Genomic DNA, 46,479 nt, shown 5'->3' with positions numbered 1-46,479 from the left:
CGGCGCTCCTAACGGCGCCGGGCAATACGGGGCCCGCCCATGCGAAAACCAAGTTGTTAGGATGAGCCAGCTGGCTAGAGCTCGACCGGCACCCATTCGTCGTGATTGCAGATAAAAGCCTCGGGATCCTCGACGCTAAAGAAGACGAGCGTGGGGTCGTTAGGCCCCTCATAGTGCTCGCCCAGGTGCTCTAGATGCTTCCACCCGGCTTCGCGCATTTCGCCTAAAGCCCGGTCATCCAAGCCGGCACGCCCGCGCAAGATGAGCCAGCCATGGCCCGGCCACCAACTCGTGGCCTCAAAGCGCTGGTTTTGCAGCAGCTCTTGCCACACATCTTTGGTGCGCGCTGTTACAAACCACAGCTTGCCGTCCTGGATCTGCGCAAACGAAAACGGACGCACATGAGGCTGTCCGTCAACGCTCGTCGCCAAATACCATGCCGGCACCGACGTCAGATACTCCAACACCGTATTCAATCCGTCCACGGTTCCTCCTGCCGCTAGCTCATTTGACTGGTTGGTAAACGTTAGAGCTCCAGGCGCTCCTCGCTGCCGTCGATATCACAGAAGCGCGCGGCAATGTTGCGGACCGAAAAGAAAGCAAGGCGGCCGTCGTTGGCACTCTCGTGTTCCTCGCCGATGCTCACCATGTGCTTAAAACCCGCTTGACGCACCTTGTCGCTCGCAACCGCGTCGTCCTCAAGTGCGGCCTCGCCGGTCAACACGATCCAACATTCCCCCGGCTTCCAGCCCGAGAGCTCAAACTTGGGATTCGCACTCAGCTCCGCCCACACATCCTTGTCGCGCGACGTGCAAAACCACAGCTTACCGTCATCGACCATGGCAAACGAAAACGGCCTCACGCGAGGCTGATGCCCGTCGGTCACATCGGTCGTGGCCAGATACCACGCCGGAATGCGCCTGAGATACGAACAGGCGCGCTCAAGCTGAGCCGTGCGGTCGTTGTCGGTCATAGGGGCCCCTTTCTTGCGCTCGAATCGCGCCTAAACAAGTTGAAGGTTGACGACGATGACACACGCAAGCAGCAGCATCGTCACAACCGCAGCCAGCGCATCCCCGCGGCGAAATGCAAGTGCATGCAGACGCGTGCGGCCCTGCTCGCCGTGATAGCAGCGTGCATCCATGGCGGCAGACAACGTCTCGGCATGACGGAACACGCCCGTGAACAGTGGAATCGCCACACTGCCGAGCATACGCACGCCGCCGAGCGGGCCACCCGTTACGCGTGCGCCGCGGCTTGCCTGCGCGTCCGCCGTCTGCTTCATCTCGGTGGCAAACTGCGGCATAAAGCGCAACGCGATGCCCATGATCATGCCGAGCTCATGCGCAGGGAGCCCCACGCGCGCAAACGGTGCGAGCAGGCGCTCAAAGCCCGCGGTGAGGTCGAGCGTAGGCGTGGTGAGCGTAATGGCGCTCATGCCGGCCATCATCAAGGTCAGGCGGCACGCCATAAAGACGGCGGAATGCAGCGAGCCCTCGCTTATCTGCAAAAAGCCGAGCTGCCACAGGATGCGCCCACTCTGATCGGTAAACAAGTTGAGCACCGCGACCACGACGACGATTGCCAGCAGCGGCGCCATCGACGACAGAACGCGACGAGCCGGCACCCGGGACACGGCATAGATCAGCACGACGAAAATTGCGACAGGAGCCAGTCCGCGGAAGCCGCCGACGGTCAGCGTCGTGATTAAAAACACAAAGCCCAGGAGCAGCTTGGTGCGCGGATCCAGGCGATGGATCGCACTATCGCTCGGATAGTAGCTGCCAAATGAAAACGCCTCCATTAGCAGCCCTCCTCTCGCGCGACCGTCTTGGATTTAGCAATGTCCGCGACGTTAGAAGGACCGTCTGAGCGACCGATCAGCAAATCTGCCAGCTCGTCGGCCAGCGACTCAACCGTATAGAGCCCGCCGCAACGCAGCGGCACGCCCGCCTCCGCGAGCGCCAACGCCATGCGCTGAGCAGCAGGTACGCCCAAGCCGATCGACTTGAGCTCATCGGCATGTGCAAACACCTGCGCGGGGGTTCCCTCGGCAAACACCGCACCTTCGTTCATCACGACGATGCGGTCGCAGCAGTTGGCCAGGTCATCCATACTATGCGAAACCATGACAACGGTCAGGCCATCGCGGTGAAGCCGATCGATAAGCTCAAGGAAATCCCTGCGCGCAGCCGGATCGAGCCCCGCCATGGGTTCATCGAGCACCAGGACTTCGGGCTCCATGGCGAGCACACCGGCGAATGCCACGCGCCGTTGCTGACCGCCCGAAAGCTCGAAGGGACTCTTGTCGCCGACCGTGGAAAGGTCGAGGCCCACGCGCGAGAGCGACGACTCGACGCGACGGTCGACTTCATCTTGCGGCAAGCCAAGGTTGTGCGGGCCAAACGCCACGTCCTGCGTCACGGTTTCGGCAAACAGCTGACGCTCGGGATATTGAAACACCACGCCGACCTTGGCCTTAACCGCGGCGGCGTCTTTCTTGTTTGACAGATCGAGCCCCAGCGCGCGAACGAATCCCTCCTGGGGGCGAATCAAACCGTTGAGATGCTGGACCAGCGTCGACTTACCCGAACCGGTATGACCTGCCAAGCCCAGGAACTCGCCGCGACGCACCGTCAGCGATACATCGCGCAGCGCCCACGGGCTGCTGGGGTCGTTTCCCCAGAGAGCCTGTTTGCTCGATTTGCCCGCAGTGACCGAGCGCTTATGCCAGCGGCGGCGCTCGCGGGCACTCAGCGAGTAACTATGCGAGAGGTGCGAAATCTCGATGACGGGCTCCGACACGGCTGTCCCGTCGGTTGCAGAGGAGACGTTGTCGAGCACACGAGAATCGGATGCAGAAGGCCGCCCTGCGGTGTCTTCCCCACTCCGGTCGGCATATACCTGCGCAATCTCGGCGACCATATCCGCCTCGCGCACCTGCGCATGAACGGGCACGCCCTTCGCACGAAGCGCCATGCCCAAGCAGCACGACGCCGGCATATCCAGGTTGAGCTCCACGAGCCCATCTGCCCGCGTCAGAATCTCCTCGGGCGTACCGAGCATGGCAACGCGCCCCGCCCGAAACACCGCGACACGATCGGCCTCGGCGGCCTCTTCCATAAAGTGCGTAATCATCACGATGGTCATGCCGCGTTCGTGCAGCACGTGACAGGCCTTCATAAGGCCCTTGCGCCCGCGCGGATCGAGCATCGAGGACGCCTCGTCCAAAATGAGCACGCGCGGTTCCATGGCGAGCACACCGGCAAGCGCCACACGCTGCTTTTGACCGCCCGAAAGCGCATGGGTCTCGTGGCGCTCAAAGCCCACCAGGCCCACGCCCTTCAGCGCCTCGCGTACGCGCTGCGCAATTTGCGCCGATGGCACGCCAAGGTTTTCGGGACCGAACGCAACGTCATCTTCGACAAGCGTTGCCACCAGCTGGTCGTCGGGATTCTGGAACACCATGCCTGCGGTCGAACGAATGTCGTAGACCAGCTCGGGATCGGACGCATCCATACCGTTGATACGTACCGTGCCCGCATCGGGCTGCAGCAGCGCATTCAGATGCTTGGCAAACGTCGACTTGCCCGATCCATTGCCACCGAGGATGCAGAAAAACTCCCCGTCCTCGATGTTCAGATCGACACCGTCGAGTGCCGACACGGCACCGTCATAGCTAAAGGAAACGCCCCGACACTCAATCATGCGCGGCCTTTGACCTGGTCCTTTTTAGGCGTGATGAGGTTGGAGACTGCTTTATACACCGCTAGCGTCAACACCGAGTTAAGCACGGTCTTGATAAGGTTGAACGGCAGCACGGCAGGAATCATAAGCGGGGCGATCACATCGACCGAGCCATACCAGAACCATACGCCAATGGTAAGGTTTGCGACCATAGACAACGCCGTAGCGGCAATGACACCGAACACTAGGCCAATCACGGCACCCTTATAGGTATGCATCTTCTGGTACACGATAGCCGCGGGCAGAATGTAGCCCAGCGTAGCAACCAGGTTCATAAGTGCGCCGACCCAATCGCCCGTGGTAAGCGCATGGATAACAATCGCCATAGCGGCAACAGCAGTACCGGCGCCAGGACCATACGCAAAACCGCACACCATCGCCGGCACCAGCGACGGGTCATACGTCAAAAACGGCGCCGAAGGAAGGATAGGCAGCTGCACGTACATAAACAGGGCGCCCAAGGCACACATCAGCGCCATGGTAACGAGCTGTTTGGTGCTCCACCTATTCGTGTTCTCAAAATGGATATGCTGCGACTGTTCAGACATAAGATCACCTGCCTCTTTCATCCGGACTCTAACCGTTGGTACTGGGATCTCACCAGTTCAGCCGGCATGCGAACCAACGCACACACGGGTCGCGGACTCATCGGCTCGGCCGCAGGCACCTCGCCTGCGCCACGGCACCCCTTTAGCACCGCCCGATTTACCGCCAGTGGGGAATTTCACCCCGCCCTGAAACAGCAATTGCAAGTGTAGCACGAGCAATCGTTCGCGCAAGTATGCCGAGGGTAATTTGTGGCGGGGATCAGTTACCGCAACAACCACGTTCCCCACCCATCCCAAAGTAGCGCGCTTTTCGCGCAAAGCGCGAAACAGCGAAAGGGACACGTATCCCTATCGACCACGTCCTTCTCCGCCCGCCGACCTCAAGGCCGTAAACGCAGGGAATCCGGGGGCGGGACGGGGGTTTCTCTCCGGAACATTCCGCACGCAGAGAGGCTCCGCAGCGCGAAGCGCGCAGCGGAGCCCTTTGCATGTCCGAGGACGTTCCGGAGAGAAGCCCCCGTCACGCCCCCGGATTCCCGGTGGGAGTTCTAGACCTTGTCGGCCTTAGTACATACCGCCGCCCTGCTGACCAGCGGTAGCAGCAGCGATAGCGTCCTCAAGCTGAGTGTTCTTGGGCACATCGGAGACGGTGGCCTCGGTGATGAGAATCAGGCTGGCGACAGAAGCAGCGTTCTGCAGGGTGACGCGGCTGACCTTGACGGGGTCGAGGACGCCCATCTCAATCATGTCGCCCCACTCGCCGTTGGCAGAGTTGAGACCCTGGCCGGCGGGCAGCTCGGCAACCTTGTCGACCACGACAGCGCCCTCAAAACCAGCGTTCTTGGCGATGGTAGCGACCGGAGCGGTCAGAGCCTTCTTGACGATATCGACGCCAATCTTCTCCTCGGGGTCGTCGATCTCGACAGCATCGAGCGCAGGAGCAGCGTCCATGAAGGCGACGCCACCGCCGGCGACGATGCCCTCCTCGACAGCAGCGCGGGTAGCCTGCAGGGCATCCTCAACGCGGTGCTTGATCTCCTTGAGCTCGGACTCGGTAGCAGCGCCGACCTTGATGACGGCAACGCCACCGGAGAGCTTGGCCAGGCGCTCCTGGAGCTTCTCACGGTCGAAGTCAGAGGTGGTGTTCTCCATCTCGCCCTTGATCTGAGCGATGCGGGCGTCGATGGCCTCCTTGGAGCCAGCGCCGCCGACGACGACGGTGTTGTCCTTGGAGATGGTGACGGACTTAGCGGTACCGAGCATATCAGCGGTGATGTCAGCGACCTTCACGCCCAGCTCGTCCAGAGCAGCCTGGCCACCGGTGAGGACGGCGATGTCCTCCAGGATGCGCTTGCGGCGATCGCCGTAGCCCGGGGCCTTGACGGCGCAGACGTTGAGGGCGCCACGGATCTTGTTGAGGACGAGGGTCGGCAGAGCCTCGCCATCGATGTCCTCAGCGATGATGAGCAGGCCACGGCCAGCGCGCTGGACAGCCTCGAGAACAGGCATGATGTCCTGGACGCTGGAGATCTTCTGGTCGGTGATGAGGATGTACGGATCCTTCATCACGGCCTCCATGCGGTCGTTATCCGTGACGAAGTAAGCGGAGACATAGCCCTTGTCGAACTGCATGCCCTCGACGGTGTCGATGGTGATGTCGAACGTCTGGGAATCCTCGACGGTGATGACGCCATCCTTGCCCACGACCTCCATGGCCTCGGCGATCTTCTCGCCGACCTCGGGGTCACCGGCGGAGATGGTACCGACGGAAGCAATCTGCTCCTTGGTCTCGACCGGCTTGGCCTGCTTCTTCATCTCGGCGACGGCGGCGTTGACGGCCTTGTCGATGCCGCGACGGATGGCCAGCGGGTTGGCGCCAGCGGCGACGTTGCGCAGACCGTCGTTGACGATGGCTTGAGCGAGCAGGGTTGCGGTGGTGGTGCCGTCACCCACGGTGTCGTTGGTCTTGGTGGCGACCTCCTTCACCAGCTGAGCGCCCATGTTCTCGATGTTGTCCTCGAGCTCGATCTCCTTGGCGACAGAAACGCCGTCGTTGGTGATGGTCGGAGCACCGAACGTGCGCTGCAGCGCAACGTAGCGGCCCTTGGGGCCCATGGTGACGGTAACGGCGTCGGCCAGAGTGTTGACGCCCTTGGCAAGCTTAGCGCGGGCATCGGTGTTGAACGTAATGTTCTTTGCCATGGTAGGTAATCCTCCAAAAGAAATGTGACTCGCGTCGCCGCTTCCGAGTCCTATGCGGCGGGCGCGTTCAAAGACGAATCAGAGATTCTGACGAGACTAGGCCTCGACGACAGCGTAGATGTCGTCGGCGCGCATCAGCAGATACTTCTCGCCGTCGACCTTGACCTCGTTGCCACCGAACTTACCATAGATGACAACGTCACCGACCTTGACGTCCATGGGGATGCGCTCACCCTTGTCGTTGACCTTGCCGGCGCCAACGGCAACGATGGTGCCGCGCTGCGGCTTCTCCTGGGCGTTGCTGGCGATATACAGACCAGAAGCGGTCTTCTGCTCGGCCTCGTCGGGCTTGACCAGAACACGATCTGCAAGCGGCTTCAAAGACGACATGCTTGTTTCCTCCTTTTTGGGCCGCGCGGTTATGCCGCGCGAATTAACCCTTTTTGTTTGCGTACGCGTTGAATGGTACCCACGAATGGCGGGTTATACAACACGGAGTCAAAAAATCTTATTTTTTGGCACTTAGATTTTCTGAATGCCGGGGGATAACTTAGCGATGCCTCCCGTGTGGCTCCGGAGGGGCGGGGCATAAGGTTTCCTGCTCGGGCAGTCCTGCTCGCACGAAGGCCACATTAAGTGGCCTTCGGCTCGTGCGGAACTCGCGATAAACCTTATGCCCCGCCCCTCCGGAGCCACACGGGAGGCAGGTTAACTAATTCGGGCCCGGCATTCAGAAAAGTCAGTGCAGCAAAATGGCGATGCGGATAGCGACATGTGCATGGTTTTCGCTGCGCGCACGGGTCCCCTGGGGAGCACCGTGCATTTTTGGGAGTATTCAGCAGACTAGGACGGCTGCATACGTGCCGGACACACCATATTGGTCCCAAGGACGCCTTCGGCCGGCGATTTTGGTCGGCAGGCAAACCCCGTCAGGACAGAAAGGCATGCCTCACGCCGCACCGGAGCACAAAATGACGTCAATCTCTGCAACGTTACTCAGCCGCAGCGGCACAGGCAGAGCTCGCGGTGCTGAATACTCCGTTTTTTGCACGGCGCGGACGGGGGTACATCAGGATCCGGAAGAACATCCCAGCCTTTTTATGCAATTCGTAATGGAAAGTATGCAAAACACCTAGAGATAGCATTGCTGCTGTCCAAATTGGGCGCGGGGCGGCGGCGCCTCCGCCCCGCGCCCAAATCAAGCAGGGCGGGGACGCTCCTAACGAACCCCCCATTTGCAAACAAACGCGGCTCGAGCGCCATCCCAAAATAAGCTGCCCGAGCCGCGTTTAACGGTAAGACATGAATACTTAGCGCTCGTAGATCAGGTTGCCGGCTAGGTAGGTGGCTTGGACTTTGGTGGCTTGGAGTTCTTGGGGGTCGATGGTGAGTGGGTTTTGGTCCAGGACTACCAGGTCGGCGTATTTGCCGGGTTCTAGGCTGCCGAGGTTTTGCTCGTCGCCCGCTGCATAGGCGCTGCCCAGGGTGTAGTTGCGCAGAGCCGTTGCCGCATCGATACGCTCGCTCGGCAGCCAACCGCCCTCGGGCCAGTGGCTGCGGGGGTCTTGGCGGGTGATAGCCGTGTAGAGCACGTTCATGCTGGTAACGGCTGTGATGGGGCTATCGGTGCCGAAGGCTTGGCGGATGCCGCGCTGCTTATAGGTCGCAAACGGCCACATGATGCGGCTACGCTCCAAGCCCAGGTCGCGCTCCGGACCACCCGGGTCGAGTGTGATATGACAGGGCTGGCTCGAGGCAATGACGTTGAGTTTGCGCAGACGATCGATGTCCTCGGGCAGCAGATTCTCCAAATGCTCAAGCGTATTATGGCCGTGCTGGGGCAAGCCGTAGAGCTCTGCCGCCTCCTCAAAGATATCGAGTGCGGCATGGATGGCGCCGTCGCCGATAACGTGGATGCGCACGGTGTGGCCGCGCTCGGCTGCCGCCAGGACCAGCTTGCGCATGCGCTCGACGGGAACCGTCAGGCGACCTTGATCGCCCGGGAAGCGCGGGTTGGTATAGGGATCGGTGAGATAGGCCGTGTGTTCGCTCGAGACGCCGTCGAAGAACTGCTTAAAACCAGGCGCCGAGAGCAGCGCGTTGTTCGCGTAGCGGGTCTGCAGTTCTTCTAAGCGCGATTGGTCATCCAGCAACGTGGGGAACAGATGGGCACGGATGCCCAGTTTGCCAGCTGCCTGCAGTTTGTCGTAGACGTCATCGCGGATAAAATCGCAGCCCGGCATGGGCATGAGCGACATATCGCATATCGAGGTGATGCCCTGCTCGGCCATCCGCCTCATTTGATCGGCGTAAGCGCTTGCGATGCGATCCTCGCCCAGCCACTCAAGGCAGCGCGGTAGCAGCTGCATAGCAGCTGCCTCGTGAGCAATGCCCGTGAGCTCGCCGTTTGCGTCCTTGTCGTAGCTGCCGCCCGCCGGCGGCTCACTGTCGCGCGTGACGCCGAGCGCCTCGAGTGCACGGCTGTTGAGCCAAAGCGTGTGCCCGTCGCCCGAATACATAACGCAGGGACGATCGGGGAATGCCACATCGAGCGACGCCTTGCTAGGATGCTCGGGCGGGTCCCAACGGTAGTCGCGCCAGCCCTGCGTCACGACCCAGGCGTCGTCGGGCAGGTCCTGGGAAAACTCGAGCGCATGCTGCACCAGCGCCGCCTCTGATGTGCCCATATCCATGAGCATGTACGGCGAGGAGCCAACCGAGGTATGGAAGAAGTGCAGGTGCGCATCATGGAAACCGGGACAGACAAACTGCTCGCCATAGTCGATAACCGGCGTGACGGCGGGAGCGGCGGCAATCACGTCATCGGGCGCGCCGACTGCGACGATGCGATCACCCGCGATGGCGATCGCCAGCTCGCGGGCGGTATCGATACCGTCTTGGGCGGTAAAAACGTTCTTGGAGCGGATAATCCGATCGATATGCTGCATGAGCATCCCCATCTCTGGCAGGTAATTCAACACCCCCGAGTGTACTCCCCCGCCCTTGCAACAAAACCCCAAGCGGCAAACGGCAACTTTACCAGCCCTAGCGGCAGGTGGCATACTGGAGAGAGCCTGTACGATTTTGCGATCGAGCCAGCAAGGAGCAAATCGACCATGACGAAGACCAAGGCACAGCAAATTATGGCGGCAACCGAGGTTCGCGCGGCAGACGACGTCACCGCGGCCATCCAGGATATCGCAGCCGAGTTTGAACCCTACATCATCAAGCAGCGCCGGCACTTCCATAAGCACCCGGAGCTGAGCCTTGCCGAGGAGCGCACGACTTCCGACATCGCCAACCAGCTCGACGCCATGAATATCCCCTACGAGCGTCCGCTCAAGACTGGCTTGGTGGCAACGCTTCGCGGCACCGCGCCCGATGCCTACCGCGAGGACGGCACGCCGCGCCGCCGCATCCTGCTGCGCGCCGACATCGACGCCCTGCCTGTCACCGAGCAGACCGGCGAGGAGTTCGCCAGCGTCAATGAGGGCTGCATGCACGCCTGCGGTCACGACTGTCATATCGCCATGATGCTCGGCACGCTGCAAATCCTGCGCCACATGACCGATGACATCCACGGCGAGATTCGTATCGTATTCCAGCCCAGCGAGGAAAACGGCCAGGGCGCCAAGCTCATGATCGGCACGGGCGTACTCGATGGTGTCGACGGTGCCTATGCCGCGCACATCTGGAGCGAGGTCGATGCCGGCACCGTGAGCTGCGAGCCCGGTCCGCGCATGGCAAACACCGACTGGTTCCGCATTGATGTCCGCGGCACCTCATGCCACGGCGCCATGCCCCAGCGCGGCCACGACGCCGTTATGGTTGCCGCCGAAATCGTCAACGCCCTGCAGACCATCGTCTCGCGCGAGATTAGCCCCTACGAACCCGCCGTCATCACCGTCGGCGAACTGCACGGCGGCACCGCGCGCAACGTTATCGCCGGCACGGCGTACCTCGCCGGCACAGTGCGCACCTATGGCGACAAGACGCATGAGGAAATGCCCGAGCTTATGCGCCGCATCGTGGAGCACACCGCAGCAGCACTAGGCGCCGAGGCCGAACTCACCGACTACACCATCGCCAACTACAAGGTCGAAAACGATGCCGCCTCGAGCGAGCGCTGCCGCCAAGCTGTGCTCAAGTGCCTGAGCCCCGCAGGCGAGGGCCATTACCGCGGCACGCTTTCGGGCGAGGATTTCTCGGAGTACCTGCGCCGCGTGCCGGGCGTGCTCGCCTTTGTTGGCACGCGCAACCCCCAGATTGGCGCCACCTATGCCCAGCACTCCTGCTTCTACAAGATCGACGAGAGCGTGCTCGCCAAGGGATCCATGGTAGCCGCCCAGTATGCCATCGACTTTTTGGCCGAGCCCACGCAAGAGGAGCTCGACGGCCCCACAATCGCCGCGGTTGCCGAGACCAATCCCGACCTGGCCGCCAAGCTGCGCTCTGCCAAGGCAACGGCCGCCGAGGCCCGCGACGCCATGCACGACGCCCGCACCGCCCGCCATGCTGCCATCAAGGGCATCCACGATGCGCGGGCCGCCGCTCGCCACGAGGAGAAGCGCGACGAGTAGCCGTCACGCCTACCCATAACAACCTGGCTAGAGCAAAGCGGGGGCGAACGTTATCTCAACGTTCGCCCCCGCTTATGTGTCGAACGCTTTTCTAGCGCGTCCTCCGTCACGACAGGTAAGAGCGAAGGATGGTGAGCCAGCGTGGGGTTTCGAGGTGGATGATATCGGTGGGAACTCCGGCGGGAGCGTGCCCACCAAAGAGCAGGCCCGCGTCTGCCGGGTTGATAAGGCGCACGATCCATACGGCAACGACCAGCACACACAAAACAATAACCGCAATGTCGATGCCACGCTTTAGCTTGCTCGATGCCACCTCCTCGCGCACGAACGCGAGCGCAAACGCAATCGGCACCACCCAAAACAGCGGATGGTAGGCAAAGGCCGCCGAAAAATCGAGGCGCAGCGCCGCCAGCCAGGCCCTCGTCATGCCACATCCCGGACAGGGAATGCCCGTCATCAGGCGAAACACGCAGCCGATATCGAGCAGGTAAAGTGCGAGCCAGGCGACAAAGAGCGCGCCGATGCAAGGAAGGGCGCGGCGAATGAGCTCCGCCGCGCCCTTATGTCCCTGAGAGCTGTTCACGCCGCTCTTGTCGTTAGGCACGAGCGCCAAGACGGGCGTTGTAAGCCGTTGCCATGGCATTGGTGTTCTTGATGATGATGTTCATGGCAAAGATGGGGCCAAGGCCGCACAGCAGCGCGCCGACAATCTGCCACATAAGAACGGTGGTGCCGTTCTCCTGGAACATCAGGCCATAGCGAGGGGCATTAGCCTGCAGGCGGTTACCAATCTTGTAGTACCAGTAGAGTCCGTAGAAGCCGCAGGTCACGAACGACAGCAAGATGAATGCTGCCAGACCCGGCGTGGAATCGCCGTCATCCTGGCACATGACATTGATGTCGCGGGCAAGGCAATAGAGGAAGTAATACGAATAGATGCCGCAGGTCACGATGGAAAGCAGGAGCCAACCGATCACGCCACGGTCGGTCTTAATCGGAGCATAGCCCATCGGGGCAGGCGCAGGCTGCTGAGCATACTGCTGCTGGCCGGTGTACTGCTGCTGAGGCTGGGGCTGAACTGCCTGAACCGGAGTGGGCTGAATCTGCGTGGGCTGCGGAGCAGGCTGGGGCTGAGGTGCGGGCTGCGGAGCAGGAGCAGCGGAGGCGGCACCGATGGCAGAACCGCAGACAGGGCAGAATTTGGCATCATCCGAAATGGGAGAACCACAAGTGGGACAGAACATAAGCTTCTCCTTTTCCTAAGGCGTTGCACGCCTTCAAACCTTACACGTCTATGTTCTCAACAATAGCCGCGACGTTGTTGCGCAACATTGACCAATTTCCGAGATTTTTTGCTGCAACCGTTTTCCCAGGCATTTTCTTGCTTCCACGGTAGAAAAAGGCACCCCGGGCTCAGTTGCCCAGGGCGCCTCGACCGACTATTCGGTTTGATTGTTTTCGGCAGCAGGACTATCGCCCGGCTCATCCGCCGGCGTGGCAACGGCATTCCAATCGGGTTCCGCAGGCGTCGCCTCGGGCGCCGGTGCGGGTGCTTGGACAGGTGCAGGCGCGGGTGCCGGGGCAGGCGCGGGTGCCGGGGCAGGTGCAGCTCCAGTGGCGGCCGTGGGATTGAACCCCGCAGGAGCAGGCTTCTTCTCACCCGGGAGCACAAACGTCAGGACATCGTCGGTATCCTCATCGGCCCACTCGCTGGCATGGCGCGCTGCCCAGTAACCAATGGCGCGATACTTGAGCATCGTGCCAAACACATTCAGGAACACGGTAACAAAGGCGACGATCATCAAGAACAGGATGAGCGTAATGCCGCCACCCTCAATGATTGCCTCAAGACCCGTGGGGCGATAGTAATAGCTATACATACCAAACGTAGCAATGGCGCCAAAGATGGCGGTGAAAATCCAGGTGATGATATTGGAAACAATGCCCGTCAAGAACTCGGGAAGAATCGAGGCACAGAACAGCTTGCCCAGGTTGGCCTTATAAGACTTCCAGACCTTCTCGAGCGAAAACGCGCTTTCCACGCGGCCGGCGACTGCAAAGTGCATCACAGCGGCATCACCAAACATCTTAAAGAAAATGCCTAACACCGCCGATACGATCATGGCAAAGACAAGCAGACCCATCGACCCGATGAGTGCGCCCTCGAGGCCGCTCGAACCGAAGTAATAGTACGAACCAACGGCACCGATCACAGCGCTCTCAAGCACCGAGAACACCACGCCAATCACTGGAATAATGGCCACGAACCCGAGCACGTTCGTAATGACAGACGAGAAGATGCCCAGTCCAAAGGAGGTCGAGCGCAGCAGCGGACGCTCCATGCCGTTATCGTCCTTGAGCGACAGGTCGCGACCCCACTCGATAGCAAAGCCAGCGCCGCACACGCTTGCCACGTACGCAAGCAAAAAGCCAATGGCCGCCGCGATGCCACCGATAACGGGGATAAACAGCACCAGCACCGACACGACGCAGATCAGCGCCGGCAAAAAGGCAATCTGACATACGCGAACCAGGGCGCCGGGAACCTTAAGCATATCGTTGAAGGCCTGCGCCATGCAGCCCTTGGGCGCGTTCATAGCCGGCTGGGGCGCAACGAACGGCTGGGGCTGCGGTTGGACAAACGGCTGACCCTGCGGTTGGGGTTGGGGTTGAGCTTGCGAAGCGGGGCCGGCGGCCTTGACCTCGGTATTAGGGGCACCGCACACGCCGCAGAACTTGTCGTTATCGCCCATGGGGGCGCCACACTGCGAACAGAACATCGAAATCATCCCTTCGTATCTAGAGCGAATCACCTGGATCGCAAACGATGTCTTTAGCATCATTATCGCCCAATGTGGGGACAAATACCCCAAGATGGCCGATTTGCAACGTAGCCGGCCTTATTCAATGATTCGAAGGGTGCGTCCGCGCTAGTTCGTGCCGCGGAAGCCCTTGCCGACGATTTCGGAGCTATCGACGATGGTGATGAAGGCGCCAGGGTCAATCTCGCGGGTATAGCGACGCAGTTGCACTGCCTCGCGACGGCTCAGCACGCTCATGATCACCGTGACGCACTTGCCCGAGAAGGCGCCGTAGCCACGGCTGATCGTTGCCGTGCGGTTGAGATGCTTGACGATAAACTCCTCGACTTTGCGCGGTTCGGCGCAAATAATCGTGCAGACCTTGCGCAGGTGAATGCTCTCGATGGCCTTGTCGACCACAAGCGTCTTGGCAAACAGGCCGAGCACGCAGTACAGGCCGACGCGCGGGCCATACAGGAAAGCCGCGATGGTCACGATGCCGATATCGACCAGCAACAGTGCGCGGCCAATCTCGAGCGTGGTGCGGCGTTTGAGGATCATGGCAAGAATGTCCGTGCCACCCGTCGAGGCGCCAATGTCAAAGACAATAGCACTGCCGAGCGCCGGCAAGATAACGGCAAAACACAGGTCGAGCCACATATCGCCCGTCATCGAAACATCCGTCGGGATGAAGAGCTCAAACAGCGAGACGTAGGCCGAAAGCGCAAACGAAGCGAAGACGCTCCACAGAATCGCCTTGCGCTCCAAAAAGATAAAGCCCAGAACGACCAGGATTGCGTTGATAATCCACATAAAGACGCCGACGGGCAGGGTCGGGAACAGCGTAGAAAGAATGACCGACACGCCCGAGGTGCCGCCGAAGGCAAAGTGATTGGGGGTTTTAAAGGCCACGATGGCGAACGCCGTGAGGATCAGGCCCAGATTGAGCTCGGCAAAAAAGCGCGGAAAGCCTGGCTCCTGGCTGCGCCTGCGGCCGGCGCGCTCGCCACGTTCGATATCCTCGCGATCGACCACGCGCTCCATCGGCACCACCGGAGGACGATGCACCTCCTCGGCAGCACGCGACGCCGCCTCTGCCGCAGCGGCCTCAATCGCCCATGCCCTGCTTTCGGTCTCGTGTTCGTCGGCCATTACGGCAACCCCTCGTTAACAATTTGGAAACAATGCGCCCATTAGGGTAACGCGGAACGTGGGGATTGCAACCCTTAGTTAGACGAGCGGTATGACTACATCGGGAGCGTACAAAAACGGCCGGCCACGCTTTTGCTTGCGCGGTCGGCCGTTTAACGTTTTCGCAGATAAAACCTGCCAAAATAAACATCCCTTTTTGGTAGGTTACTCGTGCTGGCTGGTGCGGTGCTCGTACTCCTCGGGGGTGATGACATCCTCGATGCGCAGGTTGACGCCTGCCACCTCAAGGCCGGTCATCGCGGCAAGACGCTCGGTGACGCGCGCCTTAACGTCGTCAAAGATCGCAGGCGCATAGGCACCGTACTCGATGATGACCGAGATGTTGACGACCACGCGATTGTCGTCGGTGACCTCGACCGTCACGCCCTTGGTCAGGTTCTCGGCACCAAACTGCTCCTGCACAAAGTGCATGAGGTTGCCCTTCATGCCCAGGACGTGCGGCACCTCGCGGGTGGCCATGGCGACGATCTTCTCAATCACGCCGTTGGAATAGGTCAGCGAGTCCTCGGACTCGTCCGTCTCCTCGTCATCCTCGTCCGCCTCGTCTTCGGACTCTGCCTCGACGAGCGCCTCGTCCTCGAGCGTTACGTCCTCCGCCTCGGCGGCGACGGCCTCGTTCGTCTCGAGCTCGGTATCGGCCACATCGACCTTCGTGTTAAAAGCCATGGTTCCTCCTTATGCCTGCCACGGATGCGACAGTCGAATACAGATTAGCGGCCGCTAAACAGACGGCCGAAGAAGTTAACGATACCGTTCTCGCCGTCGCGAATCTGGCCGATCACGGCGCCGATCAGCACAAAGAATGCGATGACAAGCGTGTCCCACAGGCCCAACGTAAGTACCAGCACGGCGAGGATAAAACCTGCCACGGCGCCGAGCGTAGTGTTGGGGTGGCGCACGGCGTAGCTCCAGATAGCAGCGCCCGTACCTTTGATGAGACCCATGGCCTCGTCAAAGTCGTTGGCGGCGCTGTCGTGCTGCTCGCCGGCCTCGGGCTTGGTGTCGGCGGACTCGCCTGCCGGCATAGCGTTCTGATCGATCGTCAGGCGCGGCGTGCGGGCGGTCTTGTCTTGGTTGGTATCACTCACCGGAAACCTCCACGGTCTGGACGGTAGTCTTGGACGGCAAAAAACGGACGCGCGCGGTCGTGCCCGGCGTGCCGAGCATGGTATCGCAGGCCTCCTCGATACGCTGCTGCATCGAGGTGGCAAGAGCGGCAACGTCCCTATCATCGAGCGCGATGGCCTCGACCTTAAAACGAACGTGCGACTCGTCGGAGCCTTGAACGCGCGCCTCGATATGCTCGACCATCACGCGGTCATCGCGTTCGGCAGCAGCGCGGGCACACGAGGAGAGAGCCGCGAGCGTGACCTCGATATTGCGCTCCCCTGCCGGATGCACGCAGGACGGCTCGCGGCGAGCAAACATCAGGCGGAAGAAGACCGCCAGCACGCCAAGCGCCACGACACCGCCGCACACTGTAACGACAATGCGCGGCGTGGGGTCACGCATCAGCAGCATAAAGCGGTAGGTATATGGCCCCCAAAACTGGCAGACCAACGTGCCCAGCGCCACGACGGCGGCGGCAAGATATACGATCGCTAGGGCTCGTTTGAGCACGCGCATGCGGCGCTCCCTTCAAATCTCGATCCACAGAATGCAAAACGATTCGCATCATTATAAAAGAGCCGGGTCCGGTGCCATACGCACGCGGATCCGGCTCATCTATTCCACGAGGCTTGCATGCTCGCTTCATTATGCCCAGATATGCACGGCTTAACCCGTGCAGGCGCTACTCCTCCTCGAGGGCAGCGATGACCTCGTCGGTCATGTCCATGGTGCTGTAGACGTCCTGGACGTCGTCGAGCTCCTCGAGACGGTCGATGAGGCGCTGAACCTTCTTGGCGTCGGTACCGGAGACCTCGGTCGGGGTGGTCGGAACCATGGTGGTCTCGGAACCCTTGACCTGGACGCCCTGCTCCTCGAGTGCCTTGGAGACAGCCATGACGTCGTTAGCAGCGGTCCAGACGATCCACTCCTCGCCGGCGTCCTCGTAGTCCTCGCCACCGGCCTCGGCGATGGCCATCATGAACTCATCCTCGTCACCGGCAGCACCGTTGGCGATCATGGTCTCCTTCTTGGCGTTCTCGTCCAGGATCTCCTTGGCGACGACGATCTGGCCCTTGCGCTCAAACTGGAAGGCGACGGAGCCGGAGGTGCCCAGGTTGCCACCAGCGTGGGAGAAGGCGGAACGGACATCGGCGGCAGTACGGTTGCGGTTGTCGGTCAGGCAGTCAACATAGACGGCGACACCGGCGGGACCATAGCCCTCGTACACGATGTTCTCGTAGACGGCGGCATCGGCACCCGAACCAAAGGCCTTGTCGATAGCGGACTTGATCTTGTCCTTGGGCATGGACTGAGCCTTGGCCTTAGCAACGGCAGCGGCGAGGCTGGCGTTGTTCTCGGGCAGCGGGTCACCGCCGAGACGGGCAGCAACGGTGATGTTGCGGCTCAGCTTGGAGAAGAGGGCGGAACGCTTGGCGTCCTGCGCGCCCTTACGATGCTTGGTTGTGGCCCACTTAGAGTGTCCGGACATACGTGTCTCCTATCGGTTTTGACCTAAAGCCCAGCGCAGATGCTCGGGCAATATAAACAAACGTCGTTATGATATACCTACTGGCCTGCGAGATAAACCCCAAAATGAAGGCGTCGTGATGATGCCATCCTTTGGTGCAAAGCAACCTGTCCCCTTTGCACCAAATTAGGACCAGAGAAGGTCGCTGCGAGTGATGGTGGCGCCGATGGCAAAGGGCATGCAGGCGATAACCGGATACAGGTAGCGCATATAGGTCGAACCGTTGCAGGGACCGATCAGACACACGGCGAGCACGCCCAGCAGCGGCACCCAAATGGCCAGCCCGCGCCACGAATGGCGGCGCAACAGGTAGACCACCACGGCGATCATAATCCACACATAGGTGGCCGAGCTCATGGTGAGCGAGATAAACGGAATGCGCTGCACCGCCACGCGATACAGGTTGATCAGGTGGTCGCACCAGCGCACAACCTTGCTATCGACCGGATGGAAGTCAAAGTACTTGAGGTTATCGGGCTTCGCCATAATCTCGGCACTGCGCGCCGTGCTGTAGACCCACGCATCGCGGGCACTCGGATAAAAGTAGCCGTAGTAGTTATTGATGAGCGCCGAGATGTAGCACTCGGGATCCTTTTTGAACATCTGCGCCCAGACCTCAAAATAGGCCTTGATGTCCTCCTGCGAGGCGTACTCGTTAAAGCAATTTTTGACGGCGTCCGACTTATCCGGGTTGTAGCGGCGGCCCAGATTGTCGTACTTGAGCACACGGTCGATCACGGCACGCTCATCGTCGGTCACCAAGCCGTCGCAAGGAGCCTCCACGATAGTACCGTCCTCCTTAACCGTAGGGTTGACACCCGAGTTGAGGCCGTCGTGCTTTTGGACGAAACGAGCCGTCTGCTGGAACGGAATCGAGAGGATTTCGCGCTTGGAACCAGGCGTAATGTCGTGCGCCGGCATAAAGACCTTGGTGAAGTACATATTAGAGGCAAGGCAGAGTGCGAGCACCGCGAGGACGCCAACCCAGCGGAAGCGCGGCGTGGCGCATGAGACCGCGGTGCCCGTCTGCTTAGCCGCACGACGAGCGACATGTACATCCCATGCGCAAAACGCCGCCGCAATCACGCAGGCCGCCAACGGAAAGACCAGGCCGCCATTGCGCAAAAACGTGGAACCCATGGCAGCCAGCGCAAGCAACAGCCAGTCGTGGCGCGCAAAGAGCACGGGGGCTTTCTCGCCCGCCCGCTCGACATTGGCATCACGACGGGGCAAGCCACATGCCACGAGCTTGACGGTCTGTACCAGCAGCACCAAAAACGCGTCGGCAAAGAGCACGTCTTTGGTGAGCAGGGCCGCGTAGTTAGAGAACATCGGCATAAACGCAAAGAACAGCAGGATCGCACCGCGAACCGGCAGGCTCACGCCCAGTTTGCGCAGCGACGAAATGGAATAGGCCATGCAGGCAGCCGTGATGACAAATTGAGCGCAGGTATAGATGATGAGGCCCGCGTTAGCGCTGTTGAACAGCGAAAGCCCCAGCTGCACGCACGAGCCGATGATAGCCGTGTGCACGACCGGGTGATGCCCGTTGAGCAGGACATTGGGGTTGAGTAGGCGCAGGTAGTCGCTCGTGCCGTTGGGATAGTTGAACCACTGGCGAATCTGCGCACCCGTATCTCCCATAAAAAGGCCGGGCAGCGAAGCGATGAGCGTGGGCGCCCAGGCGATCATAAGCACCAGGAAGGGCCCGGCAAAGGGATGGGCCGAGAGCACGGCGTGAGCCACACGCCATACGCGGCCAAAGTGCGCTTCGGAAAACGGAATGCGCCGAGAGCTCAGCCAATCTAGACACTCAAAAGCCAGGTAGAAGGCAACGATCGCCAAGAGCATCCAGCCCGCGCCGCCAATCCAGGCACAGATGATGCGGGCCTTGTCGCCAAGAACAATCTCGGCCGAGTCGGTGAGGTCGTAGCTGCGGCCGAACACCATGCAGATGGCGAAAAACAGCGACGGCAGAATGATCGACGGGCGCCAGGTGTCGCCACGGCCAAAGAATACGTAGCGAAACGGCAGCGTGAGCAGGCAGGCAAGCGCAAGCAGCATGACCGCGTCGGTATGGCCGGCAAACGAGAGGAGCACCTCGTAGCACACGTACAGCATGCCCGAGGCTTTGGGGTCAATCGCCAAGACTGCGTTGCTCGACACCGGGGCGGGATCGATGGAAAACGCCGTGGTCGCCAACAGCGCGAGCAGAAATGCGATGAGCGTCTGCTTGGCGGGGTAGCGCTTAAACCAGACGATGCGGGCAGCGTCGCGCGCAGCCGTTGTGGAGAGATCGGAATCCTTCACAGTCCGAAAGCCTTTCTAGAAACCTGCCAAAAAGGGACAGGTTTATTTTGGCAGGTTTTATCTGGGGAAACGTTACGGTTCTGTCATCATTGCCCAGCAAACCACCACAAAGGTGCCTGCCCCCTTTGTGGTCGTATGTGGTGGTTAAGCGTCGAGGTAGATGCGCTGGGGGCGATTGCGGTGTCGGGCGAAGATGATGAGCGCCAGGCCCGCAATAACGAGCGGAAGGCTCAGCAGCTGACCCATCGTGATGACGCCGCCCAGCAGATAGCCAAGCTGGGCGTCGGGCACGCGCACGAACTCGACGAGGAAGCGGACGATGCCGTAACCCATCACAAACACGCCCATAAACGTGCCCTGGGGCAGCAGCGGCTTTTTGCGGCTGAGCACCTGCAGAATGCAAAAGAGCACAATGCCCTCAAGAAATGCCTCGTAGAGTTGGGAGGGGTGACGCGGCATATCGCCCGCAGTCCCGCCAAAGACCACACCCCAGGGCAGATCGGTCGGCTTGCCCCACAGCTCACCGTTGACAAAGTTGGCACAACGGCCCAGGCACAGGGCCAGCGGCGCGCCGATGACAGCAAGGTCTGCCAGAGTCCATGCATCGAGCTTATACATGCGGCACACGATGATGCCGCCGATAATGCCGCCGACCAGGCCACCGTGGAAGCTCATGCCGCCTTCGTTGGTGGCAAAGATCTCGAGCGGATGTGCCCAGTAGTAGCCGTCGCCGTAAAAGATGACGTAGAACAGGCGGGCGCCGATGATAAGGCCAAAGACCACACCGACCACGACGCTCGTCAGGTCGTCAATCGTGATGCTAAAGCCCCAGCGACGCTGCGTGCGATACATGACGACCGCCGTGAGCAGAGCTCCGACCACATAGGCCAGACCATACCAGTAAATCGTGATGGGCCCCGCCGAAATCGCGACGGGATCAAGCATATGGTAGAAGTCGTTGAGCATGTCGACCCTCCTACTCCCTACATACAAATGCGGCCGCGGGCCTTACGCTCGCAGCCGCATATTTGGGCGTAACGTCTATGCGGAGTATGCCGTCCGCAGCTTTCGCATCTTAGAACGGCGCGTACTCGTCGTACAGGTCGTCGGTCTCGCCGGAGGCATTGACCTGCTCGACACGGGTAACGCCGGGCACATGCTCCTTCAGGATGCGCTCGATACCCATGGAAAGGGTTAGCGAGCTCATGGGGCAGCCGGCGCAGGCGCCCTGCAGCTCCAACTTGACAACACCCTCGTCGTCGACGCCCACATACTCCATATCGCCGCCATCGGCCTGCAGGTTGGGGCGAATCTCTTCAAGAACCTTCTTAAGCAGCTCTTCGTTAACAGCCACAGGGGCTCCTTTCTCACAATAACGCGGGCACGCCCGCGGACAGGGGCTATGTTACTACAGCCATGTACCCGCTTAGGCGCCAGCCATGCGTGCGGACACGACTTTCACGAGCAGTCAATTTGGGACGGGGCTCTTTTGGCTGTTTTGCCGCCAGCTGGCGTTGGCACGCGCTACTGCCGAGCCTGTCCCCCGGTACCAATCTGGACATCGACGATGACCTGGCGGTAGCTAATGCCGCAGGAATCGAGAATGCGGCGACTGATACGGCCGTCATCGGTTTCGGCATACTTATTGTCCAGGTAGACGACCTCGCCCACGCCCACCTGCGCCAGGATCTTGGCGCAGTCGTGGCACGGAAACAGCGTGACGTAAACCGTGGAACCCTCGAGGTCCTTGAGCGAGCCACGGTAGTTGAGCACGGCGTTGGCCTCGGCATGCACCACGTAGTTGTGCTTATCCTGCAACGGGTCGTCGCTCGTGCCCCACGGGAAAAAGTCGTCGTTGAGCGCCGAGGGAGTACCGTTGTAGCCCACCGAAAGGATGCGGTGGTTGGTGCTGGCGATGCACGCTCCCACCTGCGTGTTGGGGTCCTTGCTGCGGCGCTGCGCGGCGATGGCCACGCTCATAAAGAACTCGTCCCAGCTAATAACGTCGCGGCGCTTGCCCGACGCGGTTTGATGAAGATCGTCCGACATGGCAGACACCTCCGAAATCGCAATAGTTTGACCCATTGTAGCAGGTGAAAGGTGGAGACGTTTTTGTACCACCGCCCCATCGCTACGCGCGACGGGGCTTTTGATTGATGTGGTAGAGCTCGGCGAGACCCCGCAGCGTCAGCGCATCGTCGACCGTCAGGCTATGGCCGACCAGCGCCGCAAGTGCCTCGGCATCGTCGCCAGTAATGACGATGGGCACGCTGCCCTCCCCCGCGGCCTTGGTCGCGCGCATCTCGGCAAGCACCATGTCGAGCATGCCGTCGATGCGTGCCACCTCGCCCAGAACCACGCCCGAACGCATGGCCTCGCGCGTGTTGCGGCCGATTACATGTGTGGGTGCCGAGGGCTCGACCTGCGGCAGGCGTGCCGCAGCAGCCGAGAGCGAGCGGGCGCCGAGCGCCAGACCCGGCGCGATGACGCCGCCGACAAAGGTGCCGCGCGCGTCGATGACCTCGATATTAGTCGTCGTGCCCAGGTCAATCACGATGCACGGCGATCCGTAGACGGCGCGGGCCGCCACGGCATCGGCGATGCGGTCGGGACCGATCTCGGCCGGGTCATCGTAGTGCACAGGCATGCCGCTCTTAAGTCCCGGCCCCACGGTGAGCACGCGCCCCGTGCAGGTGCGGGAAAGTGCCGCCTTCCACGGGCGCTCGAGCGCCGGGACTACACAGCTCAGCACGGCCGCGGCGGGTGCAAGCACCCCGGGCACACCTGCATCGGCGGCGAGCGCGCCCATGACCTGCACAAGTCGCATGCGCGCTTCGTCGGCCGTAATGCTCGACGGCGTCGTGATCTCGCATGTCGCAAGCGGACATTCCTGCGCCGCGGCCGAATCCTCGGCAAACAGGCCAAAGCGAATGAACGTGTTGCCCACGTCGACCGTCAATATATATGCGCACCCATTAAGCATCGTCGGCGCTCCTTTCGTCTGTCCAGCAGTATATCGCCTACCTAAACCAGCCGTCCCAAAATGACTACCTTGCGGTTATACTGGTGCGCGGTCGTTTGCGAGCTCACGCGACGGCCCTTGGTAACCCGACTTCCCGCACCGTATCCGTAGCGGCGCTCCCGGGGGAAGCGGATATACGCAAAGGAGTTTTATATGAGCAATCCCTCGAACCGCGCCTCGATGCGCGGGCAACTCACGCTGCGCGGCGTCGTCATCGGCGTCCTTGGCTGCGTGATCATCACGGCAAGCTCGGCCTACACCGCCCTCAAGATGGGCGCACTCCCCTGGCCGATCGTCTTCGCTGCCGTCATCTCGCTGTTCTTCCTTAAGCTCATGGGCAACGCCAGCCTCAACGAGGCCAACGTCACCCACACCATCATGTCCGCGGGCGCCATGGTCGCCGGCGGTCTGGCGTTTACCATCCCGGGCGCCTGGATGCTGGGCTATGCCGACCAGATCAGCTGGCTCGACATGTTTATCGTGGCACTCGCCGGCACCATCCTGGGTCTGCTGGCCACCGCGCTCATCCACCGTCACTTTATCGTGGACGCCGCGCTTGAGTTCCCCACCGGCAACGCCGCAGCTCAGACCTTGCGCGCAACCGAGGCTGGCGGCAAAACCGGCAAGCAGCTCTTTGGTTCCATGGCCATCGCCGGCATCTACAGCGTGCTGCGCGACGCCCTGGGCGTGGTGCCCAGCATGCTCTGCACGCTCAATATTCCCGGCGTGACCTTTGGCATCTACAACTCGCCCATGCTGCTCTCCGTCGGCTTCCTCGTGGGCTTCGCCCCGGTCGCCTTCTGGTTTGCCGGTGCCCTGCTAGGCAACTTTGGCATCATTGTGGGCGGCACCGCTGCCGGTCTGTTCGACGTTGTGACCGCGCAGGGCATCGTCAAGTCCTTGGGTATGGGCCTCATGATGGGCTTTGGCGTCGCCGTCGTCCTCAAGGACATCCTGCCGCAGGTCGCCGGTATCGTCCGCGGTCTCGCCGCCGACAGCTCCACCGACACCGACGAGCAGTCGCTCATCTCGGGCTCCCTCAAGCTCGACGCCGGTATCATCGGCCTGGGCGCTGCCGCCATCGCCGTGATCATCGCCATCGTGCTTGACCTTGGCCCCGTTCCGGCCGTCATCGTGACGCTGTTCACCTTTGTCACCACCATCATGAGCGCACAGAGCTGCGGCCAGACGGGCATCGACCCCATGGAGATCTTTGGCCTCATCGTCATGCTCATCGTGGCGGCCTTCGCGCAGCTCGCACAGGTCAAGCTGTTCTTTATCGCCGGCATCGTGGCCGTGGCGTGCGGCCTTGCGGGCGACGTCATGAACGACTTTAAGGCCGGCGCCGTGCTGGGCACCAATCCGCGTGCGCAGTGGATCGGCCAGGCCATCGGCGGCATCGTGGGTGCCCTGGTCGCCGCCGCCGTCATGGTCGCGCTCGTCACCGCCTATGGTCCGGACGCCTTTGGCCCCGACAAGAGCTTTGTTGCCGCGCAGGCAAGCGTCGTCGCTACCATGGTCTCGGGCATCCCGAGCGTGCCGTGGTTCGCAGGCGGCTTTATCGCCGGCATCGTCATGTACTGGCTCGGCATTCCGGCCATGATGATCGGCCTGGGCGTGTACCTGCCGTTCTACATGTCACTCACGGCATTCCTGGGCTCCTGCGTCAAGCTCGCCTACGACAAGTGGTCCGCCCACCGCGACGCCACCGCTGGTCTTTCTGACGAGGAGAGGGCTGCCAAGGACGCCGCCTTCCAGGAGCAGGGCCTGGTTGTCGCCAGCGGCCTGCTCGGCGGCGAGTCCATCGTCGGCGTTATCCTGGCGTTTGTCTCTGTTGGTCTGAGCCTGCTAGGGTAGGCCGAACAACAACGCACCAGCGCAGAGCGCGGGGTCGGAATCAAACCGGCCCCGCGCTTTTTTGTCTATTTGACCCTTATGATCCTCACGGCGTTTTAGCCATGTCGATTGGCCTGACTTCCAGGTCAACAAACCTTGTCTGACACCTCGCCTAACGCGGTGTAGAGTAAAGACGACAGACGCAAGAAGCGGCTCAGAAGCTAAACGAGGTAAGCATGGAACTCGACAAACAACAGATCAAGCGGCTGCGCGAGCGTCATCATCGTCGTCACGGTATACGCCCTGCACACAGCGAGGCCATGGAGAATGCCACCCGTTTCCTTAAGCAGGCGTTCAACATACGCGAGGGACGCGCGCCCTATCACGTGATTCGCAAGCGCTTTGTAAACGGGGCGCGCCTGACTGGCTCGCACTTATGCATCCTGATCATTGCCATGTTGATCGCGAGCATCGGCCTCGATATCGACTCGGACATTGCCATCGTGGGCGCCATGCTCATCTGTCCGCTCATGGGCTCGGTTCTTGCCATGGCATACGGCATCGCCACGCTCGACCGCGAGATTGCCGTCGAGGCAATTGCCGGCCTCGCGCTGCAGATGGTCTTTTGTCTAATCACGTCCACGCTGTACTTTAAGCTCTCGCCCCTTGGCACCACCACGGCCGCCATCATCGACAACTCGACACCGACTGTGTGGGACCTTGCCGTCGCGCTCGCGGGCGGCTTTGCGGGCGGACTGGGCAACTCGCGCGACCAGGAACCCGCCACGCTCATCGCCGGCGTGGCCGTGGCGACCGCGCTCATGCCGCCCCTGTGCGCGGCGGGCTATGGCATCGCCATCGCGAGCGGGTCGCTGTTTCTCTCGGCCCTCTACGAGTTTGGCATCAACGTCGTCTTTATCGCGCTGGCGGCCGAAGCCGTACTACTTCTTTTGCGCGTGCCGCTCAAGCGCGACCTCAACGGCGACGGCATTGTGACCGCCGAGGAAAATGCCGAGGTCGATGAGCTGTCACACAAGGTGCGCCGCCGCATCATCGTGGGTACGGTGATCTTTGCCATCCCCTGCATCGTCATGACCGCGGGGTCCATTGGCTCGGCACAGGCCGGCGTGCAGGACGGCTACGGCGTCACCGAAACCACGCGCGAGCTTGCCGCGGTGCTGCCGGGCTTTAAGGATTACACCGTTGCCGTCGAGACCTCGGCCACCGAAGGCGAGGAGGAGGGCCTTGTCGAGCGCGAGGTTGTCGCCCACGTGACGACAAGCGAGGCGCTTGGGGCACACGACCGCCGTGTAGCCCGCAAGCTCATCGACCTCAATGTGCCCGAGCTCGATCGCGTGGAGTTTGATGTGCAGTAATACGCGACGTGGGATGGATGCGCGCAGCCGCGAGTCACGACATGGCGCAGACGTGACGCGGGCCACGAGCAAATAGCGGGGCGCGGTCCATGGCCGCGCTCCGCTCGCTGATTTATTGCCGTGAATCATCTGTCCGCATCGACATCGCCAGACTCCACTGTAAACGCCGGACCGGTACTCACCAGATAAAAACGGGTCACCCTGGTATCTCTAAATAGGTAGAGCAAGCCCTGATCGCGTCGGCGCGAAATATACGCCACGTGGACCGCACCGAATTCTTCGCCGTTTTCCTTCTTTAATATCAGGATGTTGGGGTCATCCGTACGCTTAAACTGCCCGTCTGTGCAGATTCCGTCTTGGTCGACCAGCTGCCATCGACAGTTGTCCTCCTCAAGAAAAGCCAGGGTTTCCCGACTTGTTTCGTCATCCCGATAGTAACCATCAATGGCAAAGCCTTCGGAAACGCATTCCTGCATATAGGATGTTTCTCGATTTATAGCAAACTGCCCTGCAGCGCCCAGGAGCACAGCCAGGCAGACCACTGCGAGGGCTATCGAGATAGTACGGCGGTTCATGTCAACCAGCCCGATACTTGTTTAACGGAGTGCAAAACATACTTGGTACCTCCGGTATCAGGGGGAACGTCACCTATGGCCTGCCGGCAATCATATGTTTCCAACATCGAACCATATGGTTACAACTCGTTGGAGATAGGTTCCATGAACGGACGATAATTTGCGGCGAACGGCTACATATGTTCATTATCTCAGGGTTCTGGAGGCAATTTTTGGTGCCACCGAGACGTCGTTTTCGGAAGTATGCGGCAAATTCCGGAGCTCTTGAGCACATCCTGGTTTTTCGCCAATAAAACCGCAGGTACAGAGCTTGGACATATCCGGTGTGCTCGGCCTATTCAGATTTTGCCGCATACTTTCGAAATCTAAGTTCGCAAAGGGTGATAGTTGGGGCGTTTACGCAACAGATGTCCAGTAAAAACGGGTGGTAGCCGGTATGGCTACCACCCGTTTGTCTCATATCTAGCCCAAAGCAGGCCAGTTATTTCTTAATGCCGCGTCCCAGGCGCTCGGCGACCGACGCCACGGCCTCCTCGCTGGCCGGCCCGCAGCTCACGCAGCCGTCGTGGGCGCGCATCTGGCCGGTGACCTCGTCCATCGCGAGCGGCGCCACCTTCTCGAGCTTAAAGCCCTTGCCGGCGCGCATGTTCTCCTTGGCCACACTGATCATGAGCTTAATACGGTTGAGCTGGTTGACCTCGGACGCACCGGGGTCGTAGTCCACCGCGACAATGTTGCTCTCGGGATGCTGGCGGCGCAGCTCCTTGATCACGGCCTTGCCCACCACGTGGTTGGGCAGGCACGCGAAGGGCTGCGTGCAGATGATGTTGGGCGCACCATGGTCGATCAGGTCGAGCATCTCGGCCGTGAGTAACCAGCCCTCGCCCATGTTGTTGCACACCGAAAGTACCGTACGGGCCTTGTCGGCCATGGTGCCGATGCGCTCGGGCGCCTCAAAGCGGCGGGACTTTTCGAGCATTTCCTCCACCGGCGTACGCATCCAGTCCACAAGTTTGATGAGCGCCTGCATACCAGCGCGCGTGGTAGCAGAACTTCCCAACTCGTCCTTCTGCAGCTCGGCGTTGCTCATGGAGTAGAGGAAGAAATCGAGCAGGCCCGGCACCACGGCCTCGCAGCCCTCGCGTTCGATGACATCGACCACGTGGTTGTTGGCTGTGGGATGGAACTTGACCAGGATCTCACCGACCACGCCCACGCGCGGCTTGGTGCCCTCGCCCACAAGCGGCATGGTGTCGAACGCGCGGATGGCCTCGCGGCACAGCTTGGTGTAGTTATGCCTGTTGAACTTGGGTGCCAGCTTGCGAGCGCGCGCCATGTACTCCTCGTAGAGCGTGTTGGCGGCACCAGGCGTGGCCTCGTACGGGCGGCAGCGGTAGAGCATCTGCATCATCACGTCGCCAAAGAGCACCGCGTAGACTGCCTGCTTAAGCAGCGTCGGCGTAATCTTAAAGCCGGGGTTGTCCTCGCCGAGCGCCACGGCCGAAAGCGAGATCACGGGGATCTCGGGGTGGCCGCTCTCGCGCAGGGCCTTGCGGATGAGCGCGATGTAGTTGGTGGCACGGCAGCCGCCGCCGGTCTGGCTGATGACCACGGCGGTCTTGGACAGGTCGTACCGACCGCTCTCGATGGCCTCCATAATCTGGCCCGTCACCAGAATCGACGGGTAGCAAATGTCATTGTTCACATAGCGCAGGCCGGCCTCGACGGCGTCGTGATCGGTCGAGGGCAGCAGCTCCAGGTTGTAGCCGGCACCGCGGAACACCTCTTTGACCAGGTCAAAATGAATCGGCGCCATCTGCGGGCACAGGATGGTGTAGCCCTCGTCGCGCATCTGCTCGGTAAAGGGCACCTTGGGCCACGCGGTCGAAGCACTCTCGCGCTGAGCCTCAAACGTGTACTTGCGGCTCGCGAACGCGGGAGCATCCGTGGAAGGCGCCACCGGCGCGGCATCGCCCTGCTCGTAGGCCTCGCCCGCGGCCGTGGCCTCGGCCAAGCGCTCGGCCTCCTGATCCTTAAGCGCGGCCATGAGCGAGCGGATGCGGATGCGCGCAGCGCCCAGGTTAGACACCTCGTCGATCTTGAGCACGGTGTAGATCTTGCCGCTGGCCTCCAGGATCTCCTGCACCTGGTCGGTGGTCAGGGCGTCCAAGCCGCAGCCGAAGGAGTTGAGCTGGATCAGGTCCAGGTCGTTGCGCATCGTCACAAAACGGGCGACGGCGTACAGGCGGCTGTGGTACATCCACTGGTCGACGACGCGAATCGGACGCTCAGGCTTTACCAGATGCGCGAGCGAATCCTCGGTAAAGACCGCAAAGCCAAAGCTCGAGATAAGCTCGGGCAGGGCATGGTTGATCTCGGGATCGTTATGGTAGGGACGACCGGCGAGCACGATGCCGTGACCGCCGTGGTCCTCGACCCACTTAAGAGCCTCCTCGCCCATGGTCTGGATGTCCTCGTGGAAGCGCGCATCGGCCTCAAAGGCGGCGTTGACGGCGGCATCGACCTCGGAGCGCGTGATCTTGGGACCGCGCACGCGACCGCGACCAGCCTCGGCATCGGCCACGCGGTCGACGGCGAGCACCTGATACAGGCGGCGCTTGAGCTCGGTCTTATCGTGATACGGCACAAACGGATACAGGAACTCGATGTTCTGCTCGCGGATCTCGTCGATATTGAGCGCCAGCGCCGTGGGGTAGCTCATGACGATGGGGCAGTTATAACAGTTGCCGGCGGTCGGATCCTCCTTGCGCTCCCAGCGCACGCACGGCATCCAGATAAAGTCGACGTCACGGTCGATGAGGTTCATCACGTGGCCGTGGCTCATCTTGGCCGGATAGCACACGCTCTCGGACGGCATGGACTCGATACCCGCCTGGTAGGTCTTCTTGCTCGACTGGTCGGACAGCTGCACGCTAAAGCCCAAGCGCGTAAAGAACGCATGCCAGAAGGGGTAGTTCTCGTACATGTTGAGTGCGCGCGGGATGCCGACGGTACCACGCGGGGCCTCGTCGGGGCTCAGCACCTCGCGGTTAAAGAGCAGCTCATTTTTCTTTTTGAAGAGGTTGGGGGCCTCGGTCTTCTGCTTTTTGTGGCCGGCGCCCTTCTCGCAGCGGTTGCCGGTAATGAAGCGCCTACCGCCGCCAAAATCGTTGACGGTGAGCTGGCAGTTGTTGGAGCAACGTCCGCAGCGGACGTGTTTTTGCGTCACGGTGAGGTGCGCGATATCCTCGGCAGAAAGAATGGTCGAGGTGCCGTCGGCGCCGGCGCGATCGCGGGCGAGCAGGGCCGCACCGTAGGCGCCCATGCAGCCGGCGATGTCGGGGCGCACGGCATGCACGCCGGTGAGCTGCTCAAACGCGCGCAGCGTGGCATCGGACATAAAGGTGCCACCCTGGACGATCACCTGACTGCCGATCTCCTTGGGGTCGCGCAGCTTAATGACCTTGAACAGGGCATTCTTGATGACAGAATAGGACAGGCCGGCCGCGATGTCACCCACCGTGGCGCCTTCCTTTTGCGCCTGCTTGACGCGCGAGTTCATAAAGACCGTGCAGCGGCTGCCCAGGTCGACGGGGGCCTTGGCATGGATGGCGGCATCGGCAAACGCGCGCACGTCCATGTTCATAGACACGGCGAAACTCTCGATAAAGCTGCCGCAGCCCGACGAGCAGGCCTCGTTGAGCATGATGTGCTCGATGACGCCGTCCTTGACGCGCAGGCACTTCATGTCCTGGCCGCCAATGTCCAGAATGAACTCGACGCCGGGCAGGAACGCCTTGGCGCCGCGCAGGTGCGCAACGGTCTCGATCTCGCCGGAGTCAGCCTTGAGGGCCTCGATGAGCAGCGCCTCGCCGTAGCCCGTGGTGGTCACGTGGCCGATGGTGCAGCCCGCGGGAATGTGGTTGTAGAAATCGGCCATGATGACCTTGGCCGTGCCCAGGATGTCACCGTTGTTGTTGCCGTACCAGGTGTGCAACAGCTGGCCGTCCTCGCCCACGAGCGCGGCCTTCATGGTGGTGGAGCCGGCGTCGATGCCGATGAACACGCGGCCGGTGTAGCCGTCGAGCTTGCCCTTGGGGACGACTTCCTTGTCGTGGCGGTTCTTGAACTCAGCAAAGTCCTCGTCGGTGGCAAAGAGCGGATCCAGGCGCTCGACCTCAGCACCTTGCGTGTCGCCCAAGCTGTCGATGGCCTCGATAAACTGCGGGAACGTGCTGAGCTTGTTGGACTCGTGCGCCATGGCAGCGCCGCTCGCCACAAACAGGTGGGCGTTTTGGGGCACAATGCGGTGCTCCTCGTCCAGGTTGAGCGTGAGGTAGAAGCGGTGGCGCAACTCGGAGAGATACTGCAGCGGGCCGCCCAGGAAGGCGACGTTACCGCGAATGGGACGGCCGCACGCCAGGCCCGAGATGGTCTGGGTCACGACGGCCTGGAAGATGGAAGCGGCGACGTCCTCGGGGCGAGCGCCCTCGTTGAGGAGCGGCTGCACGTCGGTCTTGGCAAAGACGCCGCAACGGCTGGCGATGGGATAGATGGTGGTGGCGTTGGCCGCGAGCTCGTTGAGGCCGCTCGCGTCGGTGTGCAGCAGAGTGGCCATCTGATCGATGAACGCGCCCGTGCCGCCGGCGCAGGTGCCGTTCATGCGCTGCTCGATGCCGTTGTCAAAGTAGATGATCTTGGCGTCCTCACCGCCCAGCTCGATGGCGACATCGGTGGCCGGGATGAGGGTCTCGACGGCGCGCTTGCTGGCGATGACTTCCTGGACAAACTCCAGGTCGAGCCACTGGGACAGCAGCAGACCGCCCGAGCCGGTGATGGCACAGGTCATCTGGGCCGTCGGCAGCACAGTCGCGGCACCCTCGAACAAGTCGCGGGCGCAAGCGCGGACGTCGGTGTGGTGGCGCTGGTACTTGGCGTAGACGATCTGGTTGTCATCGTTGAGCACGGCAAGCTTGACGGTGGTGGAGCCCACGTCGATGCCCAGGTGCAGGTTGCCGCGGGCGGCCTCGGAGTTGAAAATCGCGCCTTCGGGGGCGTGGGCGGCGGCCACGGGCTCAGCGGCGGTGGCGAGCTCGCTAGCGATGGACGTCTCCCCTGCCGCGTTCTTGGCATCGGCAACTGCCTCGGCAACTTTCTCGGCAGCCGCGGTCGCGGCCTTCTGCGCGGCGTCCACCACGGCGGGCGCGGCCTCGCGTGCGGCAGCGACCATACGATCCTTGATGCCCTCGACGAGTTTGCTCATTGTCTCTCCTCTTAGTTGTTGGACTCGACGGTTGCGGCGGTGTCGGCCGCGTCCTCGAGCTGCAAGTTCAATAGCTTCATGCCGTATTCCGGCACGTTGATATCGATGGGTTGGCCATACAGGTCACCAGGACGAACAAAAGCGAGCACCGTCATAATGCGCGCCATGGCCTCGGGCGATTCGGTGAGCCCACGCTCAAACCAGCGCTGAATCATGCCAACCTCGGCGCTCACGACGTAGGTGACGTAGTAGTCAAAGAACGTGCCCAGCGCCAGGCCCAAAATGCCCGTCTGCGCACGCGGCACCACAGCCTCACGCGCGGTATCGATGATCCTTTTAATGAAGGCCTGGTCGCCGCCCGGACCCAGCAGCGCACCGATTAAGTCGCGGTTGGCCGCAAGATAACGCAGCAGCTCAACCGAACCGGGCGCCGGCTCGAGCTCATCGATGTTGTGATAGAGATCAGGCAGCTGAGCTGCGGTGATGAGCTCAATGCGCTCACGGATCTCGGCCAGCAAGCCGTCCTCGATTTGATTGATAAAGTCGGGAATATCGCGGTAGTGCGAATAGAACGTGCGGCGCGTAAGACCAGCGCGCTCGGTGAGCGACGCGACATTAATGCGCGAAAGGTCGCCGCTTTCGGCAAGCTCGCTGGCAAGTGCCTGGCGAAGGGCACGCTGCGAGCGAAGGGATCGGCGATCGCATTTCTCGAGCTGGGACAAGCGTCCTCCCTGTTACTCAACCTGTGCACTATTGCACAGTGCGAGTATTATTGCACACCGTGTGCATCAACACGTAAAGGCAATATTTGGAATGTGACGAGGGGGCAGTCCCTTTGTCACATTATTCGATGACGGTGCGGGAGTTTTGCTTGCGCATGGTGGCGAACATGTGTTTGGGGACGGCGTGGACCATGCAGCTGCCAATAGTTGCGCTCGCGGCAGCCTTAGCTGTATCGCTAGCGTTTTTGGTCGCGTAGCTGTGGCGGAAACGCTTGAGCATGGCGATGTCGTTTCCGCCGTCGCCATAAACCGCGACCTCGTCCTCGGCAATGCCGTAGTAGCCCGCCAGCCAGGCCACACTCTCGCCCTTGTTACACGCCACGTCCGTGATCTCGAACATCACCGGATCGAACGGCGCGTTGACCACGCGGTCCGATCGCTCGGCAAGATACGACTTAAGGTCACGCTCCAGCTCGGGCGAGGTCACGCGACAATTGATCTTGCATACATCGTGACGCAAGATATCGCCGATCGACTGGTCGAAATACTGTTCCTCGTGATACCCGCCGCGCGCACGCATGCCGCGCATCACAATACGCTTGATGGGGCTGTCCTTTTTAAAGCCCGCCTGATGCATCTCGAACGAACCGCTCGAAAACATGCCATCGGGCGTGGAGCAATCAAAGCAAATGTCCGGGAACGCCTTGAGCAGTTCCTCAGTGACCTGCGGGTCGATGGTCCAAGTCTTGAGCACCTCGCCATGGCTGTCGCGCACGATGGATCCATTGGAGCAGCAGGCGTCAAGCGCCAAGCCCGTAAAGCCATGCTCGCCGATCGGCAACGTCGAGCGTCCAGTCGCGGGAACCACGTGCAGGCCAGCCTCAGTCAGCTCGCGAATGGCGCGGCGGATGGTCCCATCCGCCTCGTGCAGGGCGTTCAGCAGCGTTCCGTCTAAGTCACTCGCGAACATCTTGATCATGGACATGCCTCTCCTTCGTCTGCCCGATATTGTAGACGAAGGAGAGGCATGTCCAAACAATGCCGTCCCGGCGCGGCGTACCACCGCCTTCACAAATTCACGGTGCCCCAGCGCGTTAAGACAATCGCCGCAATCGATTTTTCAGCCGATAAAACAGAGCCGTCGTCAACGTCAGCACCGCCAACATGGCTGCGAATACAATCGCCGGTGTCCATCGATCATATGCAACCCCGTACGTCAATTGGCCGATAGGCGTTGCGCAGGAAAGGACCATGTAAACGACCGAAAGCACTTTTCCGCAGAGCTCAGTCGGCGCTACCCGCTGAACAAACGCGATGATTTCAACCGACGTAATGCTCGCCCACACCATGACCCATGCCGAACCAACCGCAAACACGGTGAACACGCATACATCTACGCCGAACAGCAGCGTAACAATAATCGGCGCGACTCCAAAACAGATCATCGCAACATATCGGCATATGCCATTGAAAGAAAAACGATGCGGCCAAATGCCGACCAAGCCACTGCCGGTAAGACCACCCAGGCCCAGAGCAACCTCAACTATCCCAACGCAGGACGATTGCATGCCGAGATGCTTTGTAACAATAATGGGAGCGCCAATCGTTAGCCCAACCAACGCAAGGTTCAAAACTGCCGCAAGCAAAATCACAGCGACCAATGATGCATTTTGCAACAGATACCGAATCGACTCCCGAAAATCGTTTCGGCATGTCGTGCGAGTCGCGCCGTCTCTCATCGTTTCAGATGAGGCGTTTTGCTTGAGTGCGACCCCAAACAAGAGAGCTGAAATCGCAAACGCCACCGACGCGGTTGTGCAAAGAGCATCGATGCCAAAGCACCCATAGACTGCCGTCCCGACCACAGGACCCAAGATATTGCTCACCATGGTCATCTGCGAAACCAATGCAGTGGCCCGCTCAACCTTCTCTTCACCCGCCATACGCACCGTCTCAATTTGGAGCATTGGCTTTAGCAGCGATTGAACACCATATTGAACACAAAGTATCGCTACTACGACGACCGCAAGAGGCAACGAGCGCTTCATGGGGATAGACAGCAGTGATGCAGTCATCAGAGCAATGCCGAGGGACACGAGGACCTCGCGGTGTCTTCCCCGATCCGCTAAGATCCCACCAGCCGGAGTTGCGAGTACGCCGGGTATGAACGCCGTCGCCACGACGGCGCCATATAACGTTGACGATCCACTGCAATCGAACAAGTAAAGTGGATACGCAAAGCACAGCGCCGACAGCATCGAATACGTGCACAGCTGCGCAACCAGAAGTTCCGCGAGCCTGATTGACCGCACTGTTTTTGATTTCAACGAGACGCCGACGTCTCTCAGCCCAGCCATAAGCCCACCCCCTATACATACCACTAGTATGTATTTAATGACTTGAAAAGGGCAGCCGTGGCTACCCTCACAAATCAATTACATACCGTTGGTATCTATATTACCACCCGGCGCGGTCCCATACGTCCCAAATCTGCGCCGTTGTCTGAAGCACTTCATTACCCAAATCGAGCCCCACCGCGGCAGCCATCTGCGCCAAACATTGTGCGCGAGCGAGCATTCGCTCCTTGGGCTCGAGCGGACGGAACAATGGCAGCAGCCAAAGATTCGCCAACAACGATACGGCCTCCGCCGCTTCGCGCGGGCATTCGCACGCAATGGAGCCGTCGGCGATGCCCTCCTCGATCACTGGCAAGAGACAGCCATCGGCCGACTCGTCAAATGAGCCCTGGTACTGCATCGCCAGTAGGCGCGAGCTTTTTACCGGATCTGCTGCAGGACGCATACGTGCCCATAGCTCAATTTGTGGAACAACGGACTCGGGAGCGTACAGTCGCTTGAGCTTTTGGGCTCCGGTCATATTACCGACGCCAAGCACCGAGCGGCGGTGCTCAACAATCGGAGTCATCGCCCGATCAAACGCGGCGTTGAAAATCTCTTCTTTGCTCTTGAAGTGATGATAGACAGCGCCCTTGGTCATGCCGTCGAGACGGTCAACGATATCTTGAATACTCGTCCCCTCATAACCCTGTGCGCAGAATAGCTCCAGTGCCGCGTCGAGAATCTTCGCGACCGTCTCCTCGGGATATTTATTGCGACCCATAATCCGCCCATCCGCAACGCAAGTCTTGTGCCTCATTGCAGCATTTTAACGTTGCGGATGGCAGACGGTCGATTCTACACCGCGGCCGGGCCGTGTTCGCCGGTGCGAATGCGGATGACTTCTTCGACCGGCTCGACCCAAATCTTGCCGTCGCCGACGGCACCGGTGCGAGCGGCGTTGCAGATAATGTCAACGATACCGTCGACATGTTCATCGGCGCAGATGAGGGTGAACTGCACCTTAGGGATCGTGTTGACAAGCAACTCGTTGCCGCGCACGTATTCCTTCCAGCCATGCTGCGCGCCGCAGCCCTGCACCTGGTTGATGGTCATGCCGCGAACATCGGCAGCAAACAGCGCGTCTTTGAGAACCTCAAGTTTTTCCTGACGGACGATCGCCGTGATCTTCTTCATAGTGAATTCCTCTCTTTAGTAAAGAAATGAATTGCCATTCAATAACGCGGGTTTTCCAAGTGCCCGAGATTGCCCCGAAAGAGGAGCGCCGCGTACTTCGGTACGCAAGCGACGGTTTGAGGGGCAAGGTCGGGTGCTTGGGAAAGCCGCGCTGCTAATCGAGTCCGGAGAACGAGGGGTACGCGCTCTCGCCGTGCTGACTCGCATCCAGGCCCAGCGCCTCGTCTGCCTCGTCCACGCGCAGGCTGCCGTGGAACAGCGCCTTGACCACCGCGGCGATCACCAAGTCGAGCACCAGCACAATGGCGACCGTCACCACAATACCCAGGACCTGCGAGATGAGCAGTGACATGTCGCCCGTGTAGAACAGGCCACCCTTACCGGTCCACGAAAGCTCCGGCACGCAGAACAGGCCCGTGAGAACGCCGCCCAAAATGCCGCCGATGCCGTGGCAACCGAACGCGTCGAGCGCATCGTCGTAGCCGAACTTGGTCTTAAGATGGCTGATGGCCAGGTAGCAGACGGGCGATACGATCAGGCCCATGACCAGCGCCGCCCACGGCTCGACAAAGCCCGCACCCGGCGTAACCACCACAAGGCCCGCAACCAAACCGGTGCTAGCACCCACCAGCGTGGGACGACCGGTGTGCACGCGCTCGACGGCAAGCCACGAGACCATGCCCGCCGCGCTGGCCGTCACGGTGTTGAGGATGGCGAGCGCCGCCACGGCGTCGGCCTTAAACTCGCTGCCGCCGTTAAAGCCAAACCAGCCAAACCAAAGCAGGCCGGCGCCCAGCGCCACAAACGGCACGTTATGCGGACGGTAGCTCATCATGCCAAAGCCGCGACGACGGCCGAGCATTAAGCAGAGAATCAGGCCCGTGAGACCGGACGAAATGTGTACCACGTCGCCGCCGGCAAAGTCGAGCGCGCCGATGATGTCGCCGATAAAGGAACCATCGCCGCCCCAAACCATGTGGGCGAGCGGCGCATAGACCACGAGCAGCCAAATGCCCAGGAAGGCCGTCATGGCACCAAACTTAACGCGGCCTGCCAGACTGCCCGTAACGATAGCGGCGGTGATCATGGCAAACGCCATCTGGAAGGCGATGTTGATGATCTGAGGGTAGACGGCACCATCCGCAGCATTGCCCTCGGCCGCCTGCAGCACCTGGTTGAGCACCGGCAGGCACAGCAACTGGTCAAAGCCGCCAATAAACGGGCTAGAACCGTCGCCACCGTAGGCCAGCGACCAGCCGGCAACAATCCACAGCACACCAACCAGGCCAATGGCGCCAAAGCACATAAGCATGGTGTTGATGACATTTTTGCGCCTGGACAGGCCGCCATAGAAAAACGCCAGACCCGGTGTCATTAAAAACACGAGCATGGTGCAGATGAGCATAAACGTTGTCGATCCCGTATCGTACATTCGCTCCCCCTTGGTCGCATGAACGTTGTCGGCGCTCATGATGCGGCCGAGGGGCAACTGGTGTAGACCAGATACGGCGTTGTTAAACGCTGCGTTGTCGAATGGAAACGGCACCGCAATCTTGGAAACGGCGCGGCAACGGACGCGAAACGAACGGGAAACGTGCGAACGAGAAGGGCGCGCTTGGCTCCGCTCTGGCTAGCGCCGGAACAGCTCGCGGGCTCGGTCGCGGAGGTCGGTAGCTCGAATGACACCCTCGTAACGATTGATGCGCAGACGCGGGAAGGCGTTAAAGAAGCGTAGGTCGCGGCGGCTGAGTGACACGCTCGGTACCGGGCGGCTCATGCGCTTGCCGGCAAGGCGACGACCGAGCGACGGACGCGGCATACTCGGCGCGGCATCGGCCACGCGGCGGGCAGCGAGCGCCAGGCCGCGAGCACCATCCGAGATAAACGTCGGCATCGAAGTCTTCTCGCGCAGGGCATCGAGCGCCGCGTCGCCCAGCTCGGCCAGCCAAGCGTTAACGGCGCGACCGCGGATATGCGTCTGCGCCACCGAGTCAATCGCCGAATCGGGAATACGTTCGAGCATAGAGTCGGAGGCGTCGGCAAGCGACTCATTGATGCGGTCGGCAAGGTCGGCACGCACACGCTCAAGCTGATCGGACAGACGCCGCCAGCTCGCCAACGAGCACACCGCATCGACCATCATCGCGACCGCGACGATAAAGGCGGCCAAGCGCACGATTAGCACCGGCAGATGGCCAAGCAGCCCCAGCAATGCCGGCTCCACTAAACGGCAAATACACAACGCACCCAAGCCAAACGCGCAGGCCCAGTACAGGCAGATGCGTCCGTGCAGGTTAAACGGCAGATGCGAGTAATCCCAAAACCGGGCACCCGTCGTTTTTTCCAACAGCACGCCCACGCTATATTCGATCACGCTGCATACGAGCGCGGCAGCGACAAACTGGCTCGAGGCGTCTGGGATTCCACGCAGCAGCAACCAGCACGCAATGCCGCCCGCACCGTAGATGGGACAACACGGCCCTAGCAAAAAGCCGCTGTTGGCAAAGCGTCCGTGGTTGAGCATGGCGCAGACTGTCGACTCCCATACCCAGCCGCAAAAACCGTAGAAGGCAAACGAGAGTACCAGCGCCGAGAGCGGACAGGCGGCAAGCGTCGCGCCGTCAAATGCCATGTCGATCGCGGTTCCCACCGTCTACCCACTCCTCTTTTCGTTCGATTCTTTGCTCGAGCCGTCACTCGGGCCCTCGTTCAAATCGTTCGCGCCGCCTTTGCGCGGCAGACGGCCGGCAATCGTCTCGCGCAGTGCGCACCATTTATCCGCCAGGCACACAATCCATGCCTCACGACACGTCGGCGGCACCGGTACCAGCGGAAACATATGCCGTACGATAATATTCCGCTCGCGCGGCGTCAGCTCAAAATCTTCCTCCGCACGCGCCAAGGCAAAAAACGGGTGACGAAAGCCATGCAGTCGATGGCTTGGGTCGGGATCGTGCCAGTCATAGAGAAAGTAATCGTGCAGCAGGGCCCCGCGCAGCAGCGATAAGCGGTCGACGGAGATACCGACGCGGCCCAGGCGCTCGGCAAAGGACAGACTTGCCCGCGCTACCGAGGTCACATGCGTATAGACCGTCACATCGCCATGTTGGATAAACTCATGCATCAGGTCCAAGCGGCCCGCCTGGGCAAGCTGACGGGCGGCATCGTCGACCTCGCGCGCGATTTTCTCGGCACGAACGGTATCGGACATGCGGCCTCCTTCCGGCGGCGCTCGGCGGCAAGCCGCGGCCTGCGCGCAATGAATAAAATCATCATCGAATTTACCAGTATGGCATCGGACAAAACGTTTTGCCCCACCAGTTGGCGAATTACCGCGCCGCCGTCACATATCAAACGCCAAAATGTGCGAGACTGTCTTGTGCAATTGTGCCGGCCGAGGGAGTGCCGGCGCACGATTCGCATGGAGTAACCCACAACGATGCTGCTTACGCAAACGACAACGCCCGAGGACGTCAAGGCTCTCGATCGCGCCGAGCTTCCGCTGCTCTGCGGCGAGATCCGCCACGCCATCCTCGAAAGCTCCGCCGCCGTCGGCGGGCACGTTGCCCCCAACCTGGGCGTCGTTGAGCTTACGGTTGCGCTCCATCGCGTGTTTAACTCCCCCATCGACAAGATTGTCTTTGATGTTTCGCACCAGACCTACGCCCACAAGGCGCTGACTGGGCGCGCGTACACTTATATCGACCCGGCACGCTACGGCGAGGCCTCTGGTTTTGCCAATCCTGACGAGTCCGAGCACGACCTGTTCGCCATGGGCCACACCTCCACGTCGGTGAGCCTGGGCTGCGGCTTGGCGCACGCTCGTGACCTGGCGGGCGATGCGTACAACGTCATCACCATCATTGGCGACGGTTCGCTTTCGGGCGGTCTGGCGTTTGAGGGCTTTAACAATGCCGCCGAGCTCGACAGCAACCTGATCATCATCGTCAACGATAACGACCAGTCCATCGCCGAAAACCACGGTGGCCTGTATCGCAATCTGGCCGAGCTACGCGCCAGCAACGGCACCTGTGAGCGCAACGTTTTCCGCGCGATGGGGCTCGACTACTGCTATCTGGACACCGGCAACGATGTGTTGGCCCTGGTCGACACGCTGCAGGAGCTGCGCGATATCGATCATCCCATCGTGCTGCACGTCTCCACCGCAAAGGGCAAGGGCTTTGAGCCAGCCCAGAGCGACCCCGAGCGCTGGCATCATGTGGGTCCGTTTGACATGGCGACTGGGCGCAAGCTCTGCCCGGGCCATCCGAGCGAGCCTGCGCCGCGCACCTATGCCGACATTACGGGCGAGGCGCTCAGCGCCGCCATCGAGCACGATCCGCAGGTCGTGGGCATCACGGCCGCCACGCCCTACATCATGGGCTTTACACCCGAGCTTCGCGCCGCCGCCGGCAAACAGTTCGTCGATGTGGGCATTGCCGAGGAGCACGCCGTGACCTTTGCCACCGCGCTTGCGCGCTCGGGTGCCAAGCCAGTCTTTGGTGTGTACGGCACGTTTTTGCAGCGCGCCTACGACGAGCTGTGGCACGACCTGTGCCTCAACGATGTCCCCGCAACCATCCTGGTGTTTGGCGCATCGATCTTTGGCACCACATCCGAGACGCATCTTTCGTTCTTTGATATTTCTATGCTGGGCGCTCTCCCCAATATGCGTTACCTGGCGCCTTCCTGCATGGAGGAATACCTATCCATGCTGAGCTGGTCGCTCGACCACCGCGAGCATCCCGTGGCGATTCGCGTGCCGGGCATTGGCTTGGTAAGCCGCCCCGATCTTGCGCCTGCCGAGGACGCCGATTACGGCGCCGTTCGTTACAACGTGGTGTGCCAGGGTCGCGACGTGGCCGTGCTCGCGCTTGGCGATTTCTTTGAGCTGGGCGAGCGCGTGGCAAATCGCTTGGCTGCCGAGTACGGCATCGAGGCCACGCTCGTCAACCCTCGCTTTACAACCGAGCTTGACCGCGAGTTCCTCGACAGCCTTGCCGCCGAGCATCGCGTTGTCGTCACCCTCGAGGACGGCATCTTGGACGGCGGCTGGGGCGAACGCGTCGCGTGCTATCTGGCATGTACGCCGTTGCGCACGCGCACCTTCGGCATCGCCAAGGGCTTCCCCGACCGCTACGACCCCAACGAACTGCTCGCGCAGAACAGCATGACGGTCGAGAACATGGCCGCCGAGGCCGTAAGGCTACTCAACGAGTAAAAAACCTCCGCAAGGGAAGCACCCCTGCGGAGGTTTTTATTTTCGCGACGCGAAAAACAAATAATCGTTCATACGCGATCTCCTTATTTATATATATGTCGCGTTGCCGCCATTATAACGACCGCCGCGAGCGGCCACGCCGACCGCAAAACGTCATCTCAGCAGCAATAACCGACGTTTGCCCAGATAAAACCTACCAAAATAAACCTGTCCCTTTTTGGTAGGAAGAATTACCCATAAGGTAAGTATGTTTCTGAGTTATTTCGTGTTGACCCATTTGAGCGCGATAGGGTATAACTCTACTCAACCGCTAGGGATTTTATTGAGAAAGGTGTTCTACCATGAGCAAGAACCTCTCCCAGCAGGTCGTTCTCGACCGCCGCGGCTTTGTCGCCGCCACCTTCGCAACCGTCGCCGGCCTTGGTCTTGCCGGCTGCTCTGACACCAGCGCCGAGGCTGACAAGGGTTCCGCCGCTGGCTCCTCCAAGAGCTCCGAAGATACCGAGGCTTCCACCACGCTCGACGCCAAGGCATTCGACAAGCTCGTCGACAACGGCCCCAAGGCCGATGACGATGTCATCGCCGCCAGCACCTGGGCCACGGCCGTCAAGGACGCCGGCGTCTTTAAGATCGGTGGCGTTCAGACCTCCACGCTCTTCTCCCTCCTCAACGAGAAAGACGGTCAGACCCGTGGCTTCGATGCCGGCATCGCGCAGCTTCTGTCCAACTACATCCTGGGCGAGAACAAGGTCGAGATCACCCAGGTGACCTCGGACACGCGCGAGTCCGTCCTGCAGAACGGCCAGGTCGACGCTGTCTTTGCCACCTACACCATCACCGACGAGCGCAAGAAGCTCGTCTCCTTCGCCGGCCCCTACTACTACACCCAGCAGGCCATCCTGGTGCTCGCCGATAACGACGACATCAAGAGCGTCGACGACCTGGCCGACAAGAACGTCGCCGTCCAGTCCGGCTCCAACGGCCCCGCCATCCTGGAGGAGTTTGCCCCCAAGGCCAGCCAGCAGGAGTTCAAGACCGACGAGGAGGCCCGTCAGGCACTCCAGCAGGGTCGCGTTGACGCCTACGTCATCGATAACAACATGCAGCAGAGCGCCCTGGTCCGCGAGCCCGGTAAGTACAAGATTGCCGGTAAGCCCTTCGGCAGCAAGGAGCCCTACGGCATCGGCCTGCCGCTCGATTCCGACGGCGTCGCCTTTGTCAACGACTTCCTTAAGAAGATCGAGGACGATGGCACCTGGACCGAACTGTGGCAGATCTGCATTGGCGACCGTACGGGCGACACCAATGTTCCCGAGCTACCCGAGATCGGCGCCTAGGCAATACGCCTAGTAACGGCCGCTACGAAACCATATGGAAACGCATGATGCGCTTTATTGCGCTAAACTGTTTCCTCACTGAGTTGTCGGGGCTTCCGTACACACGGGAGCCCCCTTTCCTTATCGGCGGGAGGTCCGCATGAGTCTCTCCGAGCTCTGGTCGCTCTATGGCCAGAACTATATCGACGCGTTGCTAGCAACCTGGGGCATGACACTTGAGTCGTTTGTCATCGCCATGGTGCTGGCCGTCGCCGTCACCGTGATGCGCGTGTCGCCGCTCAAGCCGCTGCGCGTCTTTGGCGACCTGTATGTTCAGGTCTTCCGTAACATCCCCGGCATCGCGCTGCTCATCATCGTCGTCTACGCACTGCCACCGCTCAAGGTCGTCCTGCCCTACCGCACCTGCGTTATCGTCGCCACGGTCCTTTTGGGCTCAGCCTTTGGCTCCGAGAACTTTATGAGCGGCATCAACACCGTCGGCGTCGGTCAGGTAGAAGCCGCCCGTTCGCTCGGCATGAGCTTCAACCGTATCCTCGCCAAGATCGTGATTCCGCAGGCGCTGCGCTCGAGCGTGCTGCCCATGACCAACCTCTTTATCGCCGTCATGCTCACCACCGCGCTCGGCAGTCAGGTACCGCTTAAACCGCAGGAGCTCACCGGCGTGGTGAGCTACATCAACACGCGCTCGCTCGGCGGCGTCGCCGCGTTCTTTATCTCGGCGCTCGGCTACCTGGGCACGGCCTTTGTGGTGAGCCACATTGGCAACTATATCGATAAGAAGGTGAGGATCCTCCGATGAGCAAGCACTCCACCTCCGCGCTCACCATGCGCGATGCGCTCTACGAGGCTCCCGGCCCCAAGATGCGCGCCAAGATTCGCGTCGGCACCGCCATCTCACTTGTTGCCGTGGCCGCGCTCATCGCTCTGGTACTGCAGCGCTTTTATGTGACCGGCCAGCTTTCGGTCCATTACTGGTACTTCTTTACGCACCTCACCACCTGGAAGTTCCTGCTTGCCGGTTTTGAGGGCACCGTTAAAGTCGCGCTCACCGCCGGCGCCATCGCGCTGGTACTGGGCTTAGCCCTCATGCTCGGCCGTACCAGCGACATCAAGCCGTTGCAACTGGTCTGCCGCGTGCTCACCGATTTCTTCCGTGGCGTGCCGAGCCTGTTGTTCATCTACTTCTTCTTTTTGGTGCTGCCCCAGTACAAGATCGCGCTGCCGTCGTTTTGGATGCTCACGCTTCCCGTCGCGCTCGCTGCAGCCGGCGTACTGGCCGAGATCTTCCGCGCCGGCGTCAACGCCGTGCCGCGCGGTCAGGTCGAGGCAGCCCAGGCGCTCGGTCTCTCCAAGGCCAAAATCACCTTTAAAATCGTATTGCCCCAGGCGATTCGGTTTATCATTCCGTCGTTGATTTCGCAGCTCGTGGTCGTAGTCAAGGACACCACCGTCGCCTACGTGGTGAGCTACCCCGACCTCATGCAAAATGCCCGCGTGCTCATTACCAACTACGACGCCCTCGTGTCGGTCTACCTGGTTATCGCGGTCATCTACATCCTCATCAACGTCGCGATCAACAGGGCCGCTGTCTACGTTTCGCACAAGACCGGCGCGACCATCATCCGCTAACGCTTTACCATTTCGAGTCATAAGGAGCCGAGCACCATGGCACAGAGCACCTCTTCCACCGGCAATCAGCCGCTAACGCTTTACCATTTCGAGTCATAAGGAGCCGAGCACCATGGCACAGAGCACCTCTTCCACCGGCAATCAGCCGCTAACGCTTTACCATTTCGAGTCATAAGGAGCCGAGCACCATGGCACAGAGCACCTCTTCCACCGGCAATCAGCCGCTGATCGAGCTCAGACACGTCGATAAGCACTACGGCGATCTGCACGTCCTCAACGACATCAATCTCTCGGTCGACCGTGGCGAGGTCGTCGTGGTGATCGGCCCCTCGGGCTCGGGCAAGTCGACCATGTGTCGCACCATCAACCGTCTGGAAACCATCGACTCGGGTGAGATCCTCATCGAGGGCGAGCCCCTGCCGCAGGAAGGCAAGGATCTTGCCCGCATGCGTGCCGAGCTGGGCATGGTGTTTCAGCAGTTCAACCTGTTCGCGCATATGACCGTGTTGCAGAACGTCATGCTGGGACCGGTCGATGTGCTGGGCGTCTCCAAGGACGAGGCCCGCGAGCGCGCCATGGATCTGTTGAGCCGCGTGGGCGTTGCCGAGCAGGCCGACAAGGTGCCCGCACAGCTCTCGGGCGGCCAACAGCAGCGCGTAGCCATCGCCCGCTCGCTTGCCATGCAGCCCAAGGCCATGCTCTTTGACGAGCCCACAAGCGCCCTTGACCCCGAGATGATTAACGAGGTGCTCGAGGTCATGGTCCGCCTGGCCCAGCAGGGCATGACGATGATCGTGATTACGCACGAGATGAACTTTGCCCGCCGCGTGGCCGACCGCGTCGTGTTTATGGCCGACGGCCAGATCGTAGAGACCGGCACGCCCGACGAGTTCTTCGACCATCCCCAGACCAAGCGCGCCCAAGACTTCCTCAACTCCATCAAGGGCCACTAGCCCAATTGCCATATCTGCTCGCCATGACCATCCAAACTCGAAAGCAACACCTATGATCGGAACTCACACTTCATCGTCATACACCCCGCACGTCGACGTCGATCCCGCCGACCGCCCGCTCATCCTCGTCGCACCGCGCTGGGAAGAGGCGAAGCCGTTTTTAAGCGAGACGCTCTCCCCCAACGAGGAAATCGCAAGTGTCTTTGTCGATGCCATCCTTGCCGCCGGCGGCCTGCCGCTGCAGATGTCCATCACCGAGGACATTGAGGTCATCCGCCATTACGTCGATATCGCCGACGGTATCGCTATTCCCGGCGGCCCGGATGTCAACCCCAAACGCTGGGGCGATGATCGACCCTACGACCCCACCCTCTGCTGCGAAATCCGCGATAGCTTTGAGTTTAAGCTGGTCGACGAGGTACTCCGCGCCAAAAAGCCGCTCTTTACCACCTGCCGCGGCACGCAGCTGCTCAACGTCGCCACCGGCGGCACCCTGTGCATGGACGTGCCGAGCCTGGGCGCGCGCGAGGGCCGCACGCAGTGGCGCCATACCCACGTGCTCAACGACCCTGTGCATCCTGTCGAGGTCGTGCCGGGCTCGCTGCTGGAGCGCGCGGTTGGCGGGCACAGGCTGATCCAGACCAACTCCGCACACCACTGCTGCGTCGATCGTCTGGGTAAAAGCACGCGCTTGGTCGCCAAGGCAACCGACGGCGTGCCCGAGTGCATCGAAGTCGAAGGCCAGCCGTTCTGCCTGGGCGTGCAATGGCACCCTGAGTACACGTGGAAGACGCTCGAGACCGACTTTGACCTGTGGAAGTCGTTTGTCGAGGCAGCGGCCAAGGTTAAGCGGGCTCGCTAGCTCGCGAATCACACAGGCTTAAACCTTCCATGCCAGGGGGGTGTTCCTATAGTTTTGTCAACTGGGCAATGCTGTTTTCGAGATTGAATCGCGACATGCTAACGCCAGGCCT

40 protein-coding genes and 1 riboswitch are annotated in these 46,479 nt (G+C 60.9%); of the genes, 9 read left to right on the top strand and 31 right to left on the bottom strand.

Features of this window, described 5'->3' with window-relative positions; translation table 11 throughout:
* Window positions 1-74: 74 nt before the first annotated feature.
* The 8 genes from PMX72_RS07380 to PMX72_RS07345 all read right to left on the bottom strand — a co-directional run bounded on the left by PMX72_RS07380 (window position 75) and on the right by PMX72_RS07345 (window position 9,445).
* On the bottom strand, window positions 75-485 hold the full coding sequence (locus PMX72_RS07380; protein WP_055252303.1) for a pyridoxamine 5'-phosphate oxidase family protein: 411 nt from the start codon (window positions 483-485) through the stop codon (window positions 75-77).
* A gap of 41 nt (window positions 486-526) precedes the next feature.
* The gene (locus PMX72_RS07375) at window positions 527-973 is read right to left on the bottom strand and encodes a pyridoxamine 5'-phosphate oxidase family protein (RefSeq protein WP_271729908.1); all 447 of its coding nucleotides are present in this window, start codon (window positions 971-973) and stop codon (window positions 527-529) included.
* Window positions 974-1,003: 30 nt separating this feature from the next.
* Window positions 1,004-1,804, bottom strand: coding sequence for an energy-coupling factor transporter transmembrane component T family protein (locus tag PMX72_RS07370; protein WP_118065866.1), 801 nt, complete (start codon window positions 1,802-1,804; stop codon window positions 1,004-1,006).
* A complete protein-coding gene (locus PMX72_RS07365) occupies window positions 1,804-3,708 on the bottom strand; it encodes an energy-coupling factor transporter ATPase (protein ID WP_271729907.1) in 1,905 nt (634 codons plus the stop codon). The genes PMX72_RS07370 and PMX72_RS07365 overlap by 1 nt, the downstream gene beginning before the upstream one ends.
* Window positions 3,705-4,295 (bottom strand): ECF transporter S component, encoded by a 591-nt coding sequence (locus PMX72_RS07360; protein ID WP_117563816.1) that lies wholly within the window; start codon window positions 4,293-4,295, stop codon window positions 3,705-3,707. The genes PMX72_RS07365 and PMX72_RS07360 overlap by 4 nt, the downstream gene beginning before the upstream one ends.
* A gap of 5 nt (window positions 4,296-4,300) precedes the next feature.
* A riboswitch (FMN riboswitch) is annotated at window positions 4,301-4,493 on the bottom strand.
* Window positions 4,494-4,859: 366 nt separating this feature from the next.
* Window positions 4,860-6,497 carry a chaperonin GroEL gene (gene groL / locus PMX72_RS07355; protein WP_006234938.1) on the bottom strand — a complete coding sequence of 546 codons (1,638 nt, stop codon included), beginning with the start codon at window positions 6,495-6,497 and terminating at the stop codon, window positions 4,860-4,862.
* 96 nt (window positions 6,498-6,593) lie between these two features.
* On the bottom strand, window positions 6,594-6,887 hold the full coding sequence (gene groES / locus PMX72_RS07350; RefSeq protein ID WP_022094351.1) for a co-chaperone GroES: 294 nt from the start codon (window positions 6,885-6,887) through the stop codon (window positions 6,594-6,596).
* Between the two features lie 920 nt (window positions 6,888-7,807).
* Entirely contained in the window at window positions 7,808-9,445 is a 1,638-nt protein-coding gene (locus tag PMX72_RS07345; RefSeq protein ID WP_271729624.1) for an amidohydrolase, read from the bottom strand.
* 168 nt (window positions 9,446-9,613) lie between these two features.
* Between PMX72_RS07345 and PMX72_RS07340 the strand changes: the two genes are divergently transcribed.
* The gene (locus PMX72_RS07340) at window positions 9,614-11,077 is read left to right on the top strand and encodes a M20 family metallopeptidase (protein ID WP_271729623.1); all 1,464 of its coding nucleotides are present in this window, start codon (window positions 9,614-9,616) and stop codon (window positions 11,075-11,077) included.
* 106 nt (window positions 11,078-11,183) lie between these two features.
* On the opposite strand, the gene PMX72_RS07335 is transcribed toward PMX72_RS07340, so the two are convergent.
* The 13 genes from PMX72_RS07335 to PMX72_RS07275 all read right to left on the bottom strand — a co-directional run bounded on the left by PMX72_RS07335 (window position 11,184) and on the right by PMX72_RS07275 (window position 23,021).
* Window positions 11,184-11,681 (bottom strand): DUF2752 domain-containing protein, encoded by a 498-nt coding sequence (locus PMX72_RS07335; protein ID WP_271729622.1) that lies wholly within the window; start codon window positions 11,679-11,681, stop codon window positions 11,184-11,186.
* On the bottom strand, window positions 11,674-12,321 hold the full coding sequence (locus PMX72_RS07330; protein WP_271729621.1) for a DUF4234 domain-containing protein: 648 nt from the start codon (window positions 12,319-12,321) through the stop codon (window positions 11,674-11,676). The genes PMX72_RS07335 and PMX72_RS07330 overlap by 8 nt, the downstream gene beginning before the upstream one ends.
* 195 nt (window positions 12,322-12,516) lie before the next feature.
* Window positions 12,517-13,857 carry a zinc-ribbon domain-containing protein gene (locus PMX72_RS07325; RefSeq protein ID WP_271729620.1) on the bottom strand — a complete coding sequence of 447 codons (1,341 nt, stop codon included), beginning with the start codon at window positions 13,855-13,857 and terminating at the stop codon, window positions 12,517-12,519.
* 150 nt (window positions 13,858-14,007) lie between these two features.
* A complete protein-coding gene (locus PMX72_RS07320) occupies window positions 14,008-15,030 on the bottom strand; it encodes a YitT family protein (protein WP_271729619.1) in 1,023 nt (340 codons plus the stop codon).
* Window positions 15,031-15,234: 204 nt separating this feature from the next.
* Window positions 15,235-15,756 (bottom strand): Asp23/Gls24 family envelope stress response protein, encoded by a 522-nt coding sequence (locus PMX72_RS07315; RefSeq protein WP_089572271.1) that lies wholly within the window; start codon window positions 15,754-15,756, stop codon window positions 15,235-15,237.
* A 44-nt stretch (window positions 15,757-15,800) separates the two neighbouring features.
* The gene (locus PMX72_RS07310) at window positions 15,801-16,178 is read right to left on the bottom strand and encodes a DUF2273 domain-containing protein (protein WP_233502694.1); all 378 of its coding nucleotides are present in this window, start codon (window positions 16,176-16,178) and stop codon (window positions 15,801-15,803) included.
* Complete coding sequence (locus tag PMX72_RS07305) at window positions 16,171-16,716, bottom strand: Asp23/Gls24 family envelope stress response protein (RefSeq protein WP_271729618.1); 546 nt, start codon at window positions 16,714-16,716, stop codon at window positions 16,171-16,173. Before PMX72_RS07305 ends, PMX72_RS07310 begins: the two co-directional genes overlap by 8 nt.
* A 166-nt stretch (window positions 16,717-16,882) precedes the next feature.
* Complete coding sequence (locus tag PMX72_RS07300) at window positions 16,883-17,689, bottom strand: YebC/PmpR family DNA-binding transcriptional regulator (protein ID WP_055251993.1); 807 nt, start codon at window positions 17,687-17,689, stop codon at window positions 16,883-16,885.
* A gap of 165 nt (window positions 17,690-17,854) precedes the next feature.
* Complete coding sequence (locus PMX72_RS07295; protein ID WP_271729617.1) at window positions 17,855-20,038, bottom strand: DUF6020 family protein; 2,184 nt, start codon at window positions 20,036-20,038, stop codon at window positions 17,855-17,857.
* Between the two features lie 144 nt (window positions 20,039-20,182).
* Window positions 20,183-21,004: a prolipoprotein diacylglyceryl transferase gene (lgt, locus tag PMX72_RS07290; protein ID WP_271729616.1), complete on the bottom strand. Its 822-nt coding sequence runs from the start codon at window positions 21,002-21,004 to the stop codon at window positions 20,183-20,185.
* A 109-nt stretch (window positions 21,005-21,113) separates the two neighbouring features.
* Window positions 21,114-21,392 carry a NifU family protein gene (locus PMX72_RS07285; RefSeq protein WP_099432127.1) on the bottom strand — a complete coding sequence of 93 codons (279 nt, stop codon included), beginning with the start codon at window positions 21,390-21,392 and terminating at the stop codon, window positions 21,114-21,116.
* Between the two features lie 170 nt (window positions 21,393-21,562).
* Entirely contained in the window at window positions 21,563-22,087 is a 525-nt protein-coding gene (locus PMX72_RS07280; RefSeq protein WP_271729615.1) for a deoxycytidylate deaminase, read from the bottom strand.
* A gap of 82 nt (window positions 22,088-22,169) precedes the next feature.
* Complete coding sequence (locus PMX72_RS07275) at window positions 22,170-23,021, bottom strand: type III pantothenate kinase (protein ID WP_271729614.1); 852 nt, start codon at window positions 23,019-23,021, stop codon at window positions 22,170-22,172.
* A gap of 192 nt (window positions 23,022-23,213) precedes the next feature.
* Here PMX72_RS07275 and PMX72_RS07270 point away from each other — a divergent pair, with 192 nt between their 5' ends.
* Entirely contained in the window at window positions 23,214-24,917 is a 1,704-nt protein-coding gene (locus PMX72_RS07270; RefSeq protein WP_250787690.1) for an OPT/YSL family transporter, read from the top strand.
* A gap of 215 nt (window positions 24,918-25,132) precedes the next feature.
* Window positions 25,133-26,272: a DUF389 domain-containing protein gene (locus PMX72_RS07265; protein WP_117756877.1), complete on the top strand. Its 1,140-nt coding sequence runs from the start codon at window positions 25,133-25,135 to the stop codon at window positions 26,270-26,272.
* Window positions 26,273-26,397: 125 nt separating this feature from the next.
* Here the strand turns inward: PMX72_RS07265 and PMX72_RS07260 are convergent, their stop codons facing one another.
* From PMX72_RS07260 to PMX72_RS07215, 10 genes are all read right to left on the bottom strand, one after another.
* Entirely contained in the window at window positions 26,398-26,847 is a 450-nt protein-coding gene (locus PMX72_RS07260; protein ID WP_117637650.1) for a hypothetical protein, read from the bottom strand.
* Between the two features lie 481 nt (window positions 26,848-27,328).
* On the bottom strand, window positions 27,329-32,110 hold the full coding sequence (locus tag PMX72_RS07255) for a 2-hydroxyacyl-CoA dehydratase (RefSeq protein WP_271729612.1): 4,782 nt from the start codon (window positions 32,108-32,110) through the stop codon (window positions 27,329-27,331).
* A gap of 11 nt (window positions 32,111-32,121) precedes the next feature.
* On the bottom strand, window positions 32,122-32,832 hold the full coding sequence (locus PMX72_RS07250) for a TetR/AcrR family transcriptional regulator (protein WP_040358972.1): 711 nt from the start codon (window positions 32,830-32,832) through the stop codon (window positions 32,122-32,124).
* A 121-nt stretch (window positions 32,833-32,953) separates the two neighbouring features.
* Window positions 32,954-33,817 carry an HAD-IIB family hydrolase gene (locus PMX72_RS07245; protein ID WP_271729611.1) on the bottom strand — a complete coding sequence of 288 codons (864 nt, stop codon included), beginning with the start codon at window positions 33,815-33,817 and terminating at the stop codon, window positions 32,954-32,956.
* 109 nt (window positions 33,818-33,926) lie between these two features.
* Entirely contained in the window at window positions 33,927-35,189 is a 1,263-nt protein-coding gene (locus PMX72_RS07240; protein ID WP_271729610.1) for an MFS transporter, read from the bottom strand.
* A 100-nt stretch (window positions 35,190-35,289) separates the two neighbouring features.
* Window positions 35,290-35,952 (bottom strand): TetR/AcrR family transcriptional regulator, encoded by a 663-nt coding sequence (locus tag PMX72_RS07235; protein WP_271729609.1) that lies wholly within the window; start codon window positions 35,950-35,952, stop codon window positions 35,290-35,292.
* 74 nt (window positions 35,953-36,026) lie between these two features.
* A complete protein-coding gene (locus tag PMX72_RS07230) occupies window positions 36,027-36,365 on the bottom strand; it encodes a P-II family nitrogen regulator (RefSeq protein WP_099432138.1) in 339 nt (112 codons plus the stop codon).
* Between the two features lie 154 nt (window positions 36,366-36,519).
* Window positions 36,520-37,797: an ammonium transporter gene (locus tag PMX72_RS07225; protein ID WP_271729608.1), complete on the bottom strand. Its 1,278-nt coding sequence runs from the start codon at window positions 37,795-37,797 to the stop codon at window positions 36,520-36,522.
* 198 nt (window positions 37,798-37,995) lie between these two features.
* Entirely contained in the window at window positions 37,996-39,015 is a 1,020-nt protein-coding gene (locus tag PMX72_RS07220) for a putative ABC transporter permease (RefSeq protein ID WP_233502699.1), read from the bottom strand.
* A 3-nt stretch (window positions 39,016-39,018) separates the two neighbouring features.
* On the bottom strand, window positions 39,019-39,576 hold the full coding sequence (locus PMX72_RS07215) for an HD domain-containing protein (RefSeq protein ID WP_117584135.1): 558 nt from the start codon (window positions 39,574-39,576) through the stop codon (window positions 39,019-39,021).
* A gap of 228 nt (window positions 39,577-39,804) precedes the next feature.
* Between PMX72_RS07215 and PMX72_RS07210 the strand changes: the two genes are divergently transcribed.
* From PMX72_RS07210 to PMX72_RS07185, 6 genes are all read left to right on the top strand, one after another.
* On the top strand, window positions 39,805-41,586 hold the full coding sequence (locus tag PMX72_RS07210; RefSeq protein ID WP_271729607.1) for a 1-deoxy-D-xylulose-5-phosphate synthase: 1,782 nt from the start codon (window positions 39,805-39,807) through the stop codon (window positions 41,584-41,586).
* Between the two features lie 341 nt (window positions 41,587-41,927).
* Window positions 41,928-42,923, top strand: coding sequence for a glutamate ABC transporter substrate-binding protein (locus tag PMX72_RS07205; RefSeq protein WP_161156174.1), 996 nt, complete (start codon window positions 41,928-41,930; stop codon window positions 42,921-42,923).
* Window positions 42,924-43,062: 139 nt separating this feature from the next.
* A complete protein-coding gene (locus tag PMX72_RS07200; RefSeq protein WP_138374872.1) occupies window positions 43,063-43,722 on the top strand; it encodes an amino acid ABC transporter permease in 660 nt (219 codons plus the stop codon).
* Window positions 43,719-44,552, top strand: coding sequence for an amino acid ABC transporter permease (locus PMX72_RS07195; protein WP_271729606.1), 834 nt, complete (start codon window positions 43,719-43,721; stop codon window positions 44,550-44,552). The genes PMX72_RS07200 and PMX72_RS07195 overlap by 4 nt, the downstream gene beginning before the upstream one ends.
* Window positions 44,553-44,740: 188 nt before the next feature.
* Entirely contained in the window at window positions 44,741-45,505 is a 765-nt protein-coding gene (locus PMX72_RS07190; protein WP_006234892.1) for an amino acid ABC transporter ATP-binding protein, read from the top strand.
* A 52-nt stretch (window positions 45,506-45,557) separates the two neighbouring features.
* Complete coding sequence (locus PMX72_RS07185) at window positions 45,558-46,367, top strand: gamma-glutamyl-gamma-aminobutyrate hydrolase family protein (RefSeq protein WP_271729605.1); 810 nt, start codon at window positions 45,558-45,560, stop codon at window positions 46,365-46,367.
* Window positions 46,368-46,479 lie beyond the last annotated feature (112 nt).

It is taken from the genome of Collinsella aerofaciens, from assembly GCF_028207065.1.
Classification (GTDB): Bacteria; Actinomycetota; Coriobacteriia; order Coriobacteriales; family Coriobacteriaceae; genus Collinsella; species Collinsella aerofaciens_AR.
Note: the sequence above shows the minus strand (reverse complement) of the source record. Positions and strands in the feature narration are given on the sequence as shown.

Coding starts and splice junctions, on each gene's coding strand:
- PMX72_RS07375 (WP_271729908.1), bottom strand. CDS start 973: ATGACCGACAACGACCGCACGGCTCAGCTTGAGCGCGCCTGTTCGTAT.
- PMX72_RS07370 (WP_118065866.1), bottom strand. CDS start 1,804: ATGGAGGCGTTTTCATTTGGCAGCTACTATCCGAGCGATAGTGCGATC.
- PMX72_RS07365 (WP_271729907.1), bottom strand. CDS start 3,708: ATGATTGAGTGTCGGGGCGTTTCCTTTAGCTATGACGGTGCCGTGTCG.
- PMX72_RS07360 (WP_117563816.1), bottom strand. CDS start 4,295: ATGTCTGAACAGTCGCAGCATATCCATTTTGAGAACACGAATAGGTGG.
- groL (WP_006234938.1), bottom strand. CDS start 6,497: ATGGCAAAGAACATTACGTTCAACACCGATGCCCGCGCTAAGCTTGCC.
- groES (WP_022094351.1), bottom strand. CDS start 6,887: ATGTCGTCTTTGAAGCCGCTTGCAGATCGTGTTCTGGTCAAGCCCGAC.
- PMX72_RS07345 (WP_271729624.1), bottom strand. CDS start 9,445: ATGCAGCATATCGATCGGATTATCCGCTCCAAGAACGTTTTTACCGCC.
- PMX72_RS07340 (WP_271729623.1), top strand. CDS start 9,614: ATGACGAAGACCAAGGCACAGCAAATTATGGCGGCAACCGAGGTTCGC.
- PMX72_RS07330 (WP_271729621.1), bottom strand. CDS start 12,321: ATGTTCTGTCCCACTTGTGGTTCTCCCATTTCGGATGATGCCAAATTC.
- PMX72_RS07325 (WP_271729620.1), bottom strand. CDS start 13,857: ATGTTCTGTTCGCAGTGTGGCGCCCCCATGGGCGATAACGACAAGTTC.
- PMX72_RS07320 (WP_271729619.1), bottom strand. CDS start 15,030: ATGGCCGACGAACACGAGACCGAAAGCAGGGCATGGGCGATTGAGGCC.
- PMX72_RS07315 (WP_089572271.1), bottom strand. CDS start 15,756: ATGGCTTTTAACACGAAGGTCGATGTGGCCGATACCGAGCTCGAGACG.
- PMX72_RS07305 (WP_271729618.1), bottom strand. CDS start 16,716: ATGCGCGTGCTCAAACGAGCCCTAGCGATCGTATATCTTGCCGCCGCC.
- PMX72_RS07300 (WP_055251993.1), bottom strand. CDS start 17,689: ATGTCCGGACACTCTAAGTGGGCCACAACCAAGCATCGTAAGGGCGCG.
- lgt (WP_271729616.1), bottom strand. CDS start 21,004: ATGCTCAACGACTTCTACCATATGCTTGATCCCGTCGCGATTTCGGCG.
- PMX72_RS07280 (WP_271729615.1), bottom strand. CDS start 22,087: ATGTCGGACGATCTTCATCAAACCGCGTCGGGCAAGCGCCGCGACGTT.
- PMX72_RS07275 (WP_271729614.1), bottom strand. CDS start 23,021: ATGCTTAATGGGTGCGCATATATATTGACGGTCGACGTGGGCAACACG.
- PMX72_RS07270 (WP_250787690.1), top strand. CDS start 23,214: ATGAGCAATCCCTCGAACCGCGCCTCGATGCGCGGGCAACTCACGCTG.
- PMX72_RS07265 (WP_117756877.1), top strand. CDS start 25,133: ATGGAACTCGACAAACAACAGATCAAGCGGCTGCGCGAGCGTCATCAT.
- PMX72_RS07260 (WP_117637650.1), bottom strand. CDS start 26,847: ATGAACCGCCGTACTATCTCGATAGCCCTCGCAGTGGTCTGCCTGGCT.
- PMX72_RS07255 (WP_271729612.1), bottom strand. CDS start 32,110: ATGAGCAAACTCGTCGAGGGCATCAAGGATCGTATGGTCGCTGCCGCA.
- PMX72_RS07245 (WP_271729611.1), bottom strand. CDS start 33,817: ATGTCCATGATCAAGATGTTCGCGAGTGACTTAGACGGAACGCTGCTG.
- PMX72_RS07240 (WP_271729610.1), bottom strand. CDS start 35,189: ATGGCTGGGCTGAGAGACGTCGGCGTCTCGTTGAAATCAAAAACAGTG.
- PMX72_RS07235 (WP_271729609.1), bottom strand. CDS start 35,952: ATGGGTCGCAATAAATATCCCGAGGAGACGGTCGCGAAGATTCTCGAC.
- PMX72_RS07230 (WP_099432138.1), bottom strand. CDS start 36,365: ATGAAGAAGATCACGGCGATCGTCCGTCAGGAAAAACTTGAGGTTCTC.
- PMX72_RS07225 (WP_271729608.1), bottom strand. CDS start 37,797: ATGTACGATACGGGATCGACAACGTTTATGCTCATCTGCACCATGCTC.
- PMX72_RS07215 (WP_117584135.1), bottom strand. CDS start 39,576: ATGTCCGATACCGTTCGTGCCGAGAAAATCGCGCGCGAGGTCGACGAT.
- PMX72_RS07210 (WP_271729607.1), top strand. CDS start 39,805: ATGCTGCTTACGCAAACGACAACGCCCGAGGACGTCAAGGCTCTCGAT.
- PMX72_RS07205 (WP_161156174.1), top strand. CDS start 41,928: ATGAGCAAGAACCTCTCCCAGCAGGTCGTTCTCGACCGCCGCGGCTTT.
- PMX72_RS07200 (WP_138374872.1), top strand. CDS start 43,063: ATGAGTCTCTCCGAGCTCTGGTCGCTCTATGGCCAGAACTATATCGAC.
- PMX72_RS07195 (WP_271729606.1), top strand. CDS start 43,719: ATGAGCAAGCACTCCACCTCCGCGCTCACCATGCGCGATGCGCTCTAC.
- PMX72_RS07190 (WP_006234892.1), top strand. CDS start 44,741: ATGGCACAGAGCACCTCTTCCACCGGCAATCAGCCGCTGATCGAGCTC.
- PMX72_RS07185 (WP_271729605.1), top strand. CDS start 45,558: ATGATCGGAACTCACACTTCATCGTCATACACCCCGCACGTCGACGTC.